At 41.7% G+C, this 57,671-nt stretch carries 51 protein-coding genes (1 of these 51 running past the window's edge); 25 read left to right on the top strand and 26 right to left on the bottom strand.

Features of this window, described 5'->3' with window-relative positions; translation table 11 throughout:
- The 8 genes from proC to AN394_RS07900 all read left to right on the top strand — a co-directional run.
- Positions 1 to 345, top strand: partial view of a pyrroline-5-carboxylate reductase gene (gene proC, locus AN394_RS07935; RefSeq protein ID WP_055021189.1) — the 3' end only. Its footprint begins 477 nt before the window's first position; 345 of the gene's 822 nt are visible here — the last part of the coding sequence; its start codon lies beyond the left edge, outside the window; the stop codon is at positions 343 to 345.
- Positions 346 to 368: 23 nt separating this feature from the next.
- On the top strand, positions 369 to 902 hold the full coding sequence (locus AN394_RS07930) for a YggT family protein (RefSeq protein WP_054562743.1): 534 nt from the start codon (positions 369 to 371) through the stop codon (positions 900 to 902).
- 58 nt (positions 903 to 960) lie between these two features.
- Positions 961 to 1,401 carry a DUF4426 domain-containing protein gene (locus AN394_RS07925; protein WP_054562744.1) on the top strand — a complete coding sequence of 147 codons (441 nt, stop codon included), beginning with the start codon at positions 961 to 963 and terminating at the stop codon, positions 1,399 to 1,401.
- Positions 1,402 to 1,408: 7 nt separating this feature from the next.
- On the top strand, positions 1,409 to 2,008 hold the full coding sequence (locus AN394_RS07920; RefSeq protein WP_055021188.1) for an XTP/dITP diphosphatase: 600 nt from the start codon (positions 1,409 to 1,411) through the stop codon (positions 2,006 to 2,008).
- Positions 2,005 to 3,138, top strand: coding sequence for a radical SAM family heme chaperone HemW (gene hemW / locus AN394_RS07915; protein ID WP_055021187.1), 1,134 nt, complete (start codon positions 2,005 to 2,007; stop codon positions 3,136 to 3,138). The genes AN394_RS07920 and hemW overlap by 4 nt, the downstream gene beginning before the upstream one ends.
- Before the next feature lie 40 nt (positions 3,139 to 3,178).
- Positions 3,179 to 5,014, top strand: a complete 1,836-nt coding sequence (locus tag AN394_RS07910) for a DUF885 family protein (RefSeq protein WP_054562747.1) — start codon at positions 3,179 to 3,181, stop codon at positions 5,012 to 5,014.
- Positions 5,015 to 5,113: 99 nt separating this feature from the next.
- Entirely contained in the window at positions 5,114 to 5,797 is a 684-nt protein-coding gene (locus AN394_RS07905) for a hypothetical protein (protein ID WP_055021186.1), read from the top strand.
- A gap of 4 nt (positions 5,798 to 5,801) precedes the next feature.
- Entirely contained in the window at positions 5,802 to 7,058 is a 1,257-nt protein-coding gene (locus AN394_RS07900; protein WP_055021185.1) for a lipopolysaccharide biosynthesis protein, read from the top strand.
- Here AN394_RS07900 and AN394_RS07895 read toward each other — a convergent pair.
- Positions 7,047 to 7,763 (bottom strand): SIMPL domain-containing protein, encoded by a 717-nt coding sequence (locus tag AN394_RS07895; RefSeq protein WP_055021184.1) that lies wholly within the window; start codon positions 7,761 to 7,763, stop codon positions 7,047 to 7,049. The genes AN394_RS07900 and AN394_RS07895 overlap by 12 nt on opposite strands.
- Positions 7,764 to 7,932: 169 nt before the next feature.
- Between AN394_RS07895 and AN394_RS07890 the strand changes: the two genes are divergently transcribed.
- Together AN394_RS07890 and AN394_RS07885 are read left to right on the top strand one after the other, a co-directional pair.
- On the top strand, positions 7,933 to 10,602 hold the full coding sequence (locus AN394_RS07890) for a bifunctional acetate--CoA ligase family protein/GNAT family N-acetyltransferase (protein ID WP_055021208.1): 2,670 nt from the start codon (positions 7,933 to 7,935) through the stop codon (positions 10,600 to 10,602).
- 15 nt (positions 10,603 to 10,617) lie between these two features.
- A complete protein-coding gene (locus AN394_RS07885) occupies positions 10,618 to 11,565 on the top strand; it encodes an ion transporter (protein ID WP_055021183.1) in 948 nt (315 codons plus the stop codon).
- Between the two features lie 22 nt (positions 11,566 to 11,587).
- On the opposite strand, the gene AN394_RS07880 is transcribed toward AN394_RS07885, so the two are convergent.
- From AN394_RS07880 to AN394_RS07870, 3 genes are read right to left on the bottom strand one after another with little or no spacing between them, the layout of a single operon-like run.
- Positions 11,588 to 16,093, bottom strand: a complete 4,506-nt coding sequence (locus tag AN394_RS07880) for an EAL domain-containing protein (protein WP_055021182.1) — start codon at positions 16,091 to 16,093, stop codon at positions 11,588 to 11,590.
- A 15-nt stretch (positions 16,094 to 16,108) separates the two neighbouring features.
- A complete protein-coding gene (locus tag AN394_RS07875; protein ID WP_055021181.1) occupies positions 16,109 to 16,534 on the bottom strand; it encodes a GNAT family N-acetyltransferase in 426 nt (141 codons plus the stop codon).
- A gap of 2 nt (positions 16,535 to 16,536) precedes the next feature.
- Positions 16,537 to 16,737, bottom strand: coding sequence for a DUF3283 family protein (locus tag AN394_RS07870; RefSeq protein WP_036966037.1), 201 nt, complete (start codon positions 16,735 to 16,737; stop codon positions 16,537 to 16,539).
- A gap of 153 nt (positions 16,738 to 16,890) precedes the next feature.
- Here AN394_RS07870 and AN394_RS07865 point away from each other — a divergent pair, with 153 nt between their 5' ends.
- Positions 16,891 to 17,592, top strand: a complete 702-nt coding sequence (locus AN394_RS07865; protein ID WP_235575491.1) for a transporter substrate-binding domain-containing protein — start codon at positions 16,891 to 16,893, stop codon at positions 17,590 to 17,592.
- Here the strand turns inward: AN394_RS07865 and AN394_RS07860 are convergent.
- The 4 genes from AN394_RS07860 to zntR all read right to left on the bottom strand — a co-directional run bounded on the left by AN394_RS07860 (position 17,589) and on the right by zntR (position 21,060).
- Entirely contained in the window at positions 17,589 to 17,834 is a 246-nt protein-coding gene (locus AN394_RS07860; protein WP_055021180.1) for a DUF1289 domain-containing protein, read from the bottom strand. The two genes, AN394_RS07865 and AN394_RS07860, sit on opposite strands and share 4 nt — an antisense overlap.
- Before the next feature lie 262 nt (positions 17,835 to 18,096).
- Positions 18,097 to 19,227: a 1-acyl-sn-glycerol-3-phosphate acyltransferase gene (locus AN394_RS07855; RefSeq protein ID WP_055021179.1), complete on the bottom strand. Its 1,131-nt coding sequence runs from the start codon at positions 19,225 to 19,227 to the stop codon at positions 18,097 to 18,099.
- A 155-nt stretch (positions 19,228 to 19,382) separates the two neighbouring features.
- Positions 19,383 to 20,663 carry an SO_0444 family Cu/Zn efflux transporter gene (locus tag AN394_RS07850; protein WP_055021178.1) on the bottom strand — a complete coding sequence of 427 codons (1,281 nt, stop codon included), beginning with the start codon at positions 20,661 to 20,663 and terminating at the stop codon, positions 19,383 to 19,385.
- Entirely contained in the window at positions 20,647 to 21,060 is a 414-nt protein-coding gene (gene zntR / locus AN394_RS07845) for a Zn(2+)-responsive transcriptional regulator (RefSeq protein ID WP_082401639.1), read from the bottom strand. The genes AN394_RS07850 and zntR overlap by 17 nt, the downstream gene beginning before the upstream one ends.
- A gap of 94 nt (positions 21,061 to 21,154) precedes the next feature.
- Between zntR and AN394_RS07840 the strand changes: the two genes are divergently transcribed.
- Together AN394_RS07840 and AN394_RS07835 are read left to right on the top strand one after the other, a co-directional pair.
- Positions 21,155 to 22,099 carry a D-2-hydroxyacid dehydrogenase gene (locus AN394_RS07840; protein WP_055021177.1) on the top strand — a complete coding sequence of 315 codons (945 nt, stop codon included), beginning with the start codon at positions 21,155 to 21,157 and terminating at the stop codon, positions 22,097 to 22,099.
- A gap of 163 nt (positions 22,100 to 22,262) precedes the next feature.
- Positions 22,263 to 22,643, top strand: coding sequence for a DUF3192 domain-containing protein (locus AN394_RS07835; RefSeq protein ID WP_054562759.1), 381 nt, complete (start codon positions 22,263 to 22,265; stop codon positions 22,641 to 22,643).
- A 32-nt stretch (positions 22,644 to 22,675) separates the two neighbouring features.
- On the opposite strand, the gene AN394_RS07830 is transcribed toward AN394_RS07835, so the two are convergent.
- The 3 genes from AN394_RS07830 to AN394_RS07820 all read right to left on the bottom strand — a co-directional run bounded on the left by AN394_RS07830 (position 22,676) and on the right by AN394_RS07820 (position 28,456).
- A complete protein-coding gene (locus tag AN394_RS07830) occupies positions 22,676 to 23,599 on the bottom strand; it encodes a diguanylate cyclase (RefSeq protein WP_054562760.1) in 924 nt (307 codons plus the stop codon).
- On the bottom strand, positions 23,568 to 26,996 hold the full coding sequence (locus AN394_RS07825; protein WP_055021176.1) for a response regulator: 3,429 nt from the start codon (positions 26,994 to 26,996) through the stop codon (positions 23,568 to 23,570). The genes AN394_RS07830 and AN394_RS07825 overlap by 32 nt, the downstream gene beginning before the upstream one ends.
- 62 nt (positions 26,997 to 27,058) lie before the next feature.
- On the bottom strand, positions 27,059 to 28,456 hold the full coding sequence (locus AN394_RS07820; RefSeq protein ID WP_055021175.1) for a PhoH family protein: 1,398 nt from the start codon (positions 28,454 to 28,456) through the stop codon (positions 27,059 to 27,061).
- A gap of 299 nt (positions 28,457 to 28,755) precedes the next feature.
- Here AN394_RS07820 and rapA point away from each other — a divergent pair, with 299 nt between their 5' ends.
- The gene (gene rapA, locus AN394_RS07815; protein ID WP_055021174.1) at positions 28,756 to 31,650 is read left to right on the top strand and encodes an RNA polymerase-associated protein RapA; all 2,895 of its coding nucleotides are present in this window, start codon (positions 28,756 to 28,758) and stop codon (positions 31,648 to 31,650) included.
- Between the two features lie 55 nt (positions 31,651 to 31,705).
- Here rapA and AN394_RS07810 read toward each other — a convergent pair whose 3' ends face one another.
- Complete coding sequence (locus AN394_RS07810; protein ID WP_055021173.1) at positions 31,706 to 31,936, bottom strand: hypothetical protein; 231 nt, start codon at positions 31,934 to 31,936, stop codon at positions 31,706 to 31,708.
- 133 nt (positions 31,937 to 32,069) lie between these two features.
- Between AN394_RS07810 and rluA the strand changes: the two genes are divergently transcribed.
- Together rluA and AN394_RS07800 are read left to right on the top strand one after the other, a co-directional pair.
- Positions 32,070 to 32,723 (top strand): bifunctional tRNA pseudouridine(32) synthase/23S rRNA pseudouridine(746) synthase RluA, encoded by a 654-nt coding sequence (rluA, locus tag AN394_RS07805; protein ID WP_082422956.1) that lies wholly within the window; start codon positions 32,070 to 32,072, stop codon positions 32,721 to 32,723.
- A gap of 80 nt (positions 32,724 to 32,803) precedes the next feature.
- Positions 32,804 to 33,736: a DUF3530 family protein gene (locus AN394_RS07800; protein WP_055021171.1), complete on the top strand. Its 933-nt coding sequence runs from the start codon at positions 32,804 to 32,806 to the stop codon at positions 33,734 to 33,736.
- Here the strand turns inward: AN394_RS07800 and djlA are convergent.
- Genes djlA through AN394_RS07785 form a run of 3 tightly spaced genes read right to left on the bottom strand, consistent with a single transcriptional unit; the run spans position 33,719 to position 36,269 of the window.
- Positions 33,719 to 34,591 carry a co-chaperone DjlA gene (djlA, locus tag AN394_RS07795; protein ID WP_055021170.1) on the bottom strand — a complete coding sequence of 291 codons (873 nt, stop codon included), beginning with the start codon at positions 34,589 to 34,591 and terminating at the stop codon, positions 33,719 to 33,721. The genes AN394_RS07800 and djlA overlap by 18 nt on opposite strands.
- Positions 34,592 to 34,614: 23 nt before the next feature.
- Positions 34,615 to 35,271, bottom strand: a complete 657-nt coding sequence (gene murU, locus AN394_RS07790) for an N-acetylmuramate alpha-1-phosphate uridylyltransferase MurU (RefSeq protein WP_055021169.1) — start codon at positions 35,269 to 35,271, stop codon at positions 34,615 to 34,617.
- The gene (locus tag AN394_RS07785) at positions 35,268 to 36,269 is read right to left on the bottom strand and encodes an aminoglycoside phosphotransferase family protein (RefSeq protein ID WP_055021168.1); all 1,002 of its coding nucleotides are present in this window, start codon (positions 36,267 to 36,269) and stop codon (positions 35,268 to 35,270) included. Before AN394_RS07785 ends, murU begins: the two co-directional genes overlap by 4 nt.
- Before the next feature lie 103 nt (positions 36,270 to 36,372).
- Between AN394_RS07785 and lptD the strand changes: the two genes are divergently transcribed.
- From lptD to AN394_RS07750, 7 genes are all read left to right on the top strand, one after another.
- The gene (gene lptD, locus AN394_RS07780) at positions 36,373 to 38,619 is read left to right on the top strand and encodes an LPS assembly protein LptD (RefSeq protein ID WP_054562770.1); all 2,247 of its coding nucleotides are present in this window, start codon (positions 36,373 to 36,375) and stop codon (positions 38,617 to 38,619) included.
- A gap of 36 nt (positions 38,620 to 38,655) precedes the next feature.
- On the top strand, positions 38,656 to 39,948 hold the full coding sequence (gene surA / locus AN394_RS07775; protein ID WP_055021167.1) for a peptidylprolyl isomerase SurA: 1,293 nt from the start codon (positions 38,656 to 38,658) through the stop codon (positions 39,946 to 39,948).
- Between the two features lie 5 nt (positions 39,949 to 39,953).
- Entirely contained in the window at positions 39,954 to 40,946 is a 993-nt protein-coding gene (gene pdxA, locus AN394_RS07770; RefSeq protein WP_054562772.1) for a 4-hydroxythreonine-4-phosphate dehydrogenase PdxA, read from the top strand.
- Positions 40,943 to 41,749, top strand: a complete 807-nt coding sequence (gene rsmA, locus AN394_RS07765) for a 16S rRNA (adenine(1518)-N(6)/adenine(1519)-N(6))-dimethyltransferase RsmA (protein WP_054550997.1) — start codon at positions 40,943 to 40,945, stop codon at positions 41,747 to 41,749. The genes pdxA and rsmA overlap by 4 nt, the downstream gene beginning before the upstream one ends.
- Positions 41,733 to 42,122 carry a Co2+/Mg2+ efflux protein ApaG gene (apaG, locus tag AN394_RS07760; protein WP_054550996.1) on the top strand — a complete coding sequence of 130 codons (390 nt, stop codon included), beginning with the start codon at positions 41,733 to 41,735 and terminating at the stop codon, positions 42,120 to 42,122. Before rsmA ends, apaG begins: the two co-directional genes overlap by 17 nt.
- Before the next feature lie 6 nt (positions 42,123 to 42,128).
- Entirely contained in the window at positions 42,129 to 42,944 is an 816-nt protein-coding gene (locus AN394_RS07755) for a symmetrical bis(5'-nucleosyl)-tetraphosphatase (RefSeq protein WP_055021166.1), read from the top strand.
- Between the two features lie 141 nt (positions 42,945 to 43,085).
- Entirely contained in the window at positions 43,086 to 45,101 is a 2,016-nt protein-coding gene (locus tag AN394_RS07750) for a methyl-accepting chemotaxis protein (protein WP_054562774.1), read from the top strand.
- Positions 45,102 to 45,309: 208 nt separating this feature from the next.
- Here AN394_RS07750 and AN394_RS07745 read toward each other — a convergent pair whose 3' ends face one another.
- The 5 genes from AN394_RS07745 to rplU all read right to left on the bottom strand — a co-directional run bounded on the left by AN394_RS07745 (position 45,310) and on the right by rplU (position 48,217).
- Positions 45,310 to 45,687, bottom strand: coding sequence for a DUF3718 domain-containing protein (locus tag AN394_RS07745; RefSeq protein WP_054562775.1), 378 nt, complete (start codon positions 45,685 to 45,687; stop codon positions 45,310 to 45,312).
- A gap of 79 nt (positions 45,688 to 45,766) precedes the next feature.
- On the bottom strand, positions 45,767 to 46,246 hold the full coding sequence (gene folA / locus AN394_RS07740) for a type 3 dihydrofolate reductase (RefSeq protein ID WP_082401652.1): 480 nt from the start codon (positions 46,244 to 46,246) through the stop codon (positions 45,767 to 45,769).
- A gap of 80 nt (positions 46,247 to 46,326) precedes the next feature.
- A complete protein-coding gene (gene cgtA / locus AN394_RS07735) occupies positions 46,327 to 47,481 on the bottom strand; it encodes an Obg family GTPase CgtA (RefSeq protein WP_054562776.1) in 1,155 nt (384 codons plus the stop codon).
- A 150-nt stretch (positions 47,482 to 47,631) separates the two neighbouring features.
- Positions 47,632 to 47,889 carry a 50S ribosomal protein L27 gene (gene rpmA / locus AN394_RS07730; RefSeq protein ID WP_054551015.1) on the bottom strand — a complete coding sequence of 86 codons (258 nt, stop codon included), beginning with the start codon at positions 47,887 to 47,889 and terminating at the stop codon, positions 47,632 to 47,634.
- A 16-nt stretch (positions 47,890 to 47,905) separates the two neighbouring features.
- Positions 47,906 to 48,217 (bottom strand): 50S ribosomal protein L21, encoded by a 312-nt coding sequence (gene rplU, locus AN394_RS07725; RefSeq protein ID WP_036965957.1) that lies wholly within the window; start codon positions 48,215 to 48,217, stop codon positions 47,906 to 47,908.
- Between the two features lie 410 nt (positions 48,218 to 48,627).
- Here rplU and ispB point away from each other — a divergent pair, with 410 nt between their 5' ends.
- Positions 48,628 to 49,599, top strand: coding sequence for an octaprenyl diphosphate synthase (gene ispB, locus AN394_RS07720; RefSeq protein WP_054562777.1), 972 nt, complete (start codon positions 48,628 to 48,630; stop codon positions 49,597 to 49,599).
- An 89-nt stretch (positions 49,600 to 49,688) separates the two neighbouring features.
- On the opposite strand, the gene mdh is transcribed toward ispB, so the two are convergent.
- Positions 49,689 to 50,624: a malate dehydrogenase gene (mdh, locus tag AN394_RS07715; protein WP_054562778.1), complete on the bottom strand. Its 936-nt coding sequence runs from the start codon at positions 50,622 to 50,624 to the stop codon at positions 49,689 to 49,691.
- Between the two features lie 225 nt (positions 50,625 to 50,849).
- On the opposite strand from mdh, the gene argR reads away from it, so the two are divergent.
- Positions 50,850 to 51,317 (top strand): transcriptional regulator ArgR, encoded by a 468-nt coding sequence (gene argR, locus AN394_RS07710; RefSeq protein ID WP_054551012.1) that lies wholly within the window; start codon positions 50,850 to 50,852, stop codon positions 51,315 to 51,317.
- On the opposite strand, the gene AN394_RS07705 is transcribed toward argR, so the two are convergent.
- The 5 genes from AN394_RS07705 to AN394_RS07685 form a co-directional block, all read right to left on the bottom strand.
- Positions 51,314 to 52,213 (bottom strand): Dyp-type peroxidase, encoded by a 900-nt coding sequence (locus AN394_RS07705; protein ID WP_054562779.1) that lies wholly within the window; start codon positions 52,211 to 52,213, stop codon positions 51,314 to 51,316. The two genes, argR and AN394_RS07705, sit on opposite strands and share 4 nt — an antisense overlap.
- Positions 52,214 to 52,274: 61 nt before the next feature.
- The gene (locus tag AN394_RS07700) at positions 52,275 to 53,318 is read right to left on the bottom strand and encodes an ABC transporter ATP-binding protein (RefSeq protein ID WP_055021165.1); all 1,044 of its coding nucleotides are present in this window, start codon (positions 53,316 to 53,318) and stop codon (positions 52,275 to 52,277) included.
- Complete coding sequence (locus AN394_RS07695; RefSeq protein ID WP_055021164.1) at positions 53,315 to 54,949, bottom strand: iron ABC transporter permease; 1,635 nt, start codon at positions 54,947 to 54,949, stop codon at positions 53,315 to 53,317. The genes AN394_RS07700 and AN394_RS07695 overlap by 4 nt, the downstream gene beginning before the upstream one ends.
- Before the next feature lie 77 nt (positions 54,950 to 55,026).
- A complete protein-coding gene (locus AN394_RS07690) occupies positions 55,027 to 56,031 on the bottom strand; it encodes a Fe(3+) ABC transporter substrate-binding protein (RefSeq protein WP_055021163.1) in 1,005 nt (334 codons plus the stop codon).
- Positions 56,032 to 56,821: 790 nt separating this feature from the next.
- Positions 56,822 to 57,484, bottom strand: a complete 663-nt coding sequence (locus AN394_RS07685; protein ID WP_055021207.1) for a tRNA-uridine aminocarboxypropyltransferase — start codon at positions 57,482 to 57,484, stop codon at positions 56,822 to 56,824.
- Between the last annotated feature and the right edge of the window lie 187 nt (positions 57,485 to 57,671).

The following is a 57,671-nucleotide window of genomic DNA, read 5'->3' as shown; positions in this document are numbered from 1 at the left end:
TGGGTTGAGCAAGAGTCACAAATCAACGACATCATTGCTGTTACAGGCTCATCACCTGCTTACTTCTTCTTATTTATGGAAGCTATTGAAGAAAAAGCTAAAGCACTTGGCTTTAGTGATGAAGATGCGCGCCGTTTAGTGCAACAAACCGCACTGGGTGCTGCCGAAATGGCTCTTTCGCAACCAGACATCAGTATTTCTCAGCTACGTGCAAACGTAACCTCTAAAGGGGGTACGACTCACGAAGCTGTTGAGCATCTTAAATCACAAGGTTTAGTCGGCACAGTTGCAGGTGCAATGGATGCCTGTATTGCTCGCGCTGAAGCGATGGAAAAAGAACTTTAAGCTTACTTTTTGAAGGTAAAACTATGCAAGCCATGCACTTTTTAGTTGGGATTATTTTTGATCTCTTTTTAATGGTGGTCCTTTTACGCTTTTGGTTACAAGCGGCAAAAGCTGACTTTTACAACCCTATGAGCCAGTTTGTGGTGAAAGCCACTTCGTTCGCAGTGAACCCACTTCGTAAAATCATCCCAGGAGTGGGTGGCTTTGATATTGCTTCGTTAGTGCTTGCTTATTTAGTTGCTGTAGCAAAACTCAGTGTTATTTTTCTGATGTTTTATAACGCTTGGGCGCCAGGTCCGGTATTTATTCAAGCGTTAATTACGGTAGTTAAAGAAGGCCTAAACTTACTATTTTGGGTATTAATTATTCGTGCTTTACTAAGTTGGGTAAGCCAAGGCTACAACCCAATTGAGGCTGTATTCCATCAGCTAACTGAGCCGATGTTACGTCCCATTCGTAAGGTTATCCCACCACTAGGTGGTCTAGACCTATCAATCTTAGTGTTGATTATTGGTCTACAGTTTTTACAGTTTTTAGTAATGGATTTAATTGGCTAAGCGTTTAACGTTAAGCAGTAAGGGGCCGAAAGGCCTCTTTTGTTAAGTGAGATATACCATGAAGCAATTTATTTATTTTTCTTTGATTGTATTGAGTTTATTTACAACCTTTGCCAAAGCTGATGAACAAGCAGGCGCCCAGTACAAGGTTCTTGGCCCTTGGGAAGTTCATTACATTGCATTTCCATCGACTTTTATTCAGCCAAACATTGCTAAAAACTATGATTTAGAGCGTAGCCCTAGCAAAGGGATTATTAATATTTCGGTATTAAAAAACAGCGATAAAACAGCGCAGACTGCAACTTTAACTGGCACTGCACGTAACCTACTTGGTAATAAAAAACAGCTTACATTTAAAGAAGTTGTTGAAGGCGATGCGATTTATTACCTCGCGCAAATCGATTACAGCAACGAGGAAATTTACCGTTTTGATATCGAAATTAATCAAAATGGCAAAGTACAAACGCTGAAGTTTCAGCAAAAATTTTACGTAGATTAGTAGACCTATGAACAACACCTTGGTTTTAGCCACGGGTAACCCTGGCAAAGTAAAAGAGCTGGCAAGTATGCTCAGCCCACTTAATATTAACGTGGTTCCACAAAGCGATTTTCAAGTACCAGACGTGCCAGAAACAGGCACCACATTTGTTGAAAACGCCATTATTAAAGCGCGCCATGCAGCAAAGATCACAGGCTTGCCTGCGATTGCTGATGACTCAGGTCTTGAAGTAGACGGTCTAAATGGTGCACCAGGAGTGTACTCTGCACGTTTTGCCGGAGCGGGTGCCAGCGATCAAGATAATATCGACAAGCTACTAAAAGAGCTTGCTGATAACCCAGTTCGCAGTGCGCGTTTTTGGTGTGTGTTAGTATTAATGCGCCATGCTGACGACCCTACACCACTTATTTGTAGTGCTAGCTGGGAAGGCGAAATCACTTATAGCCAAGATGGTCAAGGTGGTTTTGGTTATGATCCTGTTTTTTACGTACCGTCTGAGCAATGCACTAGCGCTCAGTTAACTAAAGAGCAAAAAAATGCCCTTAGCCATCGCGGCCAAGCTTTAAAACAACTACTTGCGCAATTGCAGCAAAAAGGCGGCCTGTGAGTTTACCGCCTTTAAGTTTATATGTGCACGTGCCTTGGTGCGTGCAAAAGTGCCCATACTGTGACTTTAATAGCCATGGCCAAAAAGGCACGATCCCCGAAAAAGAATACGTTCAACATCTTATTGATGATCTCAAGGCCGATTTGCACTTAGTGCAAGGGCGTAAAATCCACAGCATTTTTATTGGCGGCGGCACCCCAAGCTTATTAACCGGTGACGCATATACTCGCCTACTTGGTGAAGTCGACAAATTAATTGGCCTAACTGATGACTGTGAAATTACCCTAGAGGCAAACCCAGGTACCGTCGAAACAGGTCGCTTTAAAGAATATGTTGCCGCTGGCATCAATCGTATTTCGATTGGCGTGCAAAGCATGCAAAACGACAAGCTAAAAGCCCTTGGCCGTATTCATGGTGCTGATGAAGCAAGTTATGCGGCTAAACAGGCGCATCAAGCAGGGCTAAACAGCTTTAACCTTGATTTAATGCATGGCTTACCAGGGCAATCTGTTGCAGACGCCTTAAGCGACCTTGAAAAAATTATCGCCCTTAATCCACCTCATATCTCGTGGTATCAGCTAACAATTGAGCCAAATACTCAGTTTGCTTCTAAGCCACCGACCTTACCTCATGACGACACCCTTTGGGATATTCAAGAACAAGGTCAAGCGTTACTCGCAGCAGCAGGTTATGAGCAATACGAGATCTCAGGCTACGCGAAGCCCGGCTACCAATGCCGTCATAACTTGAATTATTGGCGATTTGGCGATTATCTCGGTATCGGCTGCGGTGCCCATGGTAAAATTACTGATGAAAATAAACTCATCACCCGTACGGTGAAAGTAAAACACCCTCGAGGTTATATGGATCTTGCCAAACCGTATTTATACGAACAATGGCAAGTAGCAGAAGACGACTTAGCTTTTGAATTCTTTATGAATCGTTTTCGTTTAGTCGAACCCTGCCCCAAAGCTGATTTACCTTTGCTTACAAGTTTGTCACTGCAAAGTCAGGAACAAGCCTTGACTGATGCAATTGCAAAAGGCTTACTAATTGATGATAAAGATAACTGGCAGGTAAGCCCAAAAGGCCACCGCTTTTTAAATGACCTGCTAGAATTATTCGTTTAAGAATTATAATTAAATTTCTAACAACTACATAGGAACGATAATGCGTAAACTGACCTTCATCGCTGCGGCGGTAAGTGTTGCATTACTTGGCGGCTGCCAACAAATGCAAGAGCAACCGAAGCCTGCACCAAGTGTACAAAGCCAACCTGTACAAAGTGAAATCGATAAAGCTAATGCCTTCTTCGAAGATACTTTTAACCGTGATGTAATGAAAAGCCCTATCTATCAAACATACATGGGCATCAAAAAAGATTACGACAAATGGGACGATGGCAGCGAAGAGCGCGTTTTAGAAGACTTTGAACAAACTAAAGCTGACCTAGTAGCGCTTAACGCAATTAACCGTGACCTATTAGATGACGCAACAAAAGTAAGCTACGACCTTAAAAAGCAAGATTTAGAAAACGAAATTGCTGATTTCAAATGGCGTCATTACAACTACCCTGTGAACCAAATGTTTGGTGTTCACTCGATGATCCCTGCGTTTTTAATCAACCAACATCAAATTGCCGATGTATCTGATGCTAAAGCGTATATCTCACGTTTAAATGGTGTTACAACGGTTATTGATCAGCTAATCAAAGACCTTGAAGTACGAGCAGATAAAGGCATTATCGCGCCTAAGTTTGTTTTCCCACACGTGATTGATTCAAGCAATAATATCTTACGCGGCGCACCATTCCATGATGGTGAAGACTCAACGTTACTTGCCGACTTTAAACGAAAAGTTAATGCATTAGAGATTGCCGATAGCGAAAAATCTGCACTTATCAGCGACGCTGAAAAAGCCTTAAAAGCAGCAGTAAAACCTTCTTACACTAAGCTAATTAACTTCTTAGCTCAGTTAGAAAAACGCGCTGATGACCGTGATGGTGCTTGGAAATTCCCTGACGGTGAAGCGTTCTACAATAATGCTTTAGCGCGTACCACAACGACTGATTTAACAGCGAAAGAAATCCACACAATTGGTTTAGCTGAAGTCGCGCGTATTCACGACGAAATGCGTGAAATTAAGGACAAAGTAGGCTTTAAAGGTGACCTTAAAGCATTCATGCAATTCATGAAAACTGATAAGCAGTTCTACTACCCTAACACGGCTGAAGGTAAACAACGTTACCTTGATGAGGCAACAGCGCTTATCGATAACATGAAATCTCGTCTAGACGAGCTATTCATTGTTAAGCCAAAAGCAGACCTTAAAGTGAAAGCTGTTGAAGCATTCCGTGAAAAAGCAGCAGGTAAAGCGTTCTACCAACAACCTGCGCCAGATGGTTCACGCCCAGGTATTTATTACGCAAACCTTTACGACATGGAAGCAATGCCAACATACCAAATGGAAGCACTTGCATACCACGAAGGTATTCCTGGTCACCACATGCAAATTGCTATCGCACAAGAGCTTGAAGATGTACCTAAGTTCCGTAAGTTTGGCGGCTACACAGCGTATGTTGAAGGCTGGGGTTTATACTCTGAGCTAGTACCAAAAGAAATGGGCTTATACGAAGACCCATATTCAGATTTTGGTCGTCTTGCGATGGAATTATGGCGTGCATGTCGCCTAGTAGTAGATACAGGTATCCACGCTATGAAGTGGACACGTCAAGAAGGTATCGACTACTACGTAAATAACACACCAAATGCGACGTCTGATGGCGTTAAAATGGTTGAGCGTCACATTGTAATGCCTTCACAAGCAACGGCATACAAAGTGGGCATGCTGAAAATTTTAGAGCTTCGTGAAGCAGCTAAAGAAAAACTAGGCGATAAATTCGATATTCGTGAATTCCACGATGTAGTACTTAAAAATGGTGCAGTACCATTAAATGTACTAGAGAAGTTTGTTGACCAATGGGTTGCTAAAAAACAAGCAGCTTAAGCAATAAAGATTTGAAAAAGGCCGCTCAGCGGCCTTTTTTATTTATTTAAACAACTAGTTGAGCTATAAATGTATAAATAATAAAAAACGAGTATCTCCATGCAAAGCGCGATTGAGCAATTGAACAGCCGGCTTCAACATCATCAGTTAAAAGAACTCATTGCCGATTACCAAAGTTTATCGGGAGTGTTGCAAGCGGCACAATTACAGCACATTTATCAATTAGCGTGTAGTAGTGAAGTTAAATACTTGTTTTTACAAAATGTGGCAGCGCATTTACTCGAAGCAAGCCCGCTGCCAAGTGAAGCTGTAGCCTTAATTGATGATATCGATAAACTGAGCTTTTTCACGCCTGGTCTTAAGTTTCAAAATGCTTTTTGTGTAACAGACAGTCAGGGCAATACCTTACTACATCATTTATTTACGCAGTGTCAGGCTGATAACCTACCCTTTAATTACTTGCGTTCGTTAATGTTATTTGAAAGCAACGAAAGCTTAGGCATAGCGTTAAAAACATTAAATAAACAGCAGCTCACTCCTATTGGTTGCTTTATAGCGCAAAACAGCACGACCCAAATGCTAGCCAAACATGAGTTCTCTGCGCTATTAGCCATGATGGAAGTCGACCAAAGCCACAGCCCTAGCGCAGTCAGCGCCTTAATAAATACCCTTAAGCAATTTTATGGTGCCAATCAACCAACGAGTAGCGACAGTAAAGTGCTGCTTTGCGCGGCCTATTTGCAAGTGCCAACGGCGCAGTTATTAAACGCGCTCAATCAATAACTTCATGAATAAGGATGTTGTTAAAGCGTTTTTATCGCTCAGTAGTTTTACCGCCCTTAACCATGGTAGCCGTATTGTACTTACCTTGTGCCTTGCAAGGTTATTAAGTAATGATGAGTTTGGTACTTTCGCCGCGTTACTCGCACTGTGTGAAATTCTGTTATTACCCGCGAGTATGGGTTTTGCATCGTCTTTAATGCGTATTAGCTACCCGCTCTACAAAGCTCAGCAACATGATTTACTACGTGGCTTAAAACATGTTTATTTAGCTGCATCGTGTTTATTCGGGGTGATTTTTGTCGCTGCTGTGGTGATTAGCTTTCAGGCTATTTCACCGCACCAAAGCGCTCAAGAGCATGTGGTCTATTTACTATTACTGGTGCCGATTGGCGCCATTATGCAAAGCCAATCGGCTTTTTTAGTAGCTTTGAATAAACCAAAAATTGGCCTAGTAACACAGCAATGTATTTTTGAATTGCTAACCGCGGGGTTTTGCTTTTTCGTGTACTTGATACGTGGCGATTTATCTTTAGTCGAGATTTGTATCTTGTTGTTTTGTAGCATCTTGTGCGTAGTCATTTATCAATATTGGTTAATCAAGAAAATGCTCGTCGCAAGTACAGCCCGATACCAAACCAAGCAATGGTGTAAAGACTCCTTGATCATGCTCGCCAGTGGCGCAGGCACCGTATTAGTAGCAAAACTCGATGTCTTACTGGTGCATCACTGGTTTGGTGCACAAGGCGTGAGTATCTTCTTCCCTGCGGTAGTGATTGCTGGCTTACTGACTATTTTAGGCAATGCCGCCAACCAATATTTAAAACCCATTTTAATGGCAGATGAAACGACCGAGCAGCAACTTAGCGAATTAATGAAAGTGGTATGGCGTTTTAACTTTGCCGCTATTTTGCTACTTGCCCTGCTCGCAAAGCCACTACTCACTCTCTATGGCGAAAGCCAATTGCAGGAAGGGTTTTGGATTTTAATGCTGCTGTTACTCGGGCAACTGTTATTACCAGCAAGAATTTTAGCCAGTAGTATGATCAAATTAAAAGGCAACCCGCTTATTAACTTGTACGTATTACTTGGCGCAACCAGTGTCACGGTTTTAATGGCAATACTGTTAAAAGATCAGTTTGGCTTATTGGGGGTGGCTGTGGCATTTAGTGGTGGCTTTATGCTTGGAGCGCTTTGCCGCATGGTAATTGTATGCACACGCATGCGGCTGCCTTTATCTGTGGTATTGGGTTTAGTCAGATAGATAATATTCAACACTGGTAACAACGCGCACTTTTTTCAGCTGAGGTGTGTTTGAATCTCTATCAGAAATTGAAAACTGCCCCTGACGCGCAGTTTTAATTTTACCTAATTTAGATTGTGAATCTTTGGCAAATTTCATTGCCACTTCACGGGCTTTTTCGGTTGCTTCTTGAATCATATTTGGCTTAATTTCATTTAAGCCATTAAATAAATATTGAATACGCGTTTCGTAATTGTCTTGTACTATCGCAATGCCTTGCTTGGCTAATTGGCTTACAGCGCCTAACGCATGTTGCACTTTTTTGATGTCATTTGAATAAACAATGACATTATTACGGGCAATATAACGAAACTGTTGATTTTCGCCGCCATATTCGCGGGCTTGTTTATCAATAATTGACTGACTACCAAGACTAATTTCTTCATCACTAAAGCCATGTAGCTTTAAAAAGGCGACGACTGCATCGCTTTTCTCTTCAACGCGACCTACTAATTTTTCAAGGTTGTTATCGGCATCAGAAAACTGCAATGGCCAAATTACGGTGTCGGCAGGCACTTCCATTTCAGCTAACCCTTTAACGTGAACAGTGCGCTCCATGCCTTTCACATCAAGGGCTGCACTTTTCAAAATAAAACCTAATCCGAGCAAACCCACCGCCAATGCACACGCTGCAATAACGATATTAAATGGTTGCGCTTTATTCATGCTTTTCTCCTTGATGTAGGTCACTGTTTTTGACTCGAAAAGTAGTTATAAACAGGTTATCTTATGAGTATAACTTTTAATACTTTAGAAGCGTGTCGGTTCTAGTTTGGGTGTATTAAACTTAACAGACCCTGAAGTTTTAACAAACAGCGCAAGCGAAGGAAACAGCATGAGCGTTAAACGTATTAGCCAATTTTTTAACCCTAAATCAGTCGCGGTCATTGGCGCCTCAAATTCCCCTAACCGAGCGGGCTTTGTGGTTATGCGCAACCTTTTACAAGGGGGCTTTAAAGGCCCAATCATGCCTGTTAGTTTAAATCACAGCGCTGTACACGGCGTACTAGCCTATCCGAGCATTGCTGCACTTCCAAAAGTACCTGACCTTGCGGTTATTTGTACTAATAAAAACACCTTAATCAACATCATTAACGAGCTTGGGGAGCTTGGCTGTAAACATGCAGTGGTGATTGCAGCCGGCTTAAACGCCGACCAAAAGTACGCATTAAAAGAAGCAGCTGCTGAGGCAAATGTCTCTTTACTTGGGCCTAATTGTTTGGGCTTACTTATTCCTCATATTGGCTTAAATGCTAGTTTTTCGCATACAGTTGCAAGCCCCGGGAAGCTCGCCTTTGTATCGCAATCAGCGGCTGTTTGCTCAACCATTCTTGATTGGGCGAAGAACAAAGAGATTGGCTTTTCATATTTTGTGTCTGTAGGTGATTGCCTTGATATCGACTTTGATGAGTTACTCGACTTTTTAGGTCGCGATGCTAAAACCAAGGCTATCTTGTTGTATATCGATAATATTGAAGATATTCGTAGCTTTATTTCTGCAGCGCGAGCTGCTGCGTTTAGCAAACCTGTCATTGCCATTAAAACCGGTAAAACCAGCGCCGGTGCCCTTGCTGCAGAAATACACACTGGTGGCAAACAAAGCTCTGATGCGGTCTATGATGCGTTGTTTCAGCGAGCGGGTATGCTAAGGGTAAACGACTTACGAGAGCTTTTTGCAGCAACACAAACGCTGGCAATGCACCCCAAACTACTTAAAGTCGAACAACTGACTATTTTAACCAATGGCGGCGGCCCTGGTGTCATGGCTGTGGATACGCTCTTGCAAAGCTCAGGAAAACTAGCAGAGCTTAGCGACGAGACCAGAGCAGCGCTGAATAAAGTGATCCCGCAATCAGAGATGACCTCGAATCCGGTGGATATTTTTGGTGACTCAGCACCAAGGCGCTATCAACAAGCCTTAGAAATTTTACTGCAAGCCAAAGAAGTTAAAAACCTGCTGATCATTCATACCCCTTCTGCGCTTGCACCGAGTGAAGACTATGCTGAGATCATTGTCGAAACCTTAGAAAAAATCCCGAAGATGGCTCGCCCTTATGTTATGACAAACTTTATGGGTGAAGATGCCGCGTATACCGCGCGTAAGGTCTGCGCTAATAATGCCATTCCGACCTACCGTACACCTGAAGGTGCGGTTGGTGCCTTTATGCACTTGGTAAGTTATCGCCGTAACCAAAAACATTTAACGCAAACGCCAGAATCGAACACCGATGATGCAAAGATAAATAAAGACGCAGCACGCACAGTCGTAAATGAGTTTTTAGCCGAAGAGCAAAGCTATTTATCAACCCATGAAGCAAGCCAAATACTCACTCATTATGGTATTGATTGTATTCAAACTGAGGTTGCTTACACACCAACAGAAGCCAAAGAGCAAGCCATTGAGCTAGGTTTTCCTGTAGCGTTAAAACTAATAAGCCCAAGTATTCCTTCTAAATCAGAAGTCGGTGGTGTCGTCCTTAATTTAAATGATGCACAAGAAGTTGAGCAAACAGCTTTTGCCATGCTGCTCCGAATCAAAAACACCTACCCTGATGCGCATATAGAAGGTTTTTCACTGCAAAAGATGGCACCACGAGCGGGTGCTAATGAGCTACGAATAGCTATTAAAACAGAGCCGAACTTTGGCCCAGTGATCTTACTGGGTGAAGCAGGCACCGGACTTGAATTCGCTCAAGCTGCAGTGGCATTACCACCACTGAATATGAACTTGGCAAAATACCTGATTGCTGCGGCGCACGATAAAGGCGTACTTAAAGACCGCGTACTACCAGAAAAGGTCGATAAATACCGTTTATGCGCCCTACTCACCCGCATCTCGCAGCTTGTTATCGACCAACCTGACATTACCAGTGTTGAGTTAAACCCTATTTTAGCCAGCAATGGGCAGTTTTTGGTCCTTGATGCGACTATCGGCCTTAGCCGTTATAAAGCAAAAGCGAACCGTAAACGCTTGTGTATTCGCCCCTACCCGATTGAATTGGTTAAAGAAGTAACCCTTAAAAACAATACCCAAGCACAGCTAAGACCAATTAAACCGGAAGATGAGCAAGCTCACTTAGAGTTTGATCAATCATTAAGTAAAGAAGACAGATATAAACGCTTCTTCGGTGAATTACCGCAATTTAACCATGATCAGCTCGCGAAAATGACGCAAATTGATTATGACCGAGAAATGGCGTTTATTGTCAGCCAAGAGCAAAATGGTTCAGCCTGTACATTAGGGGTGTCTCGTGTACTTATGGATCCAGACAAACTCGATGCTGAGTTTGCAATTGTGGTGCGCTCTGATTGCCAAGGTTTAGGGCTTGGCACAATATTAATGAATGCGGCAATTGAGCATTGTAAAAACCAAGGCGTAAAACAAATTGCAGGTATCACCTTGCCAGAAAACACCGGCATGATTGAACTGGCACGAAAACTCGGGTTTAAGATCACCCGCGACTTTGAAGAGGGCAGCATTAACATGGTGCTAAAACTTAACTAAAACTGGATCACTATTTTGCATCGTTTAAGAAATTACACTGCACGAGTTTTTGAAGGTAACGGTAAATATCGACGTATAGGACGCGCTCTCGACGTGTTTTTAATGTCGTTGATCATGATTAATGTGGTGGCGATTGTGTTGGAGTCAGTCGGCCCTTTAGCAAAGCAATATCATCACGAATTTTTAATGATCGAGCTGATTTCTGTCGGTATCTTTACCTTAGAATATGTGCTCAGGCTTTGGTGCTGTGTAGATAAAAGCGTGCATAAAGAAAGCCCGTTAACAAATTCAAAAATTCGTATTAAGTATTTCTTTTCGCCCATGGCGCTGATTGATCTTATAGCGATTTTACCCACCATTCTGATGGTCTTTGTGAGTGTTGATTTACGCTTCTTGCGAGTGCTTAGGTTAATGCGTATCTTCAAGCTGACACGCTATTCAAGGGCGATGCAGCTGTTATTAAACTCGTTCAAAGAAGAAAGCAGCTCACTGCTTGCGGCTTTTTTTATTATGGCCGTAGTGCTGATTATTGCTTCATGCGGTATTTACTTAATTGAACACGATGTACAGCCAGATAAATTTGGCTCTATCCCTGCTGCAATGTGGTGGGCAATGGTGACATTAACAACCGTTGGTTATGGCGATGTCGTGCCTGTGACTCCCCTTGGTCGTTTATTTGGTGGTGCTATAACACTGGTAAGTATGGGCATGGTGGCTATTCCAACTGGTTTATTAGCCTCAAGCTTTTCTGAGCAGTTACGTAAACGCAGACAAGTGTTTACCGATGCAGTGCATGAAGCCGTTGAAGATGGGCACTTATCGCCTGTTGAAGAAGAGCACTTAGAAAACTTACGGTATAAACTGGGTTTAAGTCAGCAAGAGGCGAATAAAGCGATTCATAACGAGCTTAAAAACCGCAATCGCAATCTGTATTGCCGCCACTGTGGTAAACGCCAAGATTAACGAAAAGGGTAAAGTTTTCGCTTTACCCTGAAAATTCATCATCCCACTGGGTATCTAAAAGCGCCTTCACCTCATCACCTGCCACAGGTTTGCTAAACAGGTAACCTTGGAAATACTCACAGCCTAAAGAGCGTAAGAACTGCAATTGCGTGCGGTTCTCAACCCCTTCTGCTACACACTCTTTACCCAAGCTTTTTGCCAGAGTAAGCGTTGAATTGATAATCGCTTCATCACCTTTATCAATACCAATGTCATTAACAAAGCTTTTGTCTATTTTCAGCACATCAACCGGAAAACGTTTCAAATAGGTCAGTGAGGCATAACCCGTTCCAAAGTCATCCATATAAATACGACAGCCTAGGGCTTTGAGTTTTTCCATACTTTGCTGCGCTTTATCTGAGTCATGCATCATCACTGATTCGGTGATCTCAAACACTAACGCGCTCGCAGGAACTTTAATTGCACTTATTGATTGATGTATTTTCTCAACCAGATTTTCGCTTTCAAAATCAAGGGCAGAGAGATTAATCGAAATATATAAATCAGGATGCGTGGTACGCCATTGGCGCAGCTCAATCAATGCTCTTGATAGAGTCTGCAGCATAATTTTGGTAATTAGCCCGGAGCTTTCTGCTGCATTTGCAAAGTCTTCTGGTTTATATTCATCATTACTCGGCCAACGTAACAACACTTCAAGCCCCGCCACTTGGCGAGTCTCAGCGCTCACAATTGGCTGATAAAAATTACAAAACTCATGTTCTTGGTAAGCTTTACTTAACTGTGATTCAAGATGCAAAGTACGCTGCACTTGTAAGTTCATTTCTTGCTTATAGAACTGATAACAGCCTTCGACATGACTTTTCGCGTGGTACAGTGCCACATTAGAGGCTTTTAATAAGGCTTTGGTGTCCTTTGCATCATCAGGGTAAACAGCAACACCTACGCTAAGGTTCACTTTTACAGCTTGCTGGCTCAATTCAATATGAGTATCGACACAATCCATCACTTTTGCACATAACAGCAGTAACTCATCAAGCTGTTTAAAATCTTCGGCAAGGATCACAAACTCGTCACCATCGAAACGTGCCACGCTATCTTGTGGACGCAACACCTGTTTTAAACGCTTAGCAACACGCTTAATTAATTCATCAGACTCTTCACGGCCTAGCGAATCATTAAAGTGCTTAAAGCGCTTAATATTAACGTTTAATAACGCCACTTTTGTTTGATGGTAATCAGCTTGTTCAATAGCGTGAACGACTCGGTCGTTGAACAAGGTTTTATTTGGTAGTCCCGTCAAAGCATCGTAGTTGGCCAGTAGATGCAGCTCGTTTTCAGCCAGCTTTTGCGCGCTAATATCAGTAACTATAATCACATAGCTATCAAGTTGGCGATTATTGCCTGCAACCGCACTTATTTTTATTAATACTTGGCGCTTTTCACCGCCAGCAACTTCAACAACATCTTCGGCTGAAAAGTGCTCACCCGATTCAAGCTTTTGCATAATGCGTAAGTAATGGATACGAGTTGATATAGGCATACCCAGTGTGAGCGAGCGACTAGAGCGAGGCTCTGCTGGAAAGCCAAAGGCATCTTGGAATGACTTATTGGTAGCGCGAATACGCAGATTCTTATCTAAGATGAACACCCAGTCGCGAGTTTGTTCAAATGCCGCACCAAACAAACGGGCATTTTCTTCAAATACCAGCTCTCGGGTCATATTTGTGTAGGTGCCCGCTACTTTTTCAGGGGCGCTGTCTTGCCACTCAACCACTTTGCCAAAGTCTTTATACCAACGCCAATTACCATCAGCATGACGTAGTCTGTAAGTGCAATTGAAATAGCCTTTTTGTGTAGATAAAAACTCTAACCACTCTAACCGGAAAGTTTGTTTATCATGTGGGTGAATCTTTGCTAAATAATCATCTAAATTTACGCTATCAGTTTCATAACCTAACTCATTTTTAAGACGCGGTTGATAAATAATCGGGCTTTGCGATGACCAATCCCATACTCCAGAATGGCTGCCTTCAAGAGCAAGCTTCAATCGTGCTTCACTCTCTTTACTCTCTTTATGGGCGGCTAGTAATATTTGTTGCATACGGTTACGCCTAAACACCCAAGCAGCAACAAACAGTGCAACCAAAATCACATATAAAACAATAAAGTGAGGTGCACGCCAAGGTGGGTATTTCACTTCGATATTCAAAATAGCGGGCGGCGTTAACTCTCCGGTTAATGGATCTTTTGCCCATACCTTAAGGTGGTATTTTCCTGCACTGAGTTTTGGGAAGAGTACTCGGTTGTTATTGCGGGTATAAGTTTTTTGACCATCACCTAGCTGGTATTCATAAATGATACGTTCTTGATAGTTAAATGCCATCGCAGAAAAGGCAACTTCAAGGCCTATATCATCATGCTCAAGAACGACACTATCGATAGGCTGTTTTAGCTCAGCGGGTAAATCGCGCGACATCAAATCAAGGTTAGTAATATTTACGTGATCAATTAAAGCTTGCTGATAGTGGTTATCCATAGGGTAAAAGTAGGTAAAGCCTTTTAGCGTACCATAGACAATTTGCCCTGACTCAAGCTTAGTAAATGCACCACTATTAAACTCGGTTGAGAATAACCCTTCTGAGCCAGTAAATTGCTGAAAGTGCAGATTATCTGGGTTCAGTCGCCAAAGCCCTTTGTGACTACTCATCCATATCATACCCGCTTCATCAAGTACCATGTCGTATAACAAGGTACCTAACTTATTCTTCTCAAGATCGATGGTATAAATATGCTCGTAAGTGCTGGCGTCTAAGCCGATTAAGCCAAAGTTTGAAAGCGATAACCACAACACATTGTTGTTATCTATGATGTAAGACATCACATTCACAGCAACATTTTCATGCTGTTCAGGCACTTTATATATCGTCGAAAGCTCGTAAGTTTCGGGATCAACTTGATACAAAATACCCGCGTTATAAAATAATGGCGCTTTTGGGTTTGACGACAACGCTGGTAAAAATCCGTAGGCTAAAAACGGCTCAAACTCATCAAACTTGCCGCCTAGTCGGGTCACTTTTTGGCTATCGATATTATAAACAAACATGCCGTAATCAGGATGAACATAGTAAAGATCCCCCGATGGCATCAACAATATGCCATGCACCCAATCGTTGATTAAAACCTGATTCTCAGGATTTGCGGCTTTGACTGGCGTGGCCTGCCCTGTTTTCGGATCAAAGCTTAAAATACCGCGATTAGTGTGCAGCCATAATTTATCTTTATAGGGCATGATTTGGTAAATACTGAATTCAGTAGTAATCAGGTCGACCTGATAATCTTTTAAAAACACTTCACTTTCGTAGGTTTCTAAATCAACCGCTGTTAGGCCATTATGGGTGGCAAGCCAGAGACGATTTTGAAACTCAGTGATACTCCAAATTGAGTGGTGAGATAGCCCATCGCCTGTTAATGAATTGGCTGTCACATTAATAAAATTGTAATTATCGTATGACTGATAAAATGCCCCATCATTTTTGGTTGCCAACCACATTCCACCTGAGCGGTCTTTCACAATATCAATAATGCTGGTGTCAGCTAGTGTGTAACCACTTTCTTTTAAGCGCATATTCTTAGCTAACTCACCCGTTTCAGGGTTATATTCAAATAACCCTTTGTCAGTGCCAAGCGTAATAGAGTTAGCCTCTGGAATAATTTTCCAAATATTTAATTCACTGATGAGTGTTTTATTTTTGAAGGCGATATCAGGGGTATCAAACATTGCTTTTAAATTGCTAATATCAACCTGATAAAGGCCTCTAACAGCCCCCACTAGCAATGTTTGTTCATTGATAATAGCGAACGATTTCACATAATTTTGATAAATATGACTTGGCTCATTTTGCAAATGTTCAAGCTTACGGACTTTTCCTGATGCTAGCTCATAGACATAAGCACCATTACTGGTGCCCATAAAAATATAACCTTGGTACGCGAAAAGCTCTCGAATAACGCTGCTTTTAACTCGGTCAGGAATTTCAAAAATAGAGGTGATTTTTTTCGTTTCTAAGTCTAGTTTGGCAAAATCCCAGCCTCGCCCTAGCCAAAGTGTTTTGTCATCAACAGCTACCATGCTAAACACCGACTCAATAAAAATTTGCTCTTCAGTGGTTGGTTTAGCAATAAACTGCTGATAAGTATCGGAAGTGGGATCATAGCGGAATAAACCCGCTTGTAGTGAAGCTATCCAGATATAGCCTTGTGGATCTTGGTAAATACGGTCAATGATGGCATCTTCAAGCTCACCATTAGGACCTTTGATATGAACCACCTGATAACCATCGTAGCGATTGAGGCCACCTTCAGTCGATAACCACAAGTAGCCACTGTTATCGATAAGCATAGTGTTTACATAACTTTGCGATAAGCCTTCACTGGTTGATAAACGTTTTACCTGAGAGATAGCGGGATGGCTAAACAAGCCACAGGTCAAAATAAAAAATAACGCTATACTGGAGAAGAACTTAGTCATTGACGTTCCAAATTGCTAACTTGGCACTGTGTCACGCGTAAAGTGCATCGCAACTACGTTTCGATGCGCATATACCTCAAACAACGATTGCAAAGAATTGGGTAATGTTAATGCATAGTTAAACCCATTTTGTAGATAAAAATCAATCAGATTTTGGTACACGAAGGTAAAAACTGTCCCTTTTTGTGCGGCGGTGACAGCCGCAAGTAATTGTGAGGCTATTTTTTGACCCCGCCATACTTCATCAACATAAAGGGTAGACAAAAATAACAGCCCTGCATGGTTTTGGACTCGGCATGCTGCAATTATTTCTGTTTCTTTGTAAGCAACCCATACTTGGTCAGCTTTGCTCGCTCGACCACGAGCCTTGTGTTTATCATAAAATTTGTTTACTAACGGCGTTTTAATTGGCTCAAGTAAACAAAATCTAAACACAGCCATGGTTAGCTCATTAACGAAAGGTAATGCTCAAATTGCTGCTTAAGAAAAGCTTGCTCAGACATAGGGCGATTATTTATTGCAGTGTAAACACCTTCGCGAGTGTTCTTACCGCGCTTTATTTGATAAGCCCAAAAAGACGCTTCGTAATCCAATTGAATTTGATATTTTTGCTCTCGTGGCAATTTACATAAATTGAAACTCATACTTTCTCAGCAATAAATTTTTGATTTTGCAAGTATAACAAAATTAACAGGCTTTAATCCCTTTTATTAGCTTAAAAAGCCCACGGATAAGCTTGATTTTGGAAACACATATCAGTAAATTAACGAGCAATTTATGTACGCAAGGAACGCACGTTGTCGAAGTATCTGAGTCACAGATTTGCCTTATTTTTGCTGTTTTTTTGCTTCTCAAGTAGTGCCAGCACTAATTTACTGATCTTTAATCGCCCCGCCGATACACCACAAGCTCGCTATGTTATTGATTTAATGAAAATGGCATACAAAGAAATTGGCTATGAGATCCATATAATCGATTTTAATCATCAAAATGCGCTGGTTGCTGCAAACCAGGGTGTGCTCGATGGGCAACTAGGGCGCATTGCCGATGTTAAAGACGATTATCCTAATTTATTGAAAGTAGACTATGCGCTTTTTGATTTTAATCTAGTGCTACTGAAAAATTGCCGACAATGCCAATATGAACAGCTTAAATCGTTAGCAATTCAGTCAAGCTACCCGGCAGCCCAGAGTTATATCGATAACCACCCATTTGCAGGCGATGTGATCAAGGTTAGAAATGTCACTGCGCAGCTTAATTTACTCACGCAAAAACGTGTTGAAGGGACAATATTACTAGACTTTTTATTGTCGACTAAGCATCCGGGGTTTGATCAAACAGCCTTTCATAAACAGGTTTTAATGCCGATGCAGAGCTTTCACTTTGTGCATAAACGGCATAAAGCGATAATTCCGCAACTGACTAAAGTACTTAAAAAGCTTGATGAAAACGGCACGGTGCAATTTTTAAAATCGAAATACAACCTCAGTAAATTTTAAAAATCAAAACCGCCTTGCTCAGGATTTGTTTGTTGCTGCTCTGCCTGCTGTTTTTTCTGAAGGAAACGTTTATAGCGCTGTTGGCATAAGCTAATGACTTTACGTTTTTCTGCATTGGTAAACTTATTCCAATAAAAGCGCTCATCACGACTGCGGTAGCAACCTTTACAATAGCCTCGGTTATTAACTTGGCATATCCCTTTGCAAGGGCTTGGAATTTCAAATATTTCAATTTGTTGCATCACAAATGCCGGTTAATAAAGAATATTAAAAGTATAGCCTGAAAATTAACCATAAAAAAAGCCACTTTAAAAAGTGGCTTCTTAAACTAATACCAATTCGCTTAATTAAGTAGTTTATTTTGAGGCAAGAAAACCTTGTTGATAACAAGGAAAAAATTTCGTTATTTAGTTGTTCTAAATGAGAAATTTTTAACGCAGGTAGCGACAGGTTTAATCCCTCAAAATGATTAAGTATTATTGCGGATTGGTATAATTGTTTCGCTTACTCAGATTCGCTTGTGGCAAGTTCTGCTTTACGATGAAAAGGTTTAGCATACATAGCTAATACCAAAGGTTTTAGCTCCTCTGGCACTTTTGATAGTCGCTCGTTAAAAGCTGCAGCATCTTTTTCGTCAATCACAGCTTGCGTACAACCACCCGCTATGTAGTTACCAGGGTGTAAGAAAAACGAATCAACAATTTGCTGATCAATGGTTTTTGCCAGCTCTTCAGGTGATTCGCAGCCCGATTCAATTGGTTCGCCAAACGCTAAATGTACATGCCCTTTAGCTGTACTAAAACCTTCAACAATACTAGCAATATCTTCACCTTGCTGTTTCACATACTGACCATGTTGCTGTTTATGATAAAGCTCTTTCGCTTTTGCAATCGCGCATGGCTCGTATTGATAAGAGATAGACACTGGCACAATTTTTAATTCGCGTACGTACTCAGCAAATTCTTTTTTCTGCTTACGACCTTGTAACTGCAACATTTTAAGTAAGGCAGGATCTGTTTGATCAAAACCGTCTTTTGCTCGGCCTTCTTTTTGCGCTATCCAAATTGAGTGGCCTTCAGCAAGTGAGTCATAGATATAAGCAGACAGCTGCGACAATGCTTTAAGCATCTCTTTTGGAGCTTTCGCTGAGCGCTTTACAATAAAGCTCTTGTTTAAACGCATTAACTCAGTGATATAAGGAATTTGCAGCAAGTTATCACCAATTGCGATGCGAACTGTCGGCATGTTGTGCTTGAACAAGCCCCAATTCACCAACGCAGGATCAAGCACAATATCGCGGTGATTAGAGATAAATAAGTAAGCTTGTTTTGGGTCTAGTTTATCGATGCCCGAAAACGTTACTTCTGAAGTCGTACGGGTGATTAGTTTATTTAAATAATCAGCCACTTCATGCTGAACTTGCTCAACCGATGCGGTGTTGCCCCACTTTTTACGCAGCTGACTGCGCACTAATGGGCGAGTAATAAATGGGAAGTTCGATAAAAAGCGCGGTAGGTTATACTTAGCGATTACATCTACAAAGGCATTATCAGCAATCAAACGCGCTACTGAATCAGCTACTTCATCATCATTGTAAGGTCTTATGTCGGCGTATTTATCCACACTTTCACTCATTAAAAACTACTTAAGTTAAAAAACGGCACGCTGAGCGTGCCGTTAAAAATAATTGGCGGATTATAACTCAGGCAATTTTAAATGCGAACCGAGACGCGATAGTTAACCAAATTAAATGCCAATTAATGTAGAAAATATATATCTATAACAAATAATTAAGCAATGCTCTTACCAGTTTGCGACGCCTTTTTTAATACCATTTTTAGCAGTAATCTAAGCATTAAAATTGCCAACACAATACCTGCCACAAGGCTTAACCAATGTGGTAGAACTTCATGCTCTTCGCCCATCATCGGCGCCACCACAAAACCATATTGCGCCACTAAATAATCGGTTAAAAAGCCAAATGCTAGCGCCGTGCCAATCACCCCTATTAAGTAGGCAAATACCGCACGCTTGCCAAGCTCTTTACCAACCACACCAAGTGTTGCAATATTAGTTGCCGGCCCTGCTAACATAAACACTAGCACCGCCCCCGGAGAGACACCACTGAGTAATAAGCCTGCCGCAATAGGTGTCGATGCAGTAGCACAAATATACATAGGAATACTGATTAAAATAACCACCAGCATCGCCAGAATGCCATTACCCCATTGGCTTAAATAAGATTCTGGTACATAAGTTTGAACTAGAGCAGCAAAAAATAAACCGATCATTAGCCAAATCATGGTGTCTTCAAGCAGCTTGTTGCAACTAAAGCTCACCGCGCGTTTCAGTTTGTTAAAACGACTTTCAACGGCTTTAGTTGACTGCTCAGTGCTGCAACAGCTTTTCTGCGAAGGTGCTGCTTTTTCAGTTGCGCAACTGTGTTGCGGCTCCTGTGTTGGTTGCGATTCCTTGCTACTACAACAACTTGTTGTTTTAGCAGGCTCAAGTTCTTGAGGTGATTGCTTACTACAACAACTTTGTGCGGGCTTAGTAGATGCCTCTTTGCTACAACAACTCGCTGTAGTCACAGGCTCAGGCTGTTTACTGCTACAACAAGATGTTGATTCTGAGTCTTTTTCATCTGATGCTGTATTTTGATGCTGATGAAGTTCACTGTCTTTCCCCACTAATACACCGGCCACAATGGCACTGCACACGGCGGCAATAGGACGTATTACCGCCATAAATGGGCCAAGCAACACATAAGATACCGAAACCGAATCGACCCCAGTTTCAGGGGTTGAAACTAAAAATGCTGTGGTAGCACTTTTTGACGCCCCTGCCCTTCTTAAACCAATGGCCGCAGGGATCACACCACATGAGCACAAGGGCATTGGGGCACCAATAAAGGCTGCTTTAACTGTGGTCCATAACCCTTCTTTGCCTAAATGCCGGTTAAGAAAGTTAGCAGGCAAATACACATTGAGAAGACCAGCTATGAATAAGCCCAACATTAACCAAGGCGCTGAAAGTAAAAACAGATGCCAAAAATTATTGAGTAAGTCCATCGATATCCTCCAGCGTCGTTAGTATTGAACAGTTTTCAGCAGGCTCTTCTCCGCCACAACATTTATCTGCTAATAATGATAGTGAGTCATAAAAGCGAGTAAGCTCTGCAATTCGTTGTGCAACGAGATCACGTTTTTGTATCGTCATCTCTTTAACTTCATGACAAGAATGCTGATCTTTATGAAACTTAATTTGCAGTAGCTCTTTGATCTCAGCCAGACTAAAGCCAACATTCTTTGCTCTGAGAATAAACGCCATTTGTTTATAGTCATTCTCAGAATAAAAACGATATCCCACGTCTGAACGCGAACTAGGCGTTAACAAACCATGCTTTTCGTAGTACCGTAGCGTATCTGTTGAGACACCCAACTGACGGGCAAACTCACCTATTTTCATCACCGTCTCCATTGTGAAGCGTTTATTTATTATGCTCACTATAAACCTTGGAGTACACCCCAAGGTCAAGCAATAAATTAAAAAAGGAAAGCACATGAATATTACTGTCCTTGATGCAGCGACATTAGCCAACACTTCGTTAGATGCCTTAGCGCAATTAGGTAAATTAACCTGTTACGATTTAACCGCTAAAGAACAGGTTGTTGAGCGCTGCCAAGATGCCGATATCGTTATCAGTAATAAAGTGGTGATTGATCAGCACGCCATGAGCAAATTAACTAATTTAAAATTAATATGTGTTGCAGCGACAGGGACTAACAACATTGATTTAAGTGCAGCCAAAGAACATAACATCGCAGTGACAAATGTAGCGGGCTATTCAACACCGAGTGTGGTGCAGCATACCTTTACTCTCATCACTAATTTACTGGGCAATACTCACAGATACATTAATGATTGCCAGCAAGGCTTATGGCAGCAAAGCCCTATGTTTTGCCGTTTAGATTACAGCTTTAATGAAATTGCCGGCAAAACACTGGCTATTGTTGGCTATGGCTCACTGGGTAAAGCCGTTGCCGATGTAGCACGCGCCTTTGGTGCCAATGTCATCATTAGTGAACGAAAAGGCCAAACGCCTCGTGAAGGTCGTGTTAGTTTCAATGATGCCCTAACCACAGCCGATATCATTAGTGTTCACTGCCCGCTTACTGATGAAACGCGCAACCAAATCGCTGCGGCAGAATTAAGCATGATGAAACCGTCAGCTATCATCATTAACACTGCTCGTGGTGGGATCATCAATGAAGCCGATTTAGCTGATGCATTAGCTAATAATATTATTGCCGGAGCCGGTGTTGATGTACTCAGTAAAGAACCCGCAGAGCAAGAAAACCCGCTGGCACTATACAAAGGTGCAAACTTATTACTTACTCCACACATTGCATGGGCGAGCCAAGAATCTATTGTGCGCTTAGTTAACGAAATTGCGTTAAATATCCAAGCATTTAATCAAGGCGAAACACGTAACAGGTTGGTCTAAACCGCAATTTATTAGTCAATAGAGCTAAGTAATTAGTAATTTATTACTTAGCTCATTGACCAAACACAACCTAAGCAATTGATTTAGTTGTGATTTACAAGTTTGGCAAGCAGTTTGCTATTAAGTGAATAACTATAAAACAATTTCTTCGGGATAAAATAACATGAAAAAAGCACTTCTTATTGCCGCGCTAACAGCTCCATTTTTAACTGGTTGTGTCATTGCTGTTTCTGACGGTGAAGCCGACACACATTGGGCTGGTAACTCTTCTAGCTGGCAAAAACAGCATAAAAATAACCGTGAAGTGATTTCTAATCTTGCATTAGATACGAGCTACCAAACTGTATTAAACAAACTAAATACACCTAACTTTACCGAGTTATTAAAGCAAGGTGATGATGTTTACCAAGTATTATTCTATGCAACGCATAGTATTCACTCTGATGGCAAGATGACTAAAGACGAGTGTACGCCACTCGTATTTAAAAATGATAAGTTAATTGGCGTAGGTGATACGATTTATAAATCACTTAGCAATGGTTAATAAATAATTTGAAACGAATGAGTAGGCTTTGCCTACTCATGTTCATTTACTGCGATCATTCTCGATACTATCTGATCTCGCCCGGCGTCTTTAGCCTGATAAAGACCTAAATCAGCTTCTTCAAGTAAGGTTTGTTCTGCATAAACCTGACCATTTTCTGTGGTCGCAATACCAATACTAATTGTGACATGGTCGGCATTTAGCGACGCTTTATGTGGGATGTTTAAATCATTCACCGCATTGCGCAGTTTATTTGCAAACGACATAGCCTCTTTAGCTGAAGTATTGGGCAACACCGCAGCAAACTCTTCACCACCATAACGAGCAACAAAGTCACTGCCTCGTTCACACGCCCCGACTAAGGCATGAGCAATTTGTTTTAAGCAATCATCACCTGCTCGGTGACCATAGCAATCGTTGTAACGCTTGAAGTGATCAACATCCATCAATAACACAGATAGCGGGGTTTGATCTCGACGGCAACGACGCCACTCTCGCGCTAAATTTTCATCTAAATAACGTCGGTTTGGGATCTCTGTTAAGCCATCAATTGAGGCGAGCATTTCGAGTAAGTCATTTTTTTGTTTGATCAGCAGCTGATTACGCACTCGAGCACGCACGATAGCAGCACTAAATGGTTTAGTGATGTAGTCCATCGCGCCTAATTCAAGGCCCTTCGCTTCGTCATCATGGCTGGTATTGGCAGAAATAAATATTACAGGCAGCATACTGGTAGTCGCGCTTTCTTTTAACTTAGTAAGCACTTCGTAGCCGTCAATGCCGGGCATTACAATATCCAAGATCAACAAATCAACAGTTTGCGTTTTTAAAAACGTCAGTGCTTTTTCGCCACTCTCAACACAAAAAACATCATAGTCTTGCTGCAATGTTTTCTCTAATACCAAGCGGTTTAACGGATCGTCATCAACAATCAGTACCTTGGCTCTTTTCAACATCAGTAGATCCTTGTTCGATGATAAATGCGATGACCTGTTTTATTTGCCATTGCAACTCATCATTTAATTGTTCGGGCAGTTCGCCATCTGCTTTAAGCCTAGCTTCACATTGCTGAGCGCACGCTGACAATCGCTTAAAACCGAGATTTCCGGCTGACCCTTTTACATTATGAACCACACGGACCAACTCATCGGTAGTTTTTAATGTAGAGATTTGTAATAACTGCTCTGCTGCCATAGTCGCAAACTTCGACAACATAGTTAATACTAACTTAGTATTGTTTGCAAACTGAGACAGTATAAAAGCTTGATCAAAAAAGACTTCTTTTGTGTTATCAAGTTCACTCATTGCTAAAAACAACTTACTAGCAACAATCGGTTTAGTTAAATGCTTATTCATACCCGCCGCGATTGAATGCTCAATATCTTCGCTTTCACTGTGTGCAGTGAGTGCGTAAATCGGCATTTGTTCTTTGGTAAATGACTGACGAATAATACGCGTTGCCTGACAACCATCCATTTCTGGCATCTGAATATCCATAAAAATGAGATCGGGCCTTAAGCTATTTGCCAGTTCAATGCCTTTTTCACCACTGTGTGCACACACAACGGTGACATCAATTTGCTCTAAAATACTTTTAATAATGCTTAAATTAAGCGGGTTATCATCCACAGCCAGCACTAACATGCCAGATAAATCAGTACTAGAAGGCAATGAAACCAGTTCTTTTTTCACAGGCTCCGCGGCTTTATCTAGCTGTAAGCAAAAGCAAAATTCACTGCCTTTACCTTTTTCGCTTTCCAGCTTAATTTCGCCTCCCATTAGCGCAACTTCGTACTTAACAATCGCTAAGCCTAAGCCAACGCCCTGATGAGAGCGCGTTAATGATTCATCACCTTGAGTAAATGCATCAAATAAGCGGCTTTGATCTGCCTTGCTAATACCAATGCCCGTGTCTTTAACAGTAAAGCAAATGAGTTGCTGCTCAGCTGACTCTTCCACCAGCATTAAGTTTAATGTCACTGTGCCTTGTTCGGTGAATTTGGCAGCGTTGGTCAGTAAATTAGCCAGTACTTGCTGCAAGCAAATTTGATCACCCACTAAGTTATCGCTAATGCTTTTATCGCATTCGACTTTAAACTCGATATCTTTATTTGCGCATAAAGGGGCTGTTATTCCCTGACAGTAGTCGATTAAATCAGGCACACTAAAAGGGGCTTTATTAAGTTGTACTTGTGAGCTTTCAGCGCGGGCAAAGTCAAGCATACGATTTAGTAAAGTAAGCAAGCTATTGGCTGCTGATTTTGCTTGTTCGGCATGATTACGCTGCGGCTGTGTTAAACCTTGTAAAGCGATGACATCAATTAAGCCTAGTACAGCATTGAGTGGTGTGCGTATTTCATGACTAAGGTTTGCAATGAAGCGACTCTTAGCTAATGTTGCCCGTTCAGCGTCATCTTTTGCTTTTACTAAGTCCGTCACATCCTGTACATGAACAACATAGTAATCAGGTGTTTGCTCGGCATTCCAAACTAATGACACACTAATTTGTAGCCAGCGCTGTAGCTCTTGCTGCTCAAGGCTAAAGTGATACACTTTTTTCTTCTCATGCAACAGCTCTGTCAGGGTATTTTTTAATGTCTGATAAGACGTCTCAGCAAATAAGTCTATTAGTTTGAGGTCATTGGCGTTTTCAATTGCAAAGATTTTGCGTGCCGCTTTATTTGCTTGCAGCACCTGATCGTCAAGCGATACCAACAGCACCCCATTAGCGGCATACTCCATGGCACTACGTAATTTCGCTTCGGAGCTTTGTAATGCATTGAGCGCATTATGCTGCTCGGTAATATCACGACCAATTGCCATAGTGCCAAGAAATTGCTGATGTTCGTTGTAAAATGGCACGATGCTAAATAGATAACTGTTATCTTCTGTGGTCAATCTTTTTTGATAAGCTTGGCGGTCTTTGAGTACTTGCTTTTCAAGCTCGTTTAACTCGCCATTATCATCGCTAATATCACATAATTGCTGCCCTACTAACTTCTCTTGTGGCAAGCCGATATAGCGCTCATACGCCTTATTACAGCCTAAAAACGAGCCATCAATATTCTTAAAATAAATTAGGTCAGGTACGTTATTGAGCATGGTATTTAATAGCGCTAAATGACGCTCTTTCGCATCAATACTACGGCGCAATTGTTTAGACTTTACCTGTACTTGCGAATCAAGCGTTTTATTTGCCTCTTGTAACGACTGAACGAGCTCTTCATTACGGCTAAACACCTTTTTCACACGGCTGAACCAAGGCTGCCAATCAACAGGAATACGATAATGAACTAACGCTTGTTTGCCTTCATCATGCTGCTCAAGATAATTCATTAAGTGCGTCATTGGTTTTACAAAAATGCGCTGACTCAACCAAAAAACAGCGCTGAACATCATCACTAAAAACACACTCAAAAATGCGAATTCTAAAAAGATGTCGTAGCCTACAGGTTCACTCAGGGCTTGCTTTGATTCATAGAAACGAGTGTAAATAGGTAAGTTTGTTGCTTCTTGCACTAAATGACTGTGGTTATTCTTGCTCATATCTATCGCGACATTCGGCCAATGCTCGCTGGCACTTATGGCAGTATTAGGCTCTGTCTTTGAGCTGGCAATGACTTGGTTATCTCGGTTTATAAAAATATACTCACCATAGTTAGGCGCTATTTTTTTTAACCAGTTAGAAATTGCTTTAAGGTCATAAATCAACACAATGTAATCACGACTATTAGCGGCTCGTTGCTTGCCAATAGCAAAGTAGGCATGGCCATTAATCGTCAATACAGAGCTCGAAGCAAGCTTGTTGCTATTGATTGATAAAGGTCGAAATTTGTTATCTAACACACTGGTCAGAAATTCACTTTTTGCTGTGTTACGGCGCTTAATATAAACAAAGCCTTGCTCATTAACATAAGCAACCGCTTCTAAAGATTGAATAAGCGACAGCGTGGTATTAAACGAGGGACCGAGGGCAATAACTCGTCGCCATTGATTAATTGCGTAAGCGGTTGAGGCAAACTTTCCTTGCCCGACTATCTCCCCCACTCCATCGCCCACACTTTGGTAGTAATAGTGATCGTATTGATTCACATTGCGTGCCCAACTAGGATCAAAATCATAAGAAAGTGGCTGCTCATATAGCTTGAACATGGTGTCTATAAGGCCATCTGCGGCACGCATAGCATGGCTAAGCTGAGCTGAAATATTATTAAAACCGTTTTGCCTGCTTTCTATCGCCCGCTCAAGTTTTAAATTATATAAGTGTAAACACAAAAAAAACGCCACCAGCAGCGGCACAATAAGTGCCACTGCCAAAGAGCGATAATAATGCTTTAACGGTAAAAAATTCACTGGCTTATAAGTACCTTACCTCGATAACAGCTAGGTTAACGAGGCATAGGAATACTGGCAAGTTATAAATTTTCTTCAGCAAAGCTGGCTAAGCGGCTACGTACCACACCGTTTAAATTAACGGTAGCACTGCCCTGAAAATCTTTAAAACGTTCAACAATATAGGTTAAGCCTGAGGTAACTGGCGTGAGGTAGTTACTATCAATTTGCGCCAAGTTACCTGAGCAAATGAGTTTAGTGCCTTCACCGCAGCGAGTAATAATGGTTTTCAGCTGTGAAGCGGTTAAGTTTTGACTTTCATCCAAAATAACAACCGCGTTTTGAATACTACGGCCGCGCATAAAGTTTACTGATTTAAACTGTACGTTGGCTTTTTCCATAATGTAATTACGACTCGAAATTGGATTTTCATCTCCTTTATGCAGCACTTCTAAGGTATCGGTAATAGCAGCTAACCACGGCGCCATTTTCTCTTCTTCAGTGCCAGGTAAAAAGCCAATTGATTCAGCAATTTCTGGGGTATTGCGAGTAACAATCACTTTATCGTAAATACCTTTTTCTATAATCATTTCGAGGGCACTAGCAAGAGCGAGCAAGGTTTTACCACAGCCGGCAGGACCAGTTAAAATCACCAATTCAATACTTGGGTCAAGTAGCGCATCAAGTGCCATCCCTTGATAAACATTTTTTGGCTTAACCCCCCAAGCGGTATGGCTCATCAAGCGCTCAACACTAATATCCTTTAAAGTAATGTGTTTATCATCGTAGCTTGTTACTCGAGCCGCAAAGTGGTCGCTTTCATCTAAAATATATTCATTACAGAACACATCGCTAATCGTGCTTTTAGCCACATGATGATAGGTATCTCGGCCTTGCTGCTCTGTTTCGCATTCTCCAACCTGTTGCCAAAAATCACCTTCAATTTTTTTATAGCCGCTTGTAAGCAATGCTATGTCGTCAATTAATTGGTCTGTTCTGTAATCTTCAACAAATTTAAGCCCTGCCCCTTTCGCTTTTAGGCGCATATTGATGTCTTTAGTGACAAGCACCACTTTGCTATCGCTGTGTTGCTTCTGTAAATGAACAGCACAATTGATGATGCGGTGGTCGTTTTCGTTGCCCGGTAACCCCGAAATACTGTCTGCAAATAAATGGTCATTAACGATAATTAAGCGGCCACGAGATTCTGATTTAGCCTTTTTGTTACTAGGAAGCGCGACCCCCTGCAACATTTGCTCTGGCGAAGCGTCCTTTAACACTTCATCTAAACCACGAATAGCAACACGGGCGTCACGGCTAACGTCATGTTTCCTATCTTTAATGTGGTCGAGCTCTTCTAATACTGTCATGGGGATAACAACATCATGTTCTTGGAAAGATAAATAAGCGAGGGGTTCGTGGAGTAATACATTGGTATCGAGCACATACATTTTACTATCAAGGTTCGAAGCTTTTTCCATAGCACTTTCCTTACGTTTTATGATTTTTATGCTATACCCAATAAACTAAACAAGCGGCGGATGAAGCTATGGTTTATTCGTCAGGTATATACTCAGTTTAGTCTATTTACGACAAAAGTCCTTTTTATGACAAACAAATATACAATTATTTAACTGGTTAAAATACATACAATTTTTACCGTTAATAATGGCTTAAAAAGGTTGACTAAATTTAATTGTGTGCGGCGAGTTTACTGCCTTGAAGTAGCATGGCGTTACAGGTAACATAGCCGCCTTTTTTCTTCATAGACGAGACATACATGAATTTTTCCTTAGGTCAGCGTTGGATCAGTGATACTGAGTCAGATTTAGGATTAGGCACCGTTGTTGCCCTTGAAGGCCGTCAGGTCAGCATTTTATTTCCAGCCAGTGGAGAAAACAGAGTTTATTCTTTAACAGAAGCACCTGTTACTCGTGTCGCATTTAATCCAGGTGATATTATTCGCAGCGTTGAAGAGTGGGAATTAGAAGTCGAGTCTGTTGAAGAGCAAGGCGAGTTACTATGCTATCACGGCATTCGCGTTGATAATGGTGAAAAAGCGCAGTTAAAAGAAACCTTTTTAGATCACTTTATCAAATTCAATAAACCACAAGACCGTTTATTTGCAGGTCAAGTGGACCGTTTTGACCGCTACACGCTTCGCTACCAAACTTGGCAGCACCAGTTTGAGCGCCAACAATCCCCTTTAAAAGGTTTAATTGGTCAGCGCGCAAACCTTATTCCACATCAGCTTTACATTGCACAAGAAGTGGGTAAACGTTTTGCACCACGCGTATTACTTTCTGACGAAGTGGGTTTAGGTAAAACCATTGAAGCAGGTATGATTTTACATCAACAAATCATCAGTGGCCGTGCTAGCCGCGTATTGATTGTTGTGCCTGAAAACTTACAGCATCAGTGGTTAGTAGAAATGCTACGCCGCTTTAACTTACGTTTTTCAATCTTTGATGAAGAACGTTGTGATGAAGCATTCGCAGACTCTCCAAACGTATTCGAAACAGAACAGTTAGTACTTACTAGCCTTGAGTTCTTAAGCAAGAAAAAGCGCTGGTTTGAGCAAGCAACCCTAGCTGATTGGGATTTATTGGTTGTTGATGAAGCGCACCATTTAAGTATCAATAATGGTAAGCCAAGCACTGAATACCAACGCATGGCAGAGTTAAGCCAAGACATTCCGGGCCTTATCTTATTAACTGCAACGCCAGATCAACTTGGTCACCGCAGTCACTTTGCCCGCTTACAATTACTCGACCCAGATCGTTTCTACGACTACGATGCGTTTGTTGAAGAAGAAAGTAACTACAAAGAAGTTGCTGAAGCTGCTAATCAATTACTGGGTGAAAAAGGCCTTGATGATGCATCTCGTGCAACATTAAAAGAGCTATTAAAAGAAACCGACATTACTGACCTTTTAGCGAAAGCGGAGCAAGGTGATGAAACGGCGCGCAACGAAATTTTATCAATGCTACTGGACCGCCATGGTACGGGTCGTATTTTATTTAGAAATAGCCGCAGCGGTATTGATGGTTACCCAAGCCGTAAACTTCATGCATACCCTATGGCAATGCCTAAACAATATAAAACGGCGATGTCGGTACTGGGTAACATGGGCGGCATTCAAAATGCTGAACTAACGGCACTTCGCGCTCTATTCCCTGAAAAGATCTTCCAAGAGTTTGAAGGTGAAAATGCTAGCTGGGGCGCATTTGACCCACGTGTTGATTGGTTAATCGAAACCTTAAAAACCCTTAAACACGAAAAAGTACTGCTTATCTGTGCTAAAGCCGAAACCGCACTTAGCCTAGAACAGATTTTACGTGAGCGTGAAGCAATTAAAGCCTCTGTTTTCCATGAAGGCATGTCGATTGTTGAACGTGACCGTGCAGCGGCTTACTTTGCCGACGAGTACGACAGCGCGCAAATTCTACTTTGTTCTGAAATTGGTTCTGAAGGTCGTAACTTCCAATTCTCGCATCACTTAGTATTGTTTGATTTACCACTTAATCCAGACTTACTTGAGCAACGTATAGGTCGTCTTGACCGTATTGGTCAAACTCAAGACGTAAACATTCACGTGCCGTATTTTGAAAACACCGCACAAGAAGTGTTATTACGTTGGTACAACGAAGGCTTAGATGCGTTTGAAACAACATCGACAACAGGGCAAATGCTGTATAAAGAGTATGGCGAAGAATTGCTTGAGTTTATTGGTGCACACAATTGCGACGAAGAAGAGCTAGACCCACTTCTAGAACAAGTTGCTGGTCAAAATGCCAAGCTTCGTAAGCAAATGGAAAGTGGTCGTGACCGCTTACTAGAGCTGCATTCAAGTGGCCAAGGCCGAGCAGAAAGCCTTGTAGCTGATATCGAAGAATTAGACGATCAATTCACGCTACCAAGTTATATGATCAATGTGTTCGACACCTTTGGGGTAAGCCAAGAAGATAAGGGTGAAAATACCATTATCTTGAAACCAACTGAGCACATGCTAAATCCATCTTTCCCATGCTTAAAAGATGATGGCATCACAGTAACGTTTGATCGCAGCACTTCACTTTCTCAAGAAGACGCCCATTTCATCAGCTGGGACCACCCTATGGTGCAAGGCAGCTTAGACATGATTTGTGATGATGACTTTGGTACTGCCTCTGTGGCGTTACTGAAAAACAAAAAGCTACCTGCTGGTACCTTCTTTGTTGAGCTTATTTTCATTGCGGAGGCGATGGCGCCTAAAGCACTTCAGGTTGGCCGCTTCTTGCCACCAACGCCTATTCGTATCTTATTAGATAAGGGCAGTAACAATCTGGCTGATAATGTTGCTTTTGACGCTTTCAATCAGCAGTTGTCTGCGGTTGGTCGCCAAACGGCAAGTAAATTAGCCAGCGCGCTACAAAGTGCCATTCACCCAATGATCACCAGCGCACAAGGCATGGCACAAACCAAGCTAGAAGCACTGCGTGCTGAATCACTAGAGAAAATGCAAACTGCCCTTGGTGAAGAGCAAGCTCGTTTAACGGCACTTAAGCAGATCAACCCGAATATTCGTGATGAAGAGCTTAGCTTCTTTGATAAACAACGTAGCGAACTCACGACTTACATCGAAAAAGCCCAAGTTAAACTGGATGCAATTCGTTTAATTGTCGTTTCGCACTAACGTTAAATAGCTAAACTCAAACTACAAACGCGATGTGCTTTCACATCGCGTTTTTTTATACAAAAAACACCACTAGGGTAATAATTGAGGCCACTGCCGCTAGCTTGCAAAATAACTTAGCTAAGCTTTTGTTTCTTTGTATTAAATCGTCTTTGTAAGCTTGCTTCAAATATACTGCTTGTAGGTCTGAAAAGCCTTTACAATGCGGACACTCTGGCTCAAGGTCATTAACTTCTAAGCCACAACGTGTACAAGGTTTACTGCGAATTAAACCAAGGCGAAACATTCACTTGTCCTTTTATTTAAACTCCATAGCTGAATTTACTGTATCTTAGCTGCTACTCGAAAACCAGCACTGGCATTGTGTATGCGCTCATACTCCTTTAAAATAGCGCACTTGCATATCATCGAGGCTGGCTGTGTTACTCAATTATAATCCCCCAATGACACCTTATTTAAGTATTGTTTATCAAGACGATGACTTGCTTATTGTGAATAAACCAAGTGGTTTACTTACTGTGCCGGGAAAAGATCCAAAACACGCCGACTGCCTTATTGCTCGCATTAATCGCGTTTTTCCAACGGCAAAAATTGTTCATCGCCTTGATATGGCGACCTCTGGCATTATTTGTTTAGCTATGCACAAAGAAGCGCATCGTAATTTAAGCATTCAGTTTCAAGATAGAAAAACTGCAAAACGCTACATTGCTCGTGTATTTGGTAAGCTTGAGCAAGAAACTGGATCGGTAGATTTACCAATTATTTGTGATTGGCCGAACCGACCAAAGCAAATGGTTGATCACGATAATGGCAAACCGTCATTAACCCATTTTAAAGTGCTTGAATATGAACAGAATGCAACTCGTGTTGAGCTTACCCCTATTACTGGGCGTTCTCACCAACTACGTGTGCATATGCTGTCATTGGGTCACCCTATTTTAGGCGATAAGTTGTATGCTCACCCCGAGGCATTCGCCATGGCCCCTCGCTTACAACTGCATGCTGAAATGCTAACCTTAGCTCACCCAGCCAGCGGTGAAACATTGATTTTTGAAGCCGCTCCTGAGTTTTAAGACAATTCGCTAAATATTTAATAAATACTGCCGATAGTTAATCAATAACTGATTTAATTAAAGACTCAGGTAATATCGGCATGAATTTAAAACCCGCACATCGCTTACTTTACGCAGCCTGTTTTGCGTTGATGGGCAATGTGAACGCTGCCGATTTTATTAAACCTACCCCTTGGTCAAGTTTGGTCACTAACGATATACAACGCTTTTTACCTAGCGATGAAGTACGCACCCTGCTTGCTGGTGAAGATGAGTTCATTAGCTTATATCGCCAATCGATGGCAGCGAGCCAACGCGGCATTGTGCTAATCATTCCTGATTGGCAACACTTACCCACTAATAATGCTGGTATTAACTTTTTGCGCAAGCAGTTAAACGAAATTGGCTATGCAACCCTTGCCATGACCATGCCTGACATTGATTGGCATCCTGCCGATATGGCAACGCCCGAGTCACCTGAGAGCTCTGAACATGAGTCAACACAAACTGTTGAACAAAGCGATGAGCAAGCAGCTTCTGCTCCACCAGCCCAAACGCAACAAGCGCCGCATTTTGTTACGGGTGAGCCCAATATCAGTGAAGCCGTGCTTGATGATTACAAATTAAAGCTAATTGCCAGATTCAATGCCTTGTATAACAGTGCAATGGATGAAGGCGGCAATATTATTGTGGTGGCACAAGGTGCCAGTGCGGGGCTATTGATAGAGCATTATGCTAGCTTTCCAAATAACGAACTAAACGCTTTTATTAGCCTAGGTAGTTATTTACCTAACAGTGTTCGTAACCAGCATCTCAATGCCACGCTTTCAACTATCAGCCCACCGTTACTGGATATTTTTTATAGTGAGGGTAACCCTGACACGCTGCAAAGTGTAAAAGACAGAAAACGCTGGGTAAGAAAACACGCTAAATATGACTACCGTCAAAGAGAGTTATTTGGTGTGCCTTCAGAGCCTGAGCAGCACCAGCGACTGCTTAAAGAAGTAGACGGCTTTTTACGCCGCCTTTTTTAAATACTCATAAGCCGCTTGAATATCTTGGCTTTTCTTTACCGCTACTTCCATCATATGTTTTGGTAAACCTTGCGATACCAGCTTATCGGGGTGATGCTGAGCCATAAGCTTTCGATAAGCAACTTTAATATCTCTCGCAGAAGCATCATTATTTAAGCCTAAAAGAGCCAACGCTTGGGCGCGATTCATACCATTATTTTGTGGCACACTGTGCCCTCTTTGTTCACTATGACTACTGCGATTTTGCTGGCTTTGTTGACGTTGCTGTTCATAAAAACGCTGCTGTTGCTGACGAAATGCAAATTCAGCTTGGTAGCGTTTTAATAAAAATGCGAACTGAGTACGTGAAATACCTAACTGCTTGCTCACCTCTTGCAATAGCTGCTTTTCTTGCTCTGCAAGGTGGCCATCTGAAAAGGCCATTTGAATTTGTATTTCGAGGAACAGTTGCAATAAATCATGGCGTCGAGCAAAGCGCTCTTTAAAGTCATGAACGGTTTCTTTTAATGAAAAGTCGCTTTCTTTACCACTACGAAAGGCATCTTGTGCTTCTCTTCGCTCATCACCCGATAAGCCCATTTCGTCCATAAACAGACTTGCAGCACGAATATGCGTTTCACTAACGCGACCATTCGATTTGGCGATATGCCCCATCACCGCAAAACAGCTAGAAAAGAAAAGTGCTTGGCGCTCGTTAATATCATCGCCTTTAAACAAACCAGAAAAACCACCTGCTTTATCAAAGTCTTGTTTTAAGCTGCGATCGAACATATGGCCTAGGTATAGGCCCAGTAAGGCTCCTATAAATTTGCCAAACATAAAGCCAAAACAAAAACCGAGTACTTTTCCCCACATAATTTGGCAAACCTCTGTTGTTATTACAAAGCGAAACGTTGATTGATTTCGTCGAGTCTGGCAGGTGTGCCAATGTCATCCCATTGCCCCAAATAAAGCTCAGTCGAAACTTGATGTTCACTGAGCTTTTCTCGCAAAATGGGCCCAAGTGGACGAATACCTACGCTTAGACCTTTAAAGAAATCAGCATGATAGCGACTTATACCGGAAAAAGTATACTTTTGACTATCTGGGCTTAGGTGACTCAGTGCAAAATCACCATCAGGGTTATGCGCAGGATTTTCAACAAGGACAATATGCGCCTCCCCTGCTTGCAGATGAAGCTGCATCAACGAAGTCACATCATAATCAGTAAACACATCACCATTGATGACAATAAATTGCTCACCCAATAACGGCAATGCTTGAATGATGCCCCCGGCGGTTTCAAGCCCCCCAGCCTGCTCTTGGCTGTAAGTGATCGATACACCAAACTGCGAACCATTACCGAAATACTCTGTTATTTTGTCACCTTGCCAGGCAAGGTTAATGACAATATCGGTAATGCCTGCTTGGCGTAAGTTATTAATATGATGCTCTAATAATGGCTTGCCGTTAACCTTTAGCATCGGCTTTGGCATCGTTTCTGTTAGCGGCATCATGCGTTTACCACGGCCCGCCGCTAGGATCATTGCTTTCATTTGGACTCTTTCGTTAATCGCTGCTTAGTCTGTGGAATAATAGTCTGCTCTATCCACTGGCCAAGGGCTGTTAACTCTGGGTATTCTTTACTGACATTACTAATGTATGTAAGGGTTGGCAGCACATTATTCAAATAACCAGACTTACCGTCACGTAATTTTAAGCGGCAAAATATACCTGCAGCTTTTAAATGACGCTGCACGCCGGTTAAGTCAAACCAGCGCTTAAACATCGCAAATGAGGTGTCTTGCAATAGCTGTTGCTCGCTGAATTCGTCATAAGCGTAATGTAAAAGGTAATCTAGCTCTTGCTCTGGTAACTTGAAATAGCAATCCCTTAATAACGACACAAGGTCATAACACACTGGCCCTTGTACCGCATCTTGATAATCGATAATTGCCCATTGCTGCCCCGTGCGCATAATATTGCGGCTATGGAAGTCTCGGTGCACTGTAACAATTGGTTGTTCAAGGGCATTGTTAACTAATAACTCACAAGCCTGTTGCCACATTTGCTGCTCATCAGCAGAAAGTTGCTCACCAATAAAGCTATCGACTAACCAATCTCTAAAAATGCTCAGTTCAAATTGTAAAAACTCGCCATCAAATACTTTCATGTATTGGGCTGGCGGGATTTGCGCCCATTGTGCACTTAACTTTATTAGATGTTTGTAGTGTAAAGTGCGGTCTTCGTCGCCCAGTAAATCAGCCAAATGAGTATTGCCTAAATCACTCAGCAAGAAGAAGCCTTGCTTTTCATCTGCTTGAAGAATTTTTGGTAATTTAAAGCCATGCTGAGAAAACACTTTATTGAGTTCTATATAAGGCGTGTTATCTAATTTATCTGGATCTGAGTCCATGACAATATAGCTCTGATCACTTGTATTTACGCGGAAATAACGGCGAAAACTCGCATCCCCTGTGATGGCGGCTAATTGATATTCATCCTCTTTAAAATGAGGATTCAAAAACTGCTGTAAACTTTTATAACGATTCATTTAGTAAGATATCTATTTTTCACTAAGTCAATTACTGTATTTGCCATTGTTTTCCTTTATTATGTCTAGCTTATATCCAACCAAAGAGCATTAAGGTCATTAAATGAGCAAAACCTGGGGCATAATGATGCTAAGCGTACTTAGCGCACCATCGTTCGCCGAAACTGAACTGACACACAATTTTTGTGGCACTTCAATGCAAACCAGAGCTTGGCAACCGCTCCCTGGCCTTGAACTTAATATGATCGATATCAAATCCGATGATATTGAACTATTGGGTACCCAAAGCGCAGAATTTACCGGTAATGTAGATATTAACACCCTAACGATGAATTTGTCCGCACAAAGTGCACTGATTGACAAACAACGTGGGTTACTTAATGCAACCGGCCCTATCGTTTATCGCGATAAAGTAAGCCAAATTAATAGTTCTGGGCTCAATGCGGATTTAAATAATTCTGAATTAAGCTTGCTTGGTGCTGATTATAAGCTCACCGACCAACTTGGTCATGGTGGCGCAGAAAAACTAACAGTCAACGAGTCTGGCCTAAACCTGATGAACGCAAGCTTTACTACCTGCCCGGGCGAAACACCGGTGTGGGCAATTGAAGCTGACGAAATTGACTTATCAAGTGAAGATGGCTGGGGCGAAACTCACAATACCGTATTACGGGTATTTGATACGCCAGTTCTTTATGTTCCTTATTTTACGTTTCCGTTAGATGACCGCCGTAAATCAGGTTTATTAACACCTAACTTCTCAAGTTCAGGCCGCTACGGTATTGAAACCATCACTCCGTATTACTGGAATATTGCTCCAAATTACGATGCCACCATTACGCCGCGCTATATGTCGAAGCGCGGCTTGCAAATGATTGGTGAGTTTCGTTATTTAACTGAGCAAAACAACGGCCTCATTGCCGTTGAGTACCTAGATAAAGATGATGAAGAGCCAAATGTTGACTCGCGTTATCTATTCCATTGGCAACAGCAAAGTTACTTTGGTGAAAACTGGCGCGGTAATATCGATATTACTAACGTTAGTGATGATAACTACTTAACCGATTTAAATTCTGGCTATGCGACTCGCACAGACACTCAGTTATACCGTACAGGTTCACTCACCCACTTAGGTGACACTTGGCGCACCAATATTAAGCTACAGAGTTTTGAAGTACTTGGTGATCACCGCGAATCGTATGCGGCACTGCCACAAATTAGTTTTTCGCAAACTGATGCGTATGATTTTTATGGCGTTGATTTGACCCTTGATGGTGAGCTTAGTTATTTCACGAATGATGACGCAGTTATTGATGAAGCAAGCCGTGTTCACATAGAACCTAAAGCAAGCTTTGGTTATCAAGAATACGCATGGTCATTTTTATCTGAGTTCAGCGTATTACATACTGAATATAACCAGCATGGTGATTTAGCAGGGACAGACTACGACGAAAAAGTCACCCGTACCCTGCCAAAAGTGCGTTTATACAGCCAATTAAATTTTGAACGTGATACTGCGTTTTTCTTCAAAGATGGTATTCAAACTCTTGAGCCACAAATTCAGTACTTGTATACGCCAAATAAAGACCAATCCAATATTGGCCTTTACGATACGGCAAAATTACAAGATGACTTTTTTGGTTTATTTAGAGATCGTCGTTTCTCAAGTATCGACCGTATTGCTACTGCGAACCAATTTACGTTAGGTGCGACTACTCGCTTATTTAGCAATGAAAACGAAGAAGTATTTAATTTCAGCGCAGGCCAAATCTTCTATTTAAGTGATGATGCCAAGCCTACATCACAAGGTATTAATGTTGATACTAACTACAATGCCTTGTTCGCAGCGCAAACCATGTTACATTGGCACCGTCGCTGGTATCTATCAGGTGGTATTCAATACGACACTGATGGTAAAGAAATTATTCAATCAAATATCACCTTAGATTATAAAGGTGACGATAAACAGCTCGTGCAATTGAACCATCGCTATGCAAATGATGTCTCAGGCAATACAATCGAGCAAGTTGGTCTATTTACCAGCATTCCGCTATCGCAAGATTGGCAGTTTGTTGGCAGCTATCACCGCGATTTAGAAAGTGGTCGTAGCATTGAGGTTTTCAGCGGTCTTCAGTATGAATCGTGCTGTTGGGCGTTTCAAATCACAGGCCGTCGTCAAATCGAAACTGATTTAAACCAGGCGATTGGTCAAGAGCAAGCAACCTTTGATACCAGTATTGGCTTCAATATCGTATTAAAAGGGCTTGGAAGTAAAAGCCGTTATGATGCACAAAAATTATTACAACAAGGTATTTTTGGCTATCGTAGACCGTATTTTCTTAATAACTAGTACCGCAGTACTATTAGCAAGAGTATTAGAAAAAGTATGAATTTAAAAAAATTATTTGCATCTGCATTATTAACAGTTGGCCTTTGCCAAAGCGTTTTCGCAAAACCTGTCGAAATTGACAAAGTCGTTGGTGTAGTTAACCAAGGTGTTATTTTACAAAGTGAAGTAGACACCATTATCAATCGCGTAAAAACTCAAGCGCAAGAGCAAGGTCAGCAATTACCTTCTGATGATACGCTTCGCATTCAAGCAATCGAGCGTTTAGTAAACCAAACTCTGATGATGCAACTTGCTGAGCGCATGGGTTTAGAAATCTCTGACTCTCAGTTAGACCAAACTCTTGAAAATATGGCTCGTGAGCAAGGCGGTACAATCGCTGATTTACGTCGCACTATCGAGGCATCAGGCGAGAGCTACCCAGCATACCGTGAAGAAATTCGTAAAGAAATCACCACGCAACAAGTAATGCGTGCGAACGTTGACCGTCGTATTTATATTAGCCCACAAGAAATCGATAACCTTCTTAAAATCATGGAAACTCAAGGCAAGAATGCCGAAGAGTATGATATTGGTCATATCTTGATTGATATCCCAAGTGATGCAACAGCTGATGAAATCACCAGTGCTAAAACGCGTGCAGATAAAGTTATCGAGTTTTTAAAAGAAGGAAAAGAGTTCAAGCGTATCGCTATTTCATCTTCTAGCGGTTCAAAAGCCCTTGAAGGTGGTCAGCTAGGTTGGATGAGCATCAACGAAATGCCATCACTATTTGCAGAAGCGGTAAAAGGCCATAAAAAAGACGATATCGTTGGCCCGCTTCGTTCAGGTGCTGGTTTCCACATCATTAAAGTGCAAGATGTTCGTGGTCGCCAAGTTGTTGAAACAACTGAGGTTCGTTCACGTCACATCTTAATTAAGCCTTCTATCATCTTAAGCGAAGAAAAAGCGCGTGACATGCTAAAAGGTTTTGCTAAAGAGCTACGTGAAGGTAAAGCTGACTTTGGTGAACTTGCTAAAGAATACTCTGAAGACCCGGGTTCTGCATTAAAAGGGGGTGAGTACGATTGGACTGATCCAAGCACCTATGTACCAGAATTTAAAAATACCCTGCTTTCTCTAGATAAAAATGAAATCAGTGAGCCATTCAGAACACAGTTTGGTTGGCACATTGTACAGCTACTTGATAAGCGTGTAGCTGATAAAACAGAGCAAGCTAAGCGTAACCGCGCTCACCAACTACTGTTTAATCGTAAATTTAAAGAAGAAAGTTTCAACTGGCAGCAAGAAATGCGTGAACAAGCGCACGTTGATATTTTCCCAACAGAATAAAAATTATGACCATTAGAATTGCAATTACCCCAGGTGAGCCAGCCGGTATTGGCCCTGATTTACTTATCAAGTTAGCCCAGCACCAGTGGGATGCCCAACTGGTGGTGATTGCTGATGGCGCGCTGTTAAAACAGCGCGCTAAATTGCTTGGTTTAGATATTAATTTAATTGACTTCGATGACAGCCAAGCCCCAAGCATTGCCCCTGCAGGCAGCGTTTACTTACATCAAGTAGATTTAGGCTCTGACGTTGAAGTGGGCGTACTTAATGACGCCAATGGTCAATACGTGCTGGATACACTGCGCATTGCCAGTGAAAAAAATATGGATGGTACCTTTGCCGCTGTTGTAACAGGTCCTGTGCATAAAGGGATTATCAACAAAGCAGGTATCTCATTCAGCGGTCACACTGAGTACTTTGCGCAGCAATCGAATACTGCCGATGTAGTGATGTTGTTAGCTACAGAAGGCTTACGTGTAGCGCTTGTTACGACGCATATACCGCTTGCTTATGTATCGCGCGCAATCACCGTTGAACGTTTAAGTAAAGTTGCCACTATTTTAAACCATGACTTACAAACTAAGTTTGGTATTGAAAAACCGCGTATCCTCGTCTGTGGTCTAAATCCACATGCTGGCGAAGATGGTCATTTAGGCACTGAAGAAATTGATACCATAGCGCCAACTTTAGAGCTGTTAAATAATCAAGGCATGAACTTAATTGGACCTTTGCCTGCTGACACCTTGTTCCAAGATAAATACCTCTCGCAAGCAGATGCCGTGCTTGCAATGTATCACGATCAGGGATTACCTGTGCTAAAATACAAAGGTTTCGGCAATTCGGTCAACATCACCCTTGGCCTGCCATTTATTCGCACCTCTGTAGATCACGGTACGGCTCTCGATTTAGCCGGCACAGGTACTGCTGATGTAGGTAGTTTTGAATTAGCGATCCGCGAAGCAATTAAGCTCGCCCATGAAAAAGCACAGAATCAATGACAGATAAAGTACATTTAGGACACCGCGCTCGTAAGCGTTTTGGTCAAAACTTTTTAAACGATGACATGATCATCGACAAAATCGTCACGGCTATCGATCCTAAACCTGAAGACAATTTAGTAGAAATCGGCCCGGGTCTTGGTGCAATCACTGAGCCAGTCGCTGATTTAAGTGGCCACCTAACGGTTGTTGAGCTAGATAAAGACTTAGCTGAACGTTTAACGAGCCACCCATTCTTAGGGCCAAAGTTAACAGTGCATCAAGGCGATGCAATGAAATTCGATTTTAGCTCTTTGATCAAGTCTGACGAAAAGTTAAAGATTTTTGGTAACTTACCATACAACGTTTCGACCCCACTGCTCTTCCATTTATTTGAGTTCGCGGATAACGTAGAGCACATGCATTTTATGCTGCAAAAAGAAGTGGTCAAACGTATGGTCGCAGGCCCGGGCAGTAAAGCCTTTGGTCGCTTAAGCGTGATGACACAATATTACTGTCACGCAATGCCAGTGATTGATGTGCCGCCAGAGTGCTTTAAGCCTGCACCTAAAGTAGATTCAGCAGTTATTCGCTTGATCCCTAAAAAGCCTGAGCAACGTTCAGCTAAAAGCACTAAGTTACTAAACACGGTATGTTTAGAAGCCTTTAATCAACGCCGTAAGACTTTACGTAATAGTTTATCTAACTTACTGACAGCTGAAGAACTAACAAGCATAGGCATTGATATCACTCTGCGTGCTGAAAGCCTGTCTTTACAACAATTTATTGATATAGCTAATTGGATTTATGACAACAAGCAGTAATTTAGGTTCTCCAATTAAGGTGTCGGTTGAAACCTTCTATGTAGAAGGTCAATCAGAGCCTGAACAAGATAAATACGTTTTTGCTTACTCAATCACCATTAAAAACCACAGTTTATGCAGTGCTAAGCTATTGAGTCGTTACTGGTTAATTACCGATGCCAACGGCAAAGAAGTGGAAGTACAAGGTGAAGGGGTTGTGGGTGAAACACCTACCATTGCCCCAGGTGAAAGCTACAAATACACCAGTGGTGCAGTGCTTGATACTCCTGTTGGGACGATGCAAGGCCATTACACCATGCGTAACGAATTTGGGACTGAGTTTGAAGCGCCAATCGAGGTGTTTCGTTTAGCCCGCCCAAACATTTTGCACTAGGTAATAATGGCTGACTTCGCAATTGGTGACTTACAAGGTTGTTACAGTGAATTTGATGCGTTACTAAAACGTGTCAACTTCAACCCAAGTCAAGATCACCTTTACTTAGTTGGCGATATTGTTGCTCGAGGCCCTGATTCACTCGCTTGCCTCGAGCGCCTTCATACTATGCAAGGCAGTGTAACTATTACTCTTGGTAATCATGATTTACACCTAATTGCTTGTCATTATCTAAATAAACCAGCAAATCCAAAAGATAAGCTTGCAGATGTTTTTGACAGCCCAAAGCTCCCTGAATATATTCACTTTTTGCAACAACAACCATTAGCGATTTGGCTTGAACGCTATGACATGCTGATAAGCCATGCTGGCTTAAACCCAAATTGGTCAATAAAAAAAGCATTAAAACGCGCTCGCTTTGCCGAAAGTTGCTACCAAGGTAATGATGCCCATCATTACTTTGCCAATATGTATGACCCCCACCCATTAGAATGGCAATCAACGCTACCTAACGAGGCTAAATTTCGTTATATCGTTAATTACTTCACGCGCATGCGCTTCGTTAATTTGCTCGGTGAACTCGATTTCAGCAATAAAACCAGCATTAGTGAAGATAGCTCAATAATCCCTTGGTTTGAGCATCCGAGTATAAGTAAGCTCAAGCAACAGATCACATTTGGTCATTGGGCTGCTTTAGAAGGTAAAGTTAAAGCCGAAAATATTCATGCCCTCGACACTGGCTGTGTATGGGGAGGCGCGATGACCCTCATGGAACTCAGTCAAAAAGACTGTTTTGTCGAAAAATCCCACTCTTTTATCTAAATAAACTGAAAAATAGCTGAACATCTGTTAGATTTATAACAATTAAAGTTAATTTAATTTAAAGCTAATTAAATTTAAATACTTAACTAATTGGCAACCTTGCCGATAAGTGTTGATTAGTACTATTTTCTGGAATTACATATGAACTTGACCGTTAGACAGCGTATTTGGGGTGGCTTTATTGTTATTACGTTACTCCTGCTATTTATTGGTGGTAACTCGTTGATCAGAATTACCAACATTGATCAATCGACACAGCGAGTTAATCAGCTGTCATTACCGGCCCTCGACAAAAGTTATGAGTTGCAGGTTGAATTCATCCTGATGAGTAAATCAGCGCAAGCTAGTTTTTACACTACATCACAAGATGAATTAGCAACTATTCGCAAGAACTTTACCGAGCAGAAAAAGCGTTACGATAGCTCTTATCAAGACCTACAACAAATAGTGAGTAACGACCCTAAATTAAAACAAAGCAGTCAAGAAGTTGAGCAAACTTATAAGCGCTTTGCCAAGTCTGTCGATAACCTTTTTAAGGATAAACAAACTCAACTTGAACTTAACAATACGCTGCGCACCCAGCTTGAAGATATTGAGATCAGCGCAGAAGATGCTAACTCTGTTGTGCTTGATATCATTGATATTGATGGTCTTGAAGAGAACCATTCACGTGCCTACCAAGCTGCTAACAACATGGAAAACAACTTCCAGTCGGTAGTGACTAACAGTACCGATATGCTAACGGTTAAAACTCTTAACACGTTAGATATCGTGAAAAACGAACAAGTTTATTACTTAGAAGAAGTTGAGCGCAGCCTTGGCCTTATTCGCCCAGCTATCATTGAAAGTAATGCTGATTTATATAATGACCTAAACAGTTATGTTGAAAACCTTGTAAATAACGTACGTGGCAACAACAGCCTATCAGCAAATAAAAAGCGTTTAATTGATGCAATTGCACAAACTCAAGCTGAACTTGCAAATGCAGAGAAATCAACAACTGAAGCCCTAAAACAACTTAAAGAGCTTGTTGACCAAGCAACTGTACTTGCTTTTGACTTACAGCAAGATGTAAGTGGTAACGTATCTACAGCAACCATCTGGACTTGGATTGCCATGGTTATCGCCACTTTAATTGCAATTGCTGTTGCAGCAATTACTGTTAGCCGTATTACTAAACCACTTTCTGAAGTAAACCGTATTCTTGATATTGTTGCTAGCGGTGATATGACTCAACGCCTAGACGACTCTGCTAAAGACGAGTTTGGTGAGCTATCACGTAGTTGTAATACGCTAATCGAAAGTTTACGTACGCTTATTCAAGGCATTATCTCTCGCTCTACACAGCTTGCAGCTGCATCTGAAGAAACTTCAGCAATCACTGAAGAATCAAGCCAAGCTATTCGTAATCAACAAGCGCAAGTAGAACAAGCTGCTACAGCAACCACGGAAATGAGCAGCACATCACAAGCGGTAAGCAGCAGTGCTCAACAAGCACTTAGCGAAATCAAGAACGCAGATAAAGAAGCTGACCGTGTTAAAGGTATTTCTTCGCAAAACAAAGCGACTATTGAACAACTTGCCCGTGAAGTTGATGATGCTTCACAAGTTATCAATAAGCTACACAAAGATAGCGCATCAATTGGTGGCATCTTAGATGTTATTCGTGGCATTGCAGAGCAAACTAACCTACTTGCACTGAATGCTGCAATTGAAGCTGCACGTGCTGGCGAACAAGGTCGAGGCTTCGCTGTTGTAGCTGACGAAGTACGCTCTCTAGCGAGTAAGACTCAAGAATCGACGCAAGAGATCCAAGCTATGATTGAATCGCTTCAGGTTGGTGCAGAGGCTGCTGTATCGGCAATGTCGAAAGGTAAGCAACAGGCTGAGTCTTGTGTTGAGCAATCAGACCTTGCCAACACAGCCCTTGACTCAATCACAGCAGCCGTTGCACAAGCGCATAATGTAAGTGAAGAGATCTCGACAGCCGCTCACGAACAGCAACAAGTATCGCAAGAAATTAGCGAACGCTTAGAGTCAATTGTGGCAATTGCAGAGCAAACAGCTGAGGGCGCAAACCAAACCAATATTTCAAGTTCAGAAGTTGCTAAGTTAGCCGAAGAACTACGTTTATCGGTAGACGCGTTTAAAGTTTAAGAAGCTGTAAACGAGTTACGAGTTACGAGTTACGAGTTACGAGTTACGAGTTACGAGTTACGAGTTACGAGTTACGAGTTAACAAAGATAGAAGCCGTGTTTGTGAAAACAAACACGGTTTTTTGTATGTATTCACTTTATAAGTGTGTTATTCAGGCACAAAAAAACCGCAACGAGTGCGGTTTCTTAAATTCTATTGGCGTTTCAATTAAAGGCCTGCGCGGTCTTTAATAACAGCGATTAGTGGAGAACCACCGTGGCCGTTTGATTCTGCCCATGCGATGTCTGCACCGTCTGCTAAAGAGCTTTTAGATAAGTTCTTAACGATGTATTCACCAGCATCTGCAGCGCCGCTTTCAATTGCATGACGAAGCATATTGTTGCCGTTACATTTTACAGCATCAAAGATGTTACGAATTTTCACACGTGAGCTTTTAAGCTTACTACGTAAACGGTTTTTATCATCAGCTGCGATGTACTCACAGATAGAAACCGCTAATTGATCATCAGCTTTTGCTGGTGCTGTATACGCAACTGACGCTGAAACAACAGCCGCTGCAAGTAACATATTTGGTAACTTCATCATATTTTGCCCTTATGTAATACTTTCTTCTTACCAAGATTGTGTAATATTGTACCAACTAATTAATTTTACCGCAATAATGTTACGAGTTTTTGTACAGGGTTACAAAAGTATACGAGTAAGGGTTTTTGTTATCAGGCTGATGCTTTTCTTGCTCGGCAACTGTCCAATTAGCAACACTTTCGTAATCTGGAAACTGCGTATCACCGGCCACTTCAAGGTCGATGAATGTTAAGTATAGACGATCTGCTTGAGATAGAAATTGTTCGTATATATTTCCGCCACCTATAATCATTACTTCTTCAACATCAGCAACCAATTCCAGCGCAGCCTCTGGTGAAGTAACCACCTCAATACCTTCAGCTGTGTAATCAGCATTACGCGTGATAATAATATTTTGACGACCTGGTAAAGGCCGACCTATTGATTCAAATGTTTTACGGCCCATGATCACAGGCTTTGCCATGGTTACTTTTTTAAAGTGTTGCAGATCGGCGGGTAAATGCCATGGCATTTGGTTGTCTTGGCCAATTACTCGGTTATTTGCCATAGCAGCAATCATTGAAATTTTCACACTAAACCTTAATACTTTTTTCTTATTAATAAAAAAGGAGCGCATGGCTCCTTTTCAGTTTTAAAATTTTATCGTTGGTAGATAACTTCTACATCGTAGTCATCATCATCCCAGTCGTCATCCCAATCATCATCGTCTTGAGATGTTGCTTTCTGATGATAAGTATCCCACTTAAATTCAACTTCTTCTTTCTCTTCTTCAGCGAATTTCTCTTTCGGCATACTATCAAGTAGCGCCATAATGTCATGACATAGTGCTTGAGTATTTTGCTTATTTGCAGCAGAGATACGGTAAACATTAACCTCTTCACCTAGCTCTTCGGCAATTTCATTACACAGCGCTTCAGCTTCATCTTCTGGTAATAGGTCAATTTTGTTAAATACTAACCAGCGCGGCTTTTCAGCAAGCTTAGGACTATATTGGTGTAGCTCATTAATAATCGCAAAGGCATTATCAACCGGATTTGTGCCATCAACAGGCATAACATCAATGATATGCAGTAATACACGACAACGCTCTAAGTGCTTTAAGAAGCGAATACCAAGGCCTGCACCATCTGAAGCCCCTTCGATTAGACCTGGAATATCAGCAATTACAAATGACTTATTCGCATCTGGGCGTACTACACCAAGATTAGGAATAAGCGTCGTAAACGGGTAATCTGCCACTTTTGGTTTAGCTGCCGAAACACTGCGGATAAACGTTGATTTACCAGCATTTGGTAAACCAAGTAAGCCAACATCAGCAAGTAGCATTAGCTCTAAGCGTAAGCTGCGAACTTCACCAGGTGTACCTAGTGTTTTTTGACGTGGCGCACGGTTTGTACTTGATTTAAAACGTGCGTTCCCCAAGCCATGGAAACCACCTTTTGCAACAACAACCTTTTGACCATGCTGGGTTAAATCACCTAATGACTCTTCAGTATCAACATCAATGATACGTGTACCAACAGGCACCTTAAGCGTTAAATCAGCGCCTTTTTTACCAGTCATGTTACGGCTTTGGCCATTTGTGCCGCGCTCTGCTTTATGAAAACGCTCAAATTGGTAATCAATTAACGTATTTAAGTTTTCATCGGCTTGTAGATAAACGCTGCCGCCATCGCCGCCGTCGCCGCCATCAGGACCGCCATCTGGTACATATTTTTCACGTCGGAAAGATACGACACCGCTGCCGCCATCACCCGCGTCACAACGAATTTCTACTTCATCTACAAACTTCATGATTACTCACTTTAAGATTGGCTTGTTAATAACTCTATTATATACCTAAGTGCCTTATTCAGCACCCAATGCCAAGGCGCTTAGGTATATATTTATGAGCCTTAAAACAAAAAACCCCGCAAAGGCGGGGTTTTTCAAATATCGAGATGATTACTCAGCTACGATATTTACGTATTTACGGTTTAAAGGACCTTTCTGTTCGAATTGAACTTTACCATCTGCTTTTGCGAAGATAGTGTGGTCTTTACCGATACCTACGTTTGCGCCAGCGTGGAAACGAGTACCACGTTGACGAACAATGATGCTACCCGCTAGAACTGATTCGCCACCAAAACGCTTAACACCTAGGCGTTTGCTTTCTGAATCGCGACCGTTACGAGTACTACCAGCTGCTTTTTTATGTGCCATTTCTCAGTACCTCTAATTAAGCGCTAATGCCAGTGATTTTAACTTCAGTGAACCATTGACGATGGCCCATTTGCTTACGAGAATGCTTACGACGTCTAAATTTAACAATCTTAACTTTCTCACCGCGACCGTGTGAAACAACCTCAGCTGTTACTTTACCACCGTTTACGAACGGTACACCGATCTCGATTTTCTCACCATCAGCAACTAAAAGTACTGAATCAAATTCAACTGCTGCACCAGTTTCAACGTCTAATTTCTCAAGACGAATTGTTTGACCTTCAGTCACACGGTGCTGTTTACCACCACTTTGGAAAACCGCGTACATAATTAACTCCGTCTGTGCGCCCTCAAATCGACGCAACTAAAATATTCTTCAATAGGGCGCGAAGTTTACGCTAATGTGCAAAAACTAGCAAGCCTCTTTTTCGATAAAATGAATAAAAAATAGCTGCATTGAGAGCAATTCAATATTTTCCCCTATTCTATCCTAAAAACACCACATGCCAAGCGGTTTTTACGATCTCATGACAATTAAATTACGCTAATAATACGCACCTTGAAAATTCAAAAAGCTGATCACTTATTAATCAAGACTATAAATTTATCTTGGCTAAATTGATCTCAAATAAAAAACTTTACAGTGTTTTTTTACTGAATCATCACAAAATATCGAGCAAGCGCTTTTTTTGTTGTACAATCAGCCCCGTATACCCATAAATATTGGCTCGGAGATCAATGGATATAAAAGCTATCCAGACGTTAATCGAAAATGAAATGGATGACGTCAATCAACTTATACATGCCCAAATGCGCTCAGATGTCGCATTGGTTAACCAACTCGGTTTATACATAGTAAACAGTGGCGGTAAACGCGTTCGTCCTATGTTGGCCATTTTAGCGGCAAAAGCACTTGGTTATGAGGGCAAAGACCATATTACGCTTGCCACTATCATCGAATTTATTCATACCGCAACCTTATTGCATGACGACGTTGTCGACGAGTCACATTTGCGCCGTGGTACGCCTACAGCCAACGCAGAGTTTGGTAATGCAGCGAGCGTTTTGGTGGGTGACTTTATCTATACACGTTCATTTCAGCTTATGGTTGGCCTAGGTAAAATGCCAATCATGCAAATTTTAGCTGATGCAACCAATGTCATCGCTGAAGGTGAAGTATTACAGCTAATGAATTGTAATGACCCTGACACCACAGAACAAAGCTATATGCAGGTTATTTACAGCAAAACGGCAAAATTGTTCGAAGCTGCAACCGGCCTTGCTGCAATTATTACCGAGCAAGACGAACAAACCCTTGAAGCATTAAACTTATACGGTATGCATCTTGGCACTGCATTCCAATTAGTGGATGATGTTCTAGATTACAATGCTGATGCCGAGCAACTTGGTAAAAACATTGGCGATGATTTAGCTGAAGGTAAACCTACCCTACCGCTTATCTACGCAATGCAAAAAGGCACACCAGAGCAAGTTAAGCTAGTACGCGAAGCAATTGAGCTTGGTAATGGTATGGACCACTTAGAGAGCATTCTAGCGGCATTAGCTGACACTAAGGCCCTTGAGTTTGCAATGCAAAAAGCTGAGCAAGAAGCTGACAAAGCAATTGCTTGTATTGCGTTCTTACCAGACACACCGTACAAACAAGCCTTAGAGAGTTTGGCCCGTATCGCCGTTGCCCGCGATCACTAAACGCTATTTATTCGAGCCATTAAAAAAGCCTGCATTTGCAGGCTTTTTTGTTTTCGGCGATTTAAAAAATCGCCTATCATCTGTCGGAATTAACCGTTGATGAAATCAACACCTTCCTGGATGTCTTTGTTAAGTGTAGCTAGCATGTCGTTTTTAGCTTGCTCTTCGAATGCACTTAACTCACCGTAAGAAAGGATTTCTTCAACGCCGTTCTTACCTAGACGAACTGGGTGTGCGAAGTATGCTGCGTCACCGTTTTCAACTGCAACGTATGCGTAATCAACTACTTCTTCACCTTGTAAGCCTTTAACTAAAGACATACAGAAGCGTGCTGCTGCAGCACCCATAGAAAGAGTTGCTGAGCCGCCACCCGCTTTAGCGTTAACAACTTCAGTACCTGCGTTTTGGATACGTGGAGTTAATGCTGCAACTTCTTCGTCAGTGAAAGTAACACCTTCAACTTGAGAAAGAAGAGGAAGGATTGTAGTACCTGAGTGACCGCCGATCACTGGAACTTTAACGTCAGTTGCGCTTAAACCTTTAAGTTCAGCAACAAATGCTTCTGAACGGATCACGTCAAGCGTTGTGATACCGAATACACGGTTAGCATCGTAAGTACCCGCTTTTTTGAATACTTCAGCAACGATTGGCACAGTGCCGTTTACTGGGTTAGTGATGATACCTACTAACGCTTTAGGACAGTTTTTAACGATGCCTTCAGCTAATGTTTTGATGATACCTGCGTTTACGTTGAAAAGGTCCGCACGGTCCATGCCTGGCTTACGTGGCATACCCGCAGGGATAAGAACGATATCACAACCAGCTAATGCTGCGTCTAGGCTGTCAGCACCAAAGCCTTCAACTTTAACGTCTGTTGGGATGTGAGAAAGATCAACCGCTACACCAGGAACAACAGGGGCAACATCGTATAACGATAATTCAGAACCTGCAGGTAAACTTGTTTTTAATAATAAAGACAATGCTTGGCCGATACCGCCAGCTGCGCCTAAAACAGCAACTTTCATTGGAATTCTCCGTAATTTGAGGTAGGAAATATTTGTGGCCCTAAAGATAATGAAATTAGCGACTAAAAACAAATTTATCCTGCTTATTTCGCGTATAATTTCGACCATAGTTGTAAACTTAGCTGTAAAGACACAGCATTTTGGACGACTTTGTAAACTAATACTGCATAAATATGCAGAGTTGTGTAGAATTACCCTACATTTTATGAATAAAGAAACGGCAACATGCAACCACAAGACAAACAAGAAGCACTGATCAAAGCGTTTAAGGCGCTATTAAAAGAAGAAAACTTCGGCTCACAAGGTGAGATTGTCGAAGCATTAAAAGAGCAAGGCTTTGATAATATTAGTCAAAGTAAAGTCTCTCGCATGTTAAGCAAGTTCGGTGCAGTACGTACTCGTAATGCAAAACAAGAAATGGTCTATTGTTTACCGGCTGAAATGGGTGTGCCAACAGCGAAAAGCCCACTGCGTCAACTTGTTATTGATATTATGCATAACGAAATGATGATTATTATTCGCACCAGTCCAGGCGCAGCACAATTAATTGCTCGTTTACTTGATTCACTCGGTAAAGCAGATGGCGTACTAGGTACCATTGCAGGCGACGACACTATTTTTATCGCCCCTGCGAAAATTTCTGAAATCGATGTAACGCTTGATCGCGTACGCACTTTATTCGATACCGTTTAAAGTTGCTTTAAGAAGTTTACTGACGGGGCGAAAAACGCAGATCCCATATCGGCTTGAGTAAAATCGAGCCAATGATCATAGCAATCGCCCTGTCCCAAGCGACTCTTTAATACCTGCTCAAACGCATCCCCTTGCGCAGCACACGAAACCATTAAAATTCCCTGCTTATGCACATCACCAAATGGCATGCTTTGGTTTAGCAAAAGTGGCTGGCCATGCTCATCTTTTAATTCACTACGAACCGCATGACTGGTTTCTACAGCAGGCACAATCAAGGTATTATCTAGACGCGTGCGCCCCATGATTTGCTCTTGCTCAGACAACGATAAATGCTGCCAGACACTCAAATCATGCACAAAGCGCTGAACATGAATATAACTGCCTTGGTCTTCAAAGTGACCCGGTTTATCGATAAGTGCTGTACTACGTTTTTGACGGCCATGAGGAGTATCGCCTGCATAAATAAAGCCGTTAAAATCACGTCCATCTAAAAACCGAAAATTACGGACCTGCTCCACCAACTCAACATCCGGTGTTAATAATTTTAGAATTTGCAGAGCAAATAGATGGTTTACATCTTCACGGTCTGAACGAATTTGCACAAACAAGTCAAATGGCTGCGCACTAATCACATGCTCACTATGAGTCACATTCGGAAAGCTTTGCAATTGGCTAGGGATAAACTCGGGCAGAATATGCGGCCAATACTGAGCGCCAAGGGCAACCACACACGATAGCATGGCTTCTGAGAACTGATCAGCAAACTCATCTTGAATGACGCTAACGCGTTTTAGTTTTTTACGTAATGACTCATCATGGCCATCGTAAACATTAAAAAACAGGTGCAAACCATGTAAGTTTGCTTCAGCACAAATCCCAGATTGCGCTTGCGCCATAGTGAATCCTTAGCTTCTCGTTATTTGCACAAAGCCAAGGATTCAAGATTGTTATTTATTACTAATCATGAAAAAAATTGACTGTGTGCGGCATTATTTTTATTTTTACAGGCTGCTCAACAGCTAACACGCGGTCTTGCTCTGCAGCAACTTCACACTCTTGCCCTGCAATATTGATACGATAAACATAACGCGTACCGATAAAGCGCCTGTGCAAGATAGTTAAACTGTTTGCGTCACTGTGCGCAGCTTCACACAACTGAATATGATGCGGCCTTATATACACTTGGCCTTGCTGACAATCTGCATTGTTCGCCGTCAAAGAGTGAACCACACCAAACGCCGTCTCATATTCAGTTGGCGTTAATACTTTTGCCGTTAAGTATATGCCCGTACCAAGAAACTCTGCAACCACCTTTGAGTTAGGTTGGCTAAATAACTGCTCAGGAGAGCCTTGTTGGGCGATTTTTCCACCATGCATAACCGCAAGCGTGTCGGCAAACGCGAAAGCTTCTTCCTTCGAGTGGGTAACAAATACCGCAGAAACCTGCTGATCTTTAATAATGCGACGTATATCGGCAATAAGCTCAAAACGCACTTGTGTATCAATATTCGAAAATGGCTCATCAAGTAGTAATAAACTTGGTTTGTAAGCAAGTGCACGGGCTATTGCCACTCGTTGCTGCTGTCCACCAGAAAGCTGATGCGGATATCGCTGTGCACAACCATCGAGTTTAACAAGGCTAAGCATTTCATCTACACGCTCGCGCTTTTGCGCTTTACTAATATTGCTTAGGCCAAACGCAATGTTGTCGCTTACCGTTAAATGAGGAAACAACGCATAGTCTTGGAACATCATGCCAATATTACGTTTTTCCGGTGCAACAAACAGCCCACTATCGTTAACCACTTTTGAATCAATACTCATATAGCCTTGCTCAGGCTGTAAAATCCCGGCAATTGCCTTTAAGGTAGTAGTTTTGCCGCAGCCACTTGCGCCAAGCAAACAGACGATTTCATCTTGTTCAACATTGAGGTTTAGTTCACTCAACACCTGAGTCGCATTGTACTGATAAGCTAAGTCTTTAATTATCAAATGACTCATGAGTGATTTTGCTCCATCGAACGATTAACGAAATACAAAGGGATTAACCCAACTAACACGATAAACAAGGCTGAAATTGACGCAAGCTCCAATTGCTCATCACTAACATATTGAAAAACATGAGTTGCCAGGGTTTCAAAATTAAAAGGTCTGAGTAATAAAGCCGCAGGTAACTCTTTCATGCATTCAATAAACACTAACAAGCCAGCTGTTAGAATGCCGCGTTTTAATAGCGGTAAATGTACTCGCCAAAGGGTTTGTAAGGGCCCTTTGCCCATTGATTGACTGGCCATATCTAGCGATGGGCTAATACGTAAAAAACTGCTTTCAAGCGCGCCATTCGCAATCGCATAAAAACGAACAACATAAGCAAAAATCATCGCAAATAAAGTGCCGCTCAAAAGTAATCCTGGTGATAAACCAAAAGGCTCAAGCCAATTGTTTAACGCATCATCCAGCTGAGTTAATGGTAGTAATACGGCAATAGCTAACACAGTACCAGGTAAGGCGTAGCCAGTACTTGCTAAACGTCCTGGGATCAAAGGGTAAGCTTGTTTCGCAATGCGCTGATAAAACAATACCAATAAGCTCAATAGGATAGTTGCAATGCTCACCACAACAGCCACTTTAAAACTTTGCCAAGCGTAATTAAAAAATGCCCCATTCCATGCTTCATCTGCATAGACAATGGCGTATTTAACTAACACCCCAACCGGTAGGATAAAAGCCAATACCAGCACAACTGTGCAAGCCAAGCTTGCAGCCCATGCGGCACTGCCTTTTAAGCGATACAAGGTTGCACTGTTAACGCTTGACTGACGTTCATACACAGCTTGATTGCGACGACTAAAGCGTTCAACCATAATGGTTAAAAACAAAATCAATAACATGATACCTGAAATTTTCGCCGCTGCCGTTAATGAGTAATAGCCAAGCCACGTATCGTATACAGCGGTAGTGAGCGTACTTACAGCAAAGTAATTGACGGTAGCAAAATCAGCCATGGCCTCCATACTGATTAATGTAACCCCTGCCACAATCGCCCCACGACCAAGAGGCAAACTAACGCGTAAAAAGCTTTGTAATGGTGATAGACCCATCAGCTGACTAGCTTGTACTAGTTTAAAAGACTGCTCTCTGAGTGCCGTTTTAAAAATAAGGAATAAGTAAGGATAGAGTACCAAGGCAATCATAATAATAGCCCCAGATAATGTACGAATATCAAAAAACCAGTAATCGTCTGGTGACTGCCAACCAAACCAGTCTCGAAGGGCGATTTGTACTGGCCCAGCGTAATCTAGTAAGTCAGTATACACATAGGCGATTAGATAAGTTGGCATTGCTAATGGCAGCATTAATGCCCATTCAAATTGCTTACGCCCAGGAAACTCACAATATGCAGTTAACCAAGCTAACGGCAATGCTATTACACAGCTCAGCAGCCCTACCCCTGCAATGAGTATGAGAGTATTACGGGTATAATCCCACAGCACAGTATCGAAAAGGTGCTGAAATACATCTGAATCTCCTTGCAGAGATTCAAATAGTAAAAAGCCTAATGGCGTAACAAGCAACAGGCCAATAAGCCAGGCTATAAGCTGCCAACGCGACAGCGAAAACTTCACATGCATAAGTGGATTAATACCAGATAAAATAAAAGCTGTTAAAAAACAGCTTTTATAAAAATGTGTTACGAGAAATATCCTCGTTATAAATCAAACTTTACTTCGTCAATCAGCTTCAGTGCCACAGGGCGATATTTGCTGATCTCATCAAGAGGAAGGCTATCTTCTTTAAACTCACCCCATGATGCAACCATCTCAGATAATGCAACCCCTTGCTTTACAGGGTATTCCATATTAACTGAAGCATACATATTTTGCGCCTTATTGTCGGTCATATACTCAACCAGTTTCAAGGCATTTTCAGGGTTTTTAGCATAACGGGTCATAACAACGCCCGATACATTGATATGAGAGCCACGGTTTGTTTGGTTAGGGAAGTTAATATAAACCGCTTCAGCCCATGATTTTTGCTGCTCATCTTGCATCATTTTGCCAAAATAATAGCTGTTGCCTAACGCCAGATCGCATAAACCTTCTTTTACGGCTTTGACTTGCGCTCTGTCATTACCTTGCGGCTTACGTGCTAAATTGGCTTTTACGCCCTCAAGCCATTGCTTAGTTTTTGCTTCGCCATGGTGAGCAACCATAGAAGCAACTAAACCTAAATTGTAAGGGTGTTTACCAGATCGAGTGCAGATCTTACCTTTGTATTTTGGATCGGCTAAATCCTCGTAAGTTAATTCAGCAAGTGCACCAACACGCTCTTTTGCAGAGTAAACATTACGTACACGTTTAGTAAGTGCTATCCATTGACCGTCGGCATCACGAAAAGTGCTTGGCACATTCGCATTAACCACATCACTATTAATTGATTGCGTTAAGCCTAAATCTTCTAATTGAATCAGCGCACTAAAATTTGAGGTTAATACTAAATCAGCCTTACTGTGCTTACCTTCACGCTTTACACGCTCAATCAAACCTTTTTTGGCAAAAACCACATTAGTTTTAATACCTGTTTGCTTAGTGAAATCATCCAAAATAGGCTGAATTAAGAATGGTTGACGAAACGAGTAAATATTTACTACATCTGCAGCGAATATAGGCGCGCTTAATAATGCGCTAAGTAATACTAAGGCTGTTTTCTTCATTTTATAGCACCTAAATAGTAACAATTATCAAAATATTTTACCTAGAGTTAAGGCAAAGTGCACCCGTTTAAACTTATATTTCAATCAACCTAACTGCCATTTAGGAATTTGCATGTAAGACATATCTCACCCACATGGCAGTTATTGAGTAAAAACCACCAGCAAACACTGCACAAAACAATATAAGCACCTGAAATACAACAACATCTTTTAAATGACAATAAAATAACCAGCAGATTAAGTAAGATTTTGACCTACTCAGCTTCGCCCATTTCTCTATAATTACTTACATCAACTAAGCAAGAAGCTTAATGAGTAGATGGATAAGGAAGCATTACTCATAATACCGCGGAATAAGGTTCATTAGGAGAATAAGGAATCAAGGACAGGCTCAGGAAGAGTAACGCAATGGAGTGACAACCTACGGACAACATCAGGATGATGTGGAATGGCATGACAACAGGACGTTGTTATACAGGAAGTTCAAAAAGTGGAATAAAGGACAGGCCGTTAGGGCATCGCAATGGATTTGCAAACAAAGGGATAGTGTCAGGATGGCACGTAAGGGAGTGGTAAAGTAATTACCAGCATGGATGTAAAGGACTAACAAGGAAACAAGGCGGGATTGCCTTATATTGCACAGAACCAATAAGTAAAGTGTAATCGCATGGATTGGCAAAGTTTAGGGAGTTGATTAGATTCAATTGCAGGATGCAAAAAATTAAGAAGATTCCGCAAGCGCGACTAGAGATAGTACGCGCTTTTCTTTTGCCTAAAATTTAGTAAAGAGTTATTGCTCTGGGCGTCCCTTATTACGCTTACCTAGCAGATAAGCATCTCTAAACTTAATAAAATGTTGCTCAAGCTTTTGTGTAGCATCTTCTTCACCTGCAAGGGCAAGTACCATAATAGCCACCTCTGCGGTGCCTAACTGATGCTCATGCGGGGCAACACGTAATCGATAATCAGATAGCTTTTCAGGCGTAATTGAAAGCACAGGAAAATTATCTAGATAAGGGCTTTTACGGATCATTTTCTTTGCTTCGCGCCAAGTCCCATCTAAAAAGATAAACAATGGACGCTTACCTTCAATAGGAGTTACTTCGGTGATCACGCGCTCTTCGTCGTCAACATCGCTGGCAGGAAAAATAACCATTGGCTGATACTGAGGATTTGCCAACAAGCTTAATAAGGCTTCATCTGGATTTGTTCTATCCCACTTAAAGGCATGGTTATCTGGCACGATTTCAGCAATTAAACGGCCAGTATTTGACGGCTTAAAACTCTCATTATGGTACATAAGTAAACAGACCGCGGCATCACACTGAGCTTGCTCAACGCCTTCACAAATACAATAGTGTTCCGCTAATAAACAACGCTCACAACGCGTTAGCTTTGCTCCTCGCGCTTTAAATTCACGACGAGACTCAGTCATTTGCTGAGCACGAAGCATTAACACTGAATTATTTGAGATAGTAGCCACTGTGTATTTACCAGATAATTAAACGGCGCGTATTGTAGCTAAAAATATGGGGAATAGATATTAATCTAAGTGGTTAGTGGTTAGTGGTTAGTGGTTAGTGGTTAGTGGTTAGTGGTTAGTGGTTAGTGGTTAGTGGTTAGTGGTTAGTGGTTAGTGG

Source organism: Pseudoalteromonas sp. P1-26, assembly GCF_001401795.1.
Classification (GTDB): Bacteria; Pseudomonadota; Gammaproteobacteria; order Enterobacterales; family Alteromonadaceae; genus Pseudoalteromonas.
The sequence above is the reverse complement of the archived record's forward strand: the minus strand, read 5'-3'. Positions and strand labels throughout refer to the sequence as shown.

Bases quoted from the DNA above. Each gene is read 5' to 3' on its own strand.
- AN394_RS07700 (WP_055021165.1), bottom strand. From the start codon at position 53,318: ATGAGTCATTTGATAATTAAAGACTTAGCTTATCAGTACAATGCGACT.
- argR (WP_054551012.1), top strand. From the start codon at position 50,850: ATGCAACCACAAGACAAACAAGAAGCACTGATCAAAGCGTTTAAGGCG.
- rsmA (WP_054550997.1), top strand. From the start codon at position 40,943: ATGACAGATAAAGTACATTTAGGACACCGCGCTCGTAAGCGTTTTGGT.
- AN394_RS07835 (WP_054562759.1), top strand. From the start codon at position 22,263: ATGAAAAAAGCACTTCTTATTGCCGCGCTAACAGCTCCATTTTTAACT.
- AN394_RS07695 (WP_055021164.1), bottom strand. From the start codon at position 54,949: ATGCATGTGAAGTTTTCGCTGTCGCGTTGGCAGCTTATAGCCTGGCTT.
- zntR (WP_082401639.1), bottom strand. From the start codon at position 21,060: ATGAAAATAGGTGAGTTTGCCCGTCAGTTGGGTGTCTCAACAGATACG.
- AN394_RS07810 (WP_055021173.1), bottom strand. From the start codon at position 31,936: ATGTTTCGCCTTGGTTTAATTCGCAGTAAACCTTGTACACGTTGTGGC.
- AN394_RS07840 (WP_055021177.1), top strand. From the start codon at position 21,155: ATGAATATTACTGTCCTTGATGCAGCGACATTAGCCAACACTTCGTTA.
- lptD (WP_054562770.1), top strand. From the start codon at position 36,373: ATGAGCAAAACCTGGGGCATAATGATGCTAAGCGTACTTAGCGCACCA.
- AN394_RS07875 (WP_055021181.1), bottom strand. From the start codon at position 16,534: ATGGCTGTGTTTAGATTTTGTTTACTTGAGCCAATTAAAACGCCGTTA.
- AN394_RS07785 (WP_055021168.1), bottom strand. From the start codon at position 36,269: ATGAATCGTTATAAAAGTTTACAGCAGTTTTTGAATCCTCATTTTAAA.
- AN394_RS07905 (WP_055021186.1), top strand. From the start codon at position 5,114: ATGCAAAGCGCGATTGAGCAATTGAACAGCCGGCTTCAACATCATCAG.
- AN394_RS07690 (WP_055021163.1), bottom strand. From the start codon at position 56,031: ATGAAGAAAACAGCCTTAGTATTACTTAGCGCATTATTAAGCGCGCCT.
- djlA (WP_055021170.1), bottom strand. From the start codon at position 34,591: ATGTGGGGAAAAGTACTCGGTTTTTGTTTTGGCTTTATGTTTGGCAAA.
- rapA (WP_055021174.1), top strand. From the start codon at position 28,756: ATGAATTTTTCCTTAGGTCAGCGTTGGATCAGTGATACTGAGTCAGAT.
- rpmA (WP_054551015.1), bottom strand. From the start codon at position 47,889: ATGGCACATAAAAAAGCAGCTGGTAGTACTCGTAACGGTCGCGATTCA.
- AN394_RS07755 (WP_055021166.1), top strand. From the start codon at position 42,129: ATGGCTGACTTCGCAATTGGTGACTTACAAGGTTGTTACAGTGAATTT.
- AN394_RS07880 (WP_055021182.1), bottom strand. From the start codon at position 16,093: ATGACTAAGTTCTTCTCCAGTATAGCGTTATTTTTTATTTTGACCTGT.
- mdh (WP_054562778.1), bottom strand. From the start codon at position 50,624: ATGAAAGTTGCTGTTTTAGGCGCAGCTGGCGGTATCGGCCAAGCATTG.
- AN394_RS07745 (WP_054562775.1), bottom strand. From the start codon at position 45,687: ATGATGAAGTTACCAAATATGTTACTTGCAGCGGCTGTTGTTTCAGCG.
- AN394_RS07705 (WP_054562779.1), bottom strand. From the start codon at position 52,213: ATGGCGCAAGCGCAATCTGGGATTTGTGCTGAAGCAAACTTACATGGT.
- AN394_RS07855 (WP_055021179.1), bottom strand. From the start codon at position 19,227: ATGAGTGAAAGTGTGGATAAATACGCCGACATAAGACCTTACAATGAT.
- AN394_RS07870 (WP_036966037.1), bottom strand. From the start codon at position 16,737: ATGAGTTTCAATTTATGTAAATTGCCACGAGAGCAAAAATATCAAATT.
- ispB (WP_054562777.1), top strand. From the start codon at position 48,628: ATGGATATAAAAGCTATCCAGACGTTAATCGAAAATGAAATGGATGAC.
- AN394_RS07860 (WP_055021180.1), bottom strand. From the start codon at position 17,834: ATGCAACAAATTGAAATATTTGAAATTCCAAGCCCTTGCAAAGGGATA.
- AN394_RS07850 (WP_055021178.1), bottom strand. From the start codon at position 20,663: ATGGACTTACTCAATAATTTTTGGCATCTGTTTTTACTTTCAGCGCCT.
- apaG (WP_054550996.1), top strand. From the start codon at position 41,733: ATGACAACAAGCAGTAATTTAGGTTCTCCAATTAAGGTGTCGGTTGAA.
- rplU (WP_036965957.1), bottom strand. From the start codon at position 48,217: ATGTACGCGGTTTTCCAAAGTGGTGGTAAACAGCACCGTGTGACTGAA.
- AN394_RS07800 (WP_055021171.1), top strand. From the start codon at position 32,804: ATGAATTTAAAACCCGCACATCGCTTACTTTACGCAGCCTGTTTTGCG.
- AN394_RS07920 (WP_055021188.1), top strand. From the start codon at position 1,409: ATGAACAACACCTTGGTTTTAGCCACGGGTAACCCTGGCAAAGTAAAA.
- AN394_RS07930 (WP_054562743.1), top strand. From the start codon at position 369: ATGCAAGCCATGCACTTTTTAGTTGGGATTATTTTTGATCTCTTTTTA.
- AN394_RS07820 (WP_055021175.1), bottom strand. From the start codon at position 28,456: ATGGAAAAAGCTTCGAACCTTGATAGTAAAATGTATGTGCTCGATACC.
- AN394_RS07890 (WP_055021208.1), top strand. From the start codon at position 7,933: ATGAGCGTTAAACGTATTAGCCAATTTTTTAACCCTAAATCAGTCGCG.
- AN394_RS07750 (WP_054562774.1), top strand. From the start codon at position 43,086: ATGAACTTGACCGTTAGACAGCGTATTTGGGGTGGCTTTATTGTTATT.
- pdxA (WP_054562772.1), top strand. From the start codon at position 39,954: ATGACCATTAGAATTGCAATTACCCCAGGTGAGCCAGCCGGTATTGGC.
- surA (WP_055021167.1), top strand. From the start codon at position 38,656: ATGAATTTAAAAAAATTATTTGCATCTGCATTATTAACAGTTGGCCTT.
- murU (WP_055021169.1), bottom strand. From the start codon at position 35,271: ATGAAAGCAATGATCCTAGCGGCGGGCCGTGGTAAACGCATGATGCCG.
- AN394_RS07830 (WP_054562760.1), bottom strand. From the start codon at position 23,599: ATGTTGAAAAGAGCCAAGGTACTGATTGTTGATGACGATCCGTTAAAC.
- AN394_RS07900 (WP_055021185.1), top strand. From the start codon at position 5,802: ATGAATAAGGATGTTGTTAAAGCGTTTTTATCGCTCAGTAGTTTTACC.
- AN394_RS07910 (WP_054562747.1), top strand. From the start codon at position 3,179: ATGCGTAAACTGACCTTCATCGCTGCGGCGGTAAGTGTTGCATTACTT.
- cgtA (WP_054562776.1), bottom strand. From the start codon at position 47,481: ATGAAGTTTGTAGATGAAGTAGAAATTCGTTGTGACGCGGGTGATGGC.
- AN394_RS07895 (WP_055021184.1), bottom strand. From the start codon at position 7,763: ATGAATAAAGCGCAACCATTTAATATCGTTATTGCAGCGTGTGCATTG.
- AN394_RS07925 (WP_054562744.1), top strand. From the start codon at position 961: ATGAAGCAATTTATTTATTTTTCTTTGATTGTATTGAGTTTATTTACA.
- AN394_RS07685 (WP_055021207.1), bottom strand. From the start codon at position 57,484: ATGCTTCGTGCTCAGCAAATGACTGAGTCTCGTCGTGAATTTAAAGCG.
- folA (WP_082401652.1), bottom strand. From the start codon at position 46,246: ATGATTGCTGCTATGGCAAATAACCGAGTAATTGGCCAAGACAACCAA.